This is a genomic window from Curtobacterium sp. MCLR17_039, from assembly GCF_003234745.1.
Classification (GTDB): Bacteria; Actinomycetota; Actinomycetes; order Actinomycetales; family Microbacteriaceae; genus Curtobacterium; species Curtobacterium flaccumfaciens.
The window spans coordinates 57,672-100,425 of sequence record NZ_QKTF01000013.1 but is presented as its reverse complement, the minus strand read 5'-3'; the positions used below and the strand labels follow the sequence as shown (position 1 = coordinate 100,425).

The following is a 42,754-nucleotide window of genomic DNA, read 5'->3' as shown; positions in this document are numbered from 1 at the left end:
CCCCTTCCCCCAGCACCGCCCCCTGCACCCGTCCCTCCACCCGAAACGGAACCCGACATGTCGCAGCAGCACAGCGAGCTCTCCGCACAGCAGCAGCTCGAGGCCTACGGCTACAAGCAGGAGCTCAAGCGCTCCGTCTCCACCACCGACCTGCTCATCTACGGCCTGGTCTTCATGGTCCCGATCGCCCCGTGGGCGATCTTCGGGACCGTCTACAACGCCTCCAGCGGCATGGTGCCGCTGGTGTACCTCGTCGGCCTCGTCGCGATGATCTTCACCGCCCTGGCCTACGCGCAGATGGCGAAGTCGATCCCCCTCGCCGGCAGCGTGTTCTCGTACGTCGGCCGCGGCATCCACCCCACCGCCGGGTTCTTCGCCGGCTGGGCGATCCTGCTCGACTACCTGCTCGTCCCGACGCTGCTCTACGTGTTCGCCGCCGAGAGCATGGTCGGCATCTTCCCGGGCACGCCCCGCTGGCTGTGGGCGCTCGTGTTCGTCGCGATCAACACCGTCATCAACCTGGCCGGGGTGTCCTCGCTCAAGCTCGCGAACCGCATCTTCCTGCTCATCGAGCTCGTCTTCGTCGCGATCTTCGTCGTCATCGCGATCGTCGCGCTGACCGGTGGCACGATCCCCGACGCATCGTTCGGCACCGAGCAGATCTGGGACCCCGCCAAGGTGTCGGCGCCGCTCATCGCCTCGGCCCTGTCGATCGCGGTGCTGAGCTTCCTGGGCTTCGACGGCATCTCTACGCTGTCCGAGGAGTCCACCGGCCGTCGTGGCGGAGCGGGCACGGCGATGATCCTGGCGCTCGTCATCGTGGCGTTCCTGTTCATCCTGCAGACCTGGCTCGCGTCCGCCCTGGCCGCTGGGCGGGACTCGTTCTCGGACAGCGAGGCCGGCAACGCCTTCTTCACCATCGTCGAGCAGGCCTCGTCGAGCGGCTGGGCCACCGCGTTCTTCGCCGTCAACGTGCTCGCCGTCGGCATCGCGAACGCCATGGCAGCACAGGCCGCGACGAGCCGTCTGCTCTTCTCGATGAGCCGCGACCGCCAGCTGCCCGCGTTCCTGCACAAGCTCAACGGGCGCCAGGTGCCGCAGAACGCGATCATCGTCGTCTCGGTGCTCTCCGCGATCCTGGTGCTGTTCTTCGTCGGGCAGATCGACACGATCTCGTCGCTCGTGAACTTCGGCGCACTGTTCGGCTTCATGCTCCTGCACGTGTCCGTCTTCGTGCACCACGTGGTCAAGGGGAAGTCGCGCAACTGGCTGCTGCACCTGGTCGTGCCGCTGATCGGGTTCCTGATCATCGGGTACGTCCTGCTCAACGCCGCGGTCGAGGCGAAGGTCGGCGGGATCATCTGGCTGATCGTCGGCGCGGCCGTGTTCCTGTACTACCGACGCACCGGCCGTTCCACCGAGGTCGGCTCCGAAGCAGAACCGACGACGGAGGACGCACGATGACCCCGGACCACTTCCTGCCGAACACCCTCGGCCGCCCCGGGTTCTCCGCCGACCGGGAGCCCGTGCTGCGGGTCCGCCCCGGCACCGGCGAGACCATCGGCTTCGAGACCACCGATGCCGTCTACGCCGAACTCGACCAGCACCACGACATGGCGCAGCTGCAGGCACCGATCAACCCGGTGACCGGCCCGGTGTTCGTCGAGGGGGCGGAACCCGGCGACACCCTCGTGGTGACCATCCACGCCATCGAGCTGACCACGCACGGCTGGTCGGTGTCCCTCCCCGGTTCCGGGGCCCTGCAGCACGTGATGGGCGACCGGGTCTTCGCCCGCCGCTGCCCGATCTCGGACGGCTCGGTGCAGGTGTCCGACCGGCACCGGTTCCCCGTCCGGCCGATGATCGGGTGCATCGGGACGGCCCCGGCCGAGGGCGAGAACTCGACGATCATGCCGGCCTACCCGGAGGGCGGCAACATGGACGTCACCGAGGCCCGCCCCGGCTCGACGGTGTCCCTGCCCGTCCGGGTCCCCGGTGCACTGCTGTCGATCGGCGACATCCACGCACTCATGGCCGAGGGCGAGTCGTCGTTCGTCGCCATCGAGGCCCAGGGCACCGCGATCGTCTCCGTCGACCTGGTCAAGGGCGGTCCGGTGCTCCGCGCACCGCGCATCGAGACCGACGACGACTGGCTGTTCGTCGGCCTCGGCGACCCCGTGCAGGAGAGCGTCCGGCGCGGGTACGAGGACGCCTTCGCGTTCCTGGTCGACGAGCACGGCTGGACCGCCGAGGACGCCTACGCGGTGCTCAGCGCGGTCGGCGACTCGAAGCTCGGTGGGCCGACCGGCTCCACCGCCCCGGACCCGTTGCACCCCTTCGCCGCCGTCGGCGCGGTCACCCTGCACCGGGTGCCGAAGTCGGTGCTGTGAGGGTTCGCTGACGCGGGTTCCCGGTACGGCAGGCGTGCCGGGAACCTGCACAGGCATGTGCACGATGATGGGCGCATGCACGACACCATCCGCTACGTCGCGATCGGCGACAGCTTCTCGGAGGGCATCGGCGACGCCGGACCCGCTCCGTTCCCCGGCTGGACCGGACGACTCGCGAGCGCGATGGCGGGAGCCTCGGACGCCCACGTCTCGTACGCGAACCTCGCCGTCCGCGGCCGACTGCTCGCCGGGGTCCTCGACGGCCAGCTCGGGGCCGCCCTCGCGCTCGACCCGGCGCCGACCCTGATCACCTTCTGCGCCGGCGGGAACGACCTGCTGCGCCCGCGCTTCGACGTGGACGCGCTGATCGGGCTCGTCGAGGCCGCCGCCGACCGCGTCGAGGCCACCGGGGCCCGCCTGGCGCTCCTCAGCCCGGCCGACCCGAGCGCCCGCCTGCCCCTCGGCTCCCTGATCAACCGCCGCGGTGATGCCTGGGCCGAAGCGCTCGGCACGCTCGCCCGACGCCGTGGTCTGCCGTTCGTCGACGTCTCGCGCGACCCGCACCTCGGCCGCGCGGAGTTCTGGTCGGACGACCGGCTCCACATGAACGCCACCGGGCACCAGCGCGTCGCGGACCTGGCGCTGCACGCGGTCCTCGACGGCCCCGCGCCGGTCGAGCCCGCGGACGCCGGTGCCGCCCGGGCCCGCCTGGGCGAGGAACTCCGCTACTACCGCGAGTACGTCCTGCCGTGGGTACAGCGTCGGATCACCCGCACGTCGTCGGGCGACGGGCGCTCGGCGACCTACCCGACGTGGACGCCGGTGCGCGGTCGGGACGCGTAGCCCGCGTCAGCCCGCGGAGCCAGCGTCGGCCGGGTCAGCCCGCGACGTACACGCGGGTGGTGACCCCGCTCAGCGCGTGCGCGAACTCGTCGCCCGTCGCCACGAAGCCGCCCGCCTCGTACAGCCGCACCGCCCGGTCGTTGTCGCCGAGCACGTGCAGCACCACGCGGGGGTGTCCGGCAGCCCGGGCGTCGTGCACCGCCTCGGACAGCAGCGACCGTCCGACCCCGCGCGCCTGCACCCCGGGCCGCACCGCGAGCAACGACAGGTAGGCGGCGTCCGCCGGGTCCGTCGAGCGCCCGGTACCGGGTGCCGTGACGAGCACGAAGCCGTCGACCGCACCGTCCGGGCCGGCAGCCACCAGCCAGGCGACGTGCTCCGCCGCGAACTTCTGCCGCGCGCGCTCCCGCACCGCCGGGTCCTCGGCGGCACCGTCACGGGCGGCCACGGCCGCGGCCCACAGGTCGATGCAGGTGTCGGTCTCGTCCGGGGCCGCAGGACGCACGACCACGGACGACTCGATCACCCGATCAGCCTACGACCGCCCGGCTCCCGATCCTGAACGACGCTCCACGGTGCTCGTCGGGCAGCCGGTCACCGCGGCCGTGCAGCTTCTGGCGGAGCGACCCCGACCCGTACTCCTCCGGGTAGGCCCCGCGGGCACGGAGCTCCGGGATCACGAACTCGATGACGTCCTCCCACGTGCCCGGCGTCACCGCGTACGCCAGGTTGAAGCCGTCGACGTCGGTGAGCTCCTGGATCTCCTGCAGCCGGTCGGCGATGGTCGCTCCCCCGCCGACCGCCACCGGGCCGAGTCCACCGATCGCCGTCTGCCGCGCCAGGTCGCGGATCGTCCACTTCGACCCGTCCTCCCCCGTCGCCGCCGCGATGTTCGCCGCCGCCGACTGGATCGCGTTCGACTCGACGTCACCCAGGGGCTGGTCCGGGTCCCACTGCGACAGGTCGACGCCCATCCAGCCGGAGTTGAGCACCAGCGCACCGAGCTCCGACGCGTACGACAGGTAGTCCTCGTACTTCGCCTGGGCCAGCTCGTCGGTGGCGTCCGTGATCACGGTGAGCAGCGTGTAGACGCGGGCGGCGTACCGGTCGCGACCAGCTGCCTCCAGGGCGTCCCGGACCTTCGCGACGGTCGACGCGAGCTGCTCGAGCGTCGGTGCGCCCACGAAGACCGCTTCCGCGTTCTCCGCGGCGAAACGGATGCCGCGCGGCGACGCGCCCGCCTGGTAGATGACGGGCGTGCGCTGCACGGACGGCTCCGACAGGTGGATGCCGGGCACGTCGAAGTGCGTGCCGTGGTGCTCGATCGGGTGCACCTTCGCCGGGTCCGTGAAGACGCCGGCTTCGCGGTCGGCGACGACGGCGTCGTCCTCCCACGAGCCCTCCCACAGCTTGTAGAGGACCTCGAGGTACTCGTCCGCCACGTCGTACCGGTCGTCGTGCGACAGCTGGTCGGTCTGACCCATGTTCCGTGCGGCACTCGGCAGGTACCCGGTGACGACGTTCCAGCCGACCCGGCCCTTGGTCAGGTGGTCGAGCGTCGACATGCGCCGGGCGAACGGGTACGGGTGCTCGTACGCGGTGCCGGCCGTGATGCCGAAGCCCAGGTGCTCGGTCACCGACGCCATCGCCGACACGAGCAGGATCGGGTCGTTCACCGGCACCTGCGACCCGGTACGGAGCGCGGCCTCGTTCGAGCCGCCGTACACGTCGTAGGTGCCCAGGACGTCGGCGATGAAGATGCCGTCGAACGCCCCGCGCTCGAGCGTCTTCGCCAGGTCCGTCCAGTAGGTCAGGTCGCGGTAGTCCCGTGACCGGTCGCGGGGGTGCCGCCACAGTCCGGAGGACTGGTGCGCGACGCAGTTCATGTCGAACGCGTTGAAGCGGATCTGCCGGTGCTCGCTGCTGGTGGTCACGGGTCGAGACGCTACGTCGGACACCTCGGACCGTCACGGATCGTGACGAAGCGTGACGGTCGGCTCCGGCAACGGCCTGGAGGCGCGACCCGCGCCCGCCCCGCCGCCCACGACGGACGCGGGGCCGGCTCCAGGGCTCAGGCGCGGTCGTGGAGCGTGACGTGGTAGCCGTCGGGGTCGGCGAACGTGAACGTCCGACCGAAGGGGCCGTCGATCGGCGCCGAGACGATCCGGTGCCCCTCGGCGACGAGCGCGTCGTGGATCGCCTGCACGTCCGTCGCGTGCAGCCAGATCGCGGCGCCGATGCCGGGCTGCGCCACCGCGTCGAGGTCCGTGCCGGGCGCCAGGTCGCGCAGGGCGAAGGCGATCGGCGTGGTCTCGAACACGACGGCGTGCGGCGGGCCGGCCTGGGAGCGGACGAGGCCGAGGTACCGCTCGTAGAACGCCTGCGAGGCATCGAGGTCGCGGGTCTGCAGGGAGATGAAGTCGGGGCCGGTGACGGGCATGTGGTGCTCCTCGGGTTTGTGTCAGTCTTCTGACACAGGACAAGCTATGTCAGACTACTGACATGCGTCAAGACGACACCGGCATCCACCTCGAGACGTCGATCGGCTACCTGCTCAAGGAGACCGCGAGCGCTCTCCGCGCGTCGATGGAGGCCGTACTGCGCCCACTCGGCATGACGGTGACGCACTACTCCTGCCTCGAACTGCTCGCACAGCGCCCCGGCCTGTCGAACTCCGAACTCGCGCGGGGCACCTTCGTCACCCGGCAGTCGATGAACGTGTTGCTGCAGGCCCTGGAGCGGGACGGCTTCGTCACCCGTGCCACGGAACCGCCGGTCGGCAAGGCGCTCCCCACGCAGCTCACCGACAGCGGGCGTCGGAGCCTGGCGCAGGCGAGCGCGGCGATCCGCGGCGTCGAACAGCGGATGCTCGCCGATCTGACCGACGACCAGCAGACCGAGGCCCGTCGGATCCTGCGGAGCATGGTCGCTTCGCTCCGCAGTGCGGCCTGAGCGCTCGCGGGGTTCGTAGGCTGAGCGGATGGACGTCGCACTGCGGGACAGCACCACCGAGGACCTCGAGTGGCTCGTCGAGCTCCGGGCAGTGGTGCTGCGCGACGACCTGACACGGCTCGGGGTGTTCGACGAGACGCGCGTCCGCCAGCGCCTCCGCGACGCGTTCCAGCCGCAGCTGACCCGCATCGTCGTGGTCGACGGCCGCGACGTCGGGTCGGTCACCGTGCGGGTCGAGGACGACGTCCGCTGGGTCGAGCACTTCTACCTCGCACCCGACGCCCAGGGGCGTGGAGTCGGGTCGACGGTGCTGCGCGCCGTCCTCGACGAGCCCCACGACGGCCCGACGCGGCTCAACGTGCTGGTGGGCAGCCCTGCCCGCCGACTCTACGAACGCCACGGCTTCGTGCTCGACACCGACGACGGCGTCGACGTGTTCATGACGCTGCGAGCCGCCGATCGAGCACCCCACGGAGCGCCCTGAGCTGCTCGTCGACGACGTCGGCCATCCGGCGCTCGGCCGGTCCGGTGAGCCACGACTCGAGGGCCAGGTGGAACAGCATCACGGTCGTCTCGGCGATCACCGCGGCCTCGGACGGATCGAGCCCGCGGTCGACGAAGGCCCCGCGCACCGCGTCCGTCAGGTCGGCACGCTTCCGGGCGTCGCGCTCCCGCAGTGAGGACTCGGACAGCACCAGCCGCCGCACCGACCCGACCTCACCGTGCCGCCCCTCGAACCGCTCGTCGGCGACGGTACGGAGGCCGTGCAGCACGATGTCGAGCGGGTCGATCCCGGCCGGCGCGCCCCCGATGGCGGCCCGGGCGAGATCGGGGATCTCGTCGCCGGCGAAGATGACCTCGCGCTTGTCGGCGAAGTACCGGAAGAAGGTGCGGGTCGTCAGGCCGGCCCGTGCGGTGATCTGCGGCACGGTCGTCGTCTGGTACCCCTGCTCGGCGAAGAGTTCGAACGCCGCTCGCTCGAGCCGCCCTCGTGCATCCGGAGACCAACGCATGGGTCAAGAGTACTGGTGATGACACGTCGTGTCATGATTGACTCGGTGATGACACTTCGTGTCATGACTCACTTCGAGCAAGAGATCGGGACACCATGTCGTCATCGGGCAACGCAGCACTCTGGACCACGTCGACCGGGCGGTTCGCGGTCGGGCCCGCCACGGTCCTCCAGCCCGGCCCCGGCGAACTCGTCGTCCGCGCCGAGGCCGTCGCCGTCAACCCGGTCGACGCCGTCGGCGGGCTCTTCCGGCACCTGGTGTACCCGAAGCTGCGGTTCCCCGCGGTCCTCGGTTCGGACGTCGCCGGCGCCGTGGTCGCGATCGGTCCCGGCGTCGAGCGGTTCCGTGTCGGCGACCGGGTCGTCGGGCACGCCGCGGGACAGGAGCAGCACCGGAACAGCGCTGCCGAAGGGGCCTTCCAGCACCTGGTCCTGCTGCTCGACCGTGTGACGACCCCGGTTCCGGACGCCCTGCCCGCCGAGCAAGCAGCGGTCCTGCCGCTCGCCGTCTCGACCGCCGCGGCCGGTCTCTTCGAACCGGACCAGCTCGCGCTGTCGCTCCCGACGGCCGATGCGGCTGACCGCGACGGGGTCGTCCTGGTGTGGGGTGCGTCCACGAGCGTCGGCGCCAATGCCGTCCAGCTCGCCCGCGCCGCCGGGTACGCCGTGATCGGCACCGCATCCCCGAAGAACCACGCGTTCGTGCAGGACCTCGGGGCCGAAGCCGTGTTCGACTACCGCGACGACGGAGCCGCACGCCGCATCCTCGAGGCACTCGCCGACCGGGAGCTCGCCGGCACCCTCGCCTTCGGGCAGGGCTCGCTGACCCGCACGCTCCCGATCGTCCGGGCAGCCACCGGCTCCGGCCGGCTCGCGTCGGCGTACCCGACACCGGTGACGACGATCCGTGCGCGGCTCGAGCGCCGACACGGGGTCCACGTCACCGCGATCTGGGGCGGCCGCCCGACCGAGTCCGAGGTCGGCCCCGCGATCTACCGCGACTTCCTGCCCGAGGCGCTCCGCACCGGGAGGTACCGCGCCACCCCGACCGCATCCGTCGTCGGATCGGGACTCGCCGCGATCCCGGACGCCCTCGCCGAGCTCCGCGCGGGTGTCTCCGCCCGGAAGCTCGTCGTCACCCTCCCCTGAGCCGGTAGCGTCAGCGACGTGACCGATGCCCACGAGCAAGACGACGAGACGTTCCAGATCACGATGTCGGGCGGTGGCACGCCGCGGGGGCACCTGCAGGACCCGAGCGCCGTCACGCTGCACATGGACCCGCGGCTCCTCGGCGACACCGCCAGGGGCAAGGAGATGTTCGCACTGGCGATCGACCAGCAGCACACCGCACTGTCCGACTACGCCACCGCCATCGAGGCCGCCGACGGTGACGTGACGGCCCCGGCCGTGCAGGACGCCGCGACCGCGCTGCACCAGGCGCTCCACTTCCTGCCGATCGCTCACACCGCGTACACGGGTGTCGGCTTCCCCACGGCGCGCGTCGGGGACGGCCCACGGCCGACCTCGCTGCGACCGGAACGCGGCGAGCGCGGCCTCGGCGTCCACCCGGACATGCTCACGGCGATCCACGGGGACACCTCGCAGCGCTGGGAGCTCGCGTGCGAAGAAGACCTCCCCCTCGCCGTCGAGGTCACCCTGGCGACCGATCCGGACGAGAACGTGCGTTCCGCCTTCCTCATGGGGACGAGGTCACGAACCGTCGTCCTGCTCATGGAACAGCGAGAGACCGACCCGGAGATGCTCGAACAGCTCGCGCAGCAGGGCTACGCGAGTCCCGAACGGAAGTTCCCCGTGCCGCTCGCCGACCTCGTTCTCCGAGAGCTGGACGGCCTCTACGAGCTCCTCGGTCTCGACGACGACCCCGTCGCGCTCGTGAAGTCCCGCTGGGCACGGGCGCAGGAACGCGGCGAGCGCATCACCGTCGGCGACGCGCTCCGCGAGATCGGCGTCATCGCCTGATCGCTACCCCGCAGCGAGCGCCTTCGCGTACCAGCGGTCGGAGTACGGGTCGTCGTTGAACGGCGGGACCCGGACGAAGCCGAGCCGTTCGTAGAGCGCACAGGCCTCGGCGAGCTCGGCCCGCGTGTCCAGCCGCAGCGACGTGATCCCGCGTCCCCGGCAGACGTCCTCGACGTGGCGCAGGAGCACCGAACCGACGCCTCGGCCGCGGTGCTCCGGCAGCGTGAACACCTTCGTCAGCTCGCCGACGGCACCCACGAAGCGCACGCCGGCGCAACCGACCACGGCTCCCCCGTCGGCGGCGACGAGGAACACCCCGGAGTGTCCCTGCAGGTCGTCGTACGGTTCATCGTCGAGCGCCCGGTCGACCTCGGCCGACGTCGCCGCCCGCCCGTACCACCGCGACGCGACCTCCGTCAGGTAGTCCCGCACGATCGCGTCGGATCCGGCCGCGCCGGGATGCGCTGTTTCGACGATCACGTGGTCCATCCTCGTGCTCGTGCTCGTGCTCGTGCTCGTGACCGCCATCAGTCCGCGCCGACGTCCGTCAGGATCGCCCGGACGACGACACTGCAAGGTGAAGGGAGAATCATGACCACGCTCCGCACCACCATCCTCACCGTCGGCATCGCCACGCTCCTCATCGGGGCGGCTGGCTGCGCGACGGCGTCCGGGCCGAGCGCGCCGAGCGCCACGCAGACGAGTGCGACGGCCGCCACGCCGACGACGACCCCGACCCCGACCCCGACCCCGACGAGCGTCCGGCCGTCGTCCAGCCCGAGCGGCCCCGCGAGCTGGGTCTTCGGCGACGCGTCCTTCGGCCCCGTCCAGCTCGGTGCCACGGACGCCAGCACGGTGCTGCCGGCTGCCGGGTTCTCGCGGCAGCCGTCGAGCGGCTGCCCGACGTTCTGGGAGTGGCAGTCCGCCGACCTGTCCACCCCCAGCGGGTCCGGGTACCGGATCCTCGTCACGTCCGACGACTCCGGGCCCGGTGTGCGCTACATCTCCGTTGCGGGACAGGCAACCGACCCAGGAGCGTTCTCGTCGCCCGTGCTGACGTCCACGGGCATCGCGCTCGGTTCCACCGCCGACGACGTGCGCGCGGCGTACCCCGGGCTCGAGAAGACGATCGACACGTGGGAGCCACCGATCGGCGGCTACCGCGAGTACGTGGCACCGACCACGGATGGCCACTGGCTGCACTTCGACACCACGGGTGGCGCTTCCGGCGCTGAGGACATCGTGACGACGATCGTCATCAACGACACGAAGGCGGCAACGCAGGACGTCTGCCCCTGACCGTGCTGCGGACGGGAGGCGCGGGGCGGGCCCGCAACGGGCCTCCCGACTGTCCGGTGCTCGCGATCGCGAGCCGCACCCGGGTCAGCGGGACGCGGTCGCCTCGCGCGCGGCGGCTTCCGCCGCGACCCAGGCGAGCATCCCGCACTTGACGCGCATGACGAACTTCGAGACGCCGTGGAAGGCGACGAGGTCCTCGAGGACGTCCTCGTCGGGCTCACCGACGCCGCGCGAGCGCATCATGGTGCGGAACTCCTCGGTCAGTGCGAGGAACTCGGGCACGGTGCGACCGACCGCCATGTCGGTGAGGACGGACGCCGAGGCCATCGAGATCGAGCAGCCGTCGCCCTGCCAGGCGAGCCCGGCGATGCGGTCGGTGCCGGGTTCGAGCCGCAGGCTGACCGTGATCTCGTCGCCGCACGTGGGGTTCCGCTCGAAGTGCGAGGCATCCGCGTCGGGCATCACACCGTCGCCGTGACGCGCCTTCGCGTGGTCGAGGATGACCTGCTGGTACAGGCTGTCGAGGGCGTTCACGCGGTCGCTCCGAAGTAGTCGCGGACCTCGGCGACGGCTGCGAGGAACCGGTCGACGTCGTGCTCGGTCGTGTAGACGTAGGTGCTCGCCCGGCTCGTCGCGACGAGTCCGAGGCGGCGGTGCAGGGGCTGGGCGCAGTGGTGGCCGGAACGCACGGCGATGCCCTGCGCGTCGAGGTACTGCGAGACGTCGTGGGCGTGCACGCCGTCGACGTCGAACGCGACCAGACCGGAGCGCGGGACGCCGGCGGGTGGGCCGACCACGCGGATGCCGGGCACTGCTGCCAGACCGTCGAGCATCCGGCGGGCCAGGTGCTCCTCGTGGGCACGGACGCGTTCCATGCCGATGCCCCGCAGGTAGCGGACGGCCTCGGCGAGGGCGACCGCCTGGGAGACGGGCTGCGTGCCAGCCTCGAACCGCTCGGGCGCCGGCATGAACTCGGAGCCCTCCATCGTCACGGTGGTGATCATCGAGCCACCGGTGCGGAACGGCGGCAGGGCGTCGAGCAACTCGGCACGGCCCCAGAGCACGCCGATGCCGTTCGGGCCGAGCATCTTGTGCCCGGAGAACGCGGCGAAGTCGACCCCGAGCTGCTGCACGTCGAGCGGACGGTGCGGGGCGGACTGGCAGGCGTCGAGCACGACGAGGGCGCCGCGGGCGTGGGCGAGACCGACGACCTGCTCGACGGGGGCGATCATCCCGGTGACGTTCGAGACGTGCGAGAACGCGACGACCTTCGTGCGGTCGGTGATCAGGGCCGCGGCGTCGTCGGCGGTCCAGGTGCCGTCGTCGGCGACCGGGATCCAGCGCAGGGTGGCACCGGTCAGCGCGGCGAGCTCCTGCCACGGCACGAGGTTGGCGTGGTGTTCGGCCTCGGTCACGAGGATCTCGTCACCGGCGCCCAGGCGGAAGCGCTCGGCATCGGCACCGCCGCGGCCACGGCTGGCGTTGGCCATGCCGTACGCGACGAGGTTGAGCGCGTCGGTGGCGTTCGCGGTCCACACGACCTCGGTCGGGGCGGCGGCTCCGATGAAGCCGGCGACGGTGGCGCGGGCGTCCTCGTATGCGTCGGTGCTGAGCGCCGCGAGCGTGTGGGCCCCGCGGTGGACGGCGGCGTTGTCGTGTTCGAGGAACCGGCGCTCGGCATCGAGGACCTGGCGGGGGCGTTCAGCCGTCGCCCCGGAGTCCAGGTACGCCAACGGCTGCCCGTTCACGTCCTGCGCGAGGATCGGGAAGTCCCGCTTGATCGCCTCGACCTCGGTCTCGGTGAGCGGCTGGTTCGGCGCCACGACTGTCACGTCTCGTCCTCCTGGTGCTGCTGTCCGGAGCAACCCGTCCATGGTGTCCGTTGTTCCCGACCACGTCCAGTCGGCACGGCGACGGCCCAGGACCACGCCGGGTCCTGGGCCGTTGCACGTCGTCCGCTACTCGTTGCCGATCTTCTTGTCCGCAGCGTCGCGGGCACCGTCGATCTTGTCGTCGTACTTGCCGCCCGTGGCCTTCTTGACCGCGTCGGCCACGCCGCCGAGCACCTTGTCGCCGACGCCCTCGGCCTTCTCGCTCTTCAGGGCGTCCTGGACCTTGCCGTCCTTCAGGAACTCCTGGGCCTTCTTCGTGATGTCGTCGAACCCCGCCATCGGCTGCTCCTCGTCTCGGTGCGGAGCCCGTCGCTCCGTCCTGGCGCCGACAGTAGGCCGCCGGGCAGCCGTCCGTACCGGAACGCTCGGGGTCTTCACACCATCTGCGCGCTGCGGCGGCGGGCGAGCACGTACCCGACGGCGACCGCCCCGGACACCGCGAGCAACGAGGGCACGAGGATGTCGGTGCCCTGCTGGGTGAACTCGACGACGAGCACGAGGCCGGTGAACGGCGCCCGCATGGTGGTGGCGAGGAAGGCCGCCGCACCGACGAAGGCGAAGGCCGCCAGACTCGGACCGTCGGCCGGCCACAGCAGCAGCCAGGCACCGCCCAGGCCACCGCCGATCGCCGAACCGATCGCGATCGACGGGGTCAGCGTGCCACCGACCGCACCGGCCCCGATGGTGGCCGAGGTGGTCACGGTCCGCAGGACACCGAGCAGCAGCAGGAGCACGATCGGTGAGAGGCCGGCGAACGAGGCGTCGTCGAGCGTGGTGTTCATCGCGACGAGACCGAGCGCCCGACCGTTGCCGAGGATCTCCGGGAACGGGATCGCGATGAGCCCGACCATCGCGAAGACCACCGGAAGCACGACGAGCAGGTGCCAGCCCTTCGGGGCGATGCCCTGCAGCCGGTTGGTCAGCTTGACGAACCCGACCCCGGCGAGCCCCAGTACGGGCCCGACGACGACCGCCCAGACGAGCAGCGACGGCGAGAGGTGCATCGCGGGCACGTGGTACAGCACCTCGTCCGGGATCACGAGCCGGGCGGTGATGGCGGCGACGGCGCTCGTGGCGAAGGCGGGCAGGGCGGTCGCGAAGCTGATCTCCCCGAGCAGGACCTCGACCGCGAACAGCGCACCACCGAGGGGCACGTCGTACACGGCGGCGAGGCCGGCCGCGGCACCGCAGGCGACGAGGATCTTCGTCTCGCGTGCGGTCAGCCCCGCACGACGGGTGACGAGCTGGGCGAGCCAGGCCCCGACCTCGCGCGGCGCCACCTCTTTGCCGATGGACGCGCCGAGCCCCACGGCCAGGATCTGGATGCCGGCGTTCGCGAGCGTCGCCAGGGCCGGCATCCGCTTGCCGTCGACGGCCGCGGTGACCGAGACGATCGAGCGCCCCCACCGACGGAGCGCCCACCAGGCGAACCCGGTCAGGACGCCGGCCGCGGTGAGCGCGAGGAACCGGTTCAGCCCGGACGGTGCGTCGGCGGCCTCGAGGTGCCCGCCGAACCCGTACCCGAAGGCGACGAACTGGATGAGCTGGAGCGCGAGCCAGACCGCGATGCCGGCGATGCCGCCGGAGACGCCCACCAGGGCGGTGACGACGGCGAGCTTGAGGGCCCAGACCGGGGTCGCGTGTCCGGAGTGCGGCATGACCGGAAGCCTAACGGGCTGGACGCACCCGATGACGGACGGCGACGGGCCCGCCGGACGCGGGACGGGCCTCCAGGGCGGGCGCCCCGACCACCCGCCGTCAGACGGCCGTCACCCGGAACGGCACCACGCAGTCGGCCGGCATGAGCGGCGGCTGCAGGCCGACGGTGCCGAGCACCCGGCCGCTGAACACCCGCGGGCCGGACCACCAGTCCGGTCGCACCAGGTCGTGGCCGTCGCCGATGATGACCGGGTCGACGCGGTACGCCGTGTCGGGGTCGAGGTCGCGGAAGGTGACCCGACCGGTGCCGGAGACCTCGGAGCGGCCGATGCCGGCGAGGAAGAAGACGGCCTGCCGCCGGTCCGGCGCGACCGTGCCGTACACGAGCCGCGCGTCGTCGACCTCGTCGGACCGCACCAGGTCACCGCCGTGCAGGAGCGGGCGGAGCTCGCGGTAGAGCGCGATCCACTCGGTGAGCGCCGCGGACTCGTCGGCGGTCGCGCCGGCCAGGTCCCACTCGATGCCGAGGTGCCCGACCAGCGCCGTGCCGGCACGGAAGGCGAGGTCGTGAACGCGACCGGTCGTGTGGTTCCGGCCGCTCGCGACGTGGGAGCCGAGCAGCTCCGGCGGCAGGAGCTGCTGCGTCCACCGGTGCATCTGCTGGCGCTCCAGCGGGTCGATGTCGTCGGACACCCACACCCGCGCGGTGTGCTCGATGACGCCGAGGTCGACCCGACCGCCACCCGACGAGCACGACTCGATCTCCAGGGACGGGAACCGCTCCCCGAGCGTCGCCATCAACCGGTACGCGGCGAGGGTCTGCTCGTGGACCGCTGCGCCGCCGCCCGGGAACCCCGCCTCGACGAGGTCGCGGTTGTGGTCCCACTTCACGGCGTCGACCGCGTACTCGCCGATGATCGCCGTCATCCGTTCGAGCACGTGGTCGAAGGCCTCGGGGATCGCCAGGTTGAGCACCTGCTGGTCGCGGGAACGCGCGGGCAGCCGACCGTCGGCCTGCAGGATCCACTCCGGGTGGGCGCGGGCGAGGTCGCTGTCCTCGTTCACCATCTCGGGTTCGAACCACAGGCCGAACTCCATGCCGAGCGCACGGACGCGGTCGACCAGGGGGCCGAGTCCGTCCGGCCAGACCTGCTCGTCGACGTACCAGTCACCGAGGCCGGCGTGGTCGTCGCGGCGGCCGCGGAACCAGCCGTCGTCGAGCACGTAGCGTTCGACGCCGAGGGCCGCGGCACGCTCGGCGAGGTCGACGAGGCGGGCCAGGTCGTGGTCGAAGTACACGGCCTCCCACACGTTGATCGTCATCGGGCGGGGCGTCGTCGGGTGCTGCGGGCGGCTGCGGAGCCAGCGGTGGAACCGTCGGGCCTGGTCGTCGAGGCCGTCACCGTGGGCGAAGTACACCCACGGCCCCTCGTACGTGGCACCGGTGTCGAGCCGGACCTCGCCGGGCAGCAGGAGTTCGCCGCCGCCGATGACCTGGCGGCCGGTGGCGAGGCGTTCGGCGTGGTGCCGGTGGTTGCCGCTCCAGGCGGTGTGGACGCCCCAGACCTGACCGTGGGCGAAGCCGAAGCCCGGCTCCCCCACCGTCAGCACGGTCGCGGCGTCGGTGCCGGTGCGGCCCTTCCGTCCCTCGCGCTGGTGGGTCCCCACGACGAGTTCGCGGCGCTGCGGGGTCCGCTCCTTGCCCCAGCGGCCGGCGAAGTCCAGGATCTCGCGGGCCCCCGACGGGATCGGCATCGCGAGCGTCAGGTCGTCGACGGTGTAGACGCCGTCAGCGGTGTTCGTCACGCCCGCGCGGGCCCGCACGAGCCCGGAGCCGAGCATCTCGATGGCCACCCGGACGGTGAGCCCGGCGACCGTGTCCTCGGCGTCGGCGGTGACCGCGGAGTCGGTGACCGCGAGCGACGTGACCGTGAACGCCGGCGACCAGTCGGCGCCGTCCCGGTGCCCGGCGAGCCCCGGACGACCGCTCCAGCCCCGGTGCGGCTCGGGCAGCACCGACAGGCGGACCGGGTCGTCCATCTCGTTCGGTGCGACGGGCGCGACATCGGCGTCGGCGAGGGCCGTCAGCGCGTCGGTGTCGAGCGGTCCGAGTGCAGCTCCCCAGTGCACGACGGCGGGGAGCGCGTCGTCGCGGCAGTCCAGGACGAGCGAGACGCCACCGGCGGTCAGGTGGACGAGTTCGTGCGGCATGCGGGGCTCCAGTCGGCGTCGTTGCACGTCAGAGCTTTCCGGTCCGGAGCCGTCCGCTGCAAATCCGGCTGCGGCGCGGCTCCGGTTGCGGCTCAGGTTGCGGCTCAGGTCGCGGCGCGGCTCAGAACCAGCGCTTGACCTTGAACACCACGTAGAGGATCGCGGCGAACAGGACCATCGCGACGATCGACAGCGGGTACCCCCACGTCCAGCCGAGTTCGGGCATGTGCGTGAAGTTCATCCCGTAGATCGCGGCGATGAGCGTCGGCGCGAACAGGATCGCCGCCCAGCCGGAGATCTTCTTCGTGTCGTCGTTCTGCTTCTGTGCCGCCAGGGTCGAGTCGACGGTCAGTGCGTTCTGCAGCAGCTGCCGGAACGTGTCGAGGCGCTCCACCACCCGGATCGCGTGGTCGAGGACGTCGCGGAACCGCCGCTGCATCTCGATCGGCAGGTGGTACTTCTCGGCGCCACGGTGCAGGTTCTCGATCATGTAGACGAGTGGACGCGCCGCACGCTGGAAGTCGACGACCTCGCCGAACAGCTCGTACACGCGCCGGGACACCCCGGCCTCGCCCGAGAACAGCTGGTCCTCGATCTGGTTGATGTCCTCTTCGAGTCCGTCGATCACCGGCACGTAGCCGTCGACGATGGAGTCCATCAGCGCCCAGAGCTGCGCCTGCGGGCCGACGGTCACCAGCCCGGGCTTGCCGCTCAACCGCTGCAGCGCCCGTGGAACGGTCTGCTTGCCGCGGGGGTCGGCCTTCACGACGGCGAGGAAGAAGGTCTCACCGACGAAGGCGTGCACCTCGCCGAACGCCACCTCTTCCTGCTGGTCGTTGTACAGCGCCGGCTTGAGCACCACGAACAGCGTCGAGCCGTAGCGCTCGAGCTTCGGTCGCTGGTGCCCCTCGGCGGAGTCCTCGACCGCGAGTTCGTGCAGGCCGAGGGCGACCGCGACGTCGCCGAGTTCCTCGGCGTCGGGCTGGTGCAGGACGATGCACGCGCTGGCGCCCTGCTCGTCGAGCATCCGGAAGGTGTCGTCGAGGGACGGACTCGCGATCGGGGCGATCCGGTCGATGTAGACGGTGTTCAGTTCGACGCTCACGCGCCCACCGTACGCAGGGTGGCCGGTCTCCGGCCTGGAGGCCCGTGGCACGCCCGCCGTGCGCCCCGCGTCCTGCCTGAACGCGCGCTGCACGACCGGCGGCACCGGCCGCCTACGGTGCAGGTCATCAGCATGCTGACGAAAGGGACTGTCATGAAGAGGATCTGGAAGCGCATCGCGGTGGCCGTGAGCGCGGTCGTCGCCGTCATCGGCGCGTACGTCGGGTCGGGCGCAGCCGGTGGGACGCCCATCCAGGACGCCGCCGGTGGCGCACTGTCGGCGTCCTCCACCGCGATCGCCCCGGACGGCCCCGCCTTCTCGATCTGGAGTGTCGTCTACGCCGGGCTCATCGGCTACGCGGTGCTGCAGCTCTTCCGCACCGCGAACGACGAGCGGCACGAGCGGCTGGTGGTGCCGGCGGTGCTCTCCCTGCTGCTCAACGCCGCGTGGATCCTCTCGGTGCAGTTCGGGTTCCTGTGGGCGAGCGAGCCGATCATCGTCGCACTGCTCGTCGTGCTGATCTGGACGTTCACGATCCTGCGCCGGACCCCGTCCCGTGGGGTCGTCGAGGCGATCCTGACCGACGGCACGTTCGGGCTGTACCTCGGGTGGGTCTGCGTCGCGACGGCCGCGAACACCGCTGCGGTGCTGACGGCGGCGGGCTTCCGGGGCTTCGGACTCGGGCAGGACCCGTGGGGTGTGGTCGTCGCCGCGGTGGCCGGGCTCGTCGGGGTCCTCATCGCCCTGTGGGGCCGGGGACGCCTGGCGCCGATGGCGTCGGTCGCGTGGGGTCTGGCGTGGGTCGCCGTGGCCCGGTTCGAGGGGCCGCTCGTCTCCGTGCCGACGGCGGTCGCGGCCGTGGTGGCTGCGGCGGCCGTGGTCGTCGTGACCGTGGTGGTGCGTGCCCGCGCCGGCTGGGTCAGCGGGCGTGCCGGTCGGGCGGCGGCACCGGTGCCGGCCTGACGCGCGTGGCGTTGCGCGTCGTTTCGCGCTGAGCGACACCTCACGCGGCCGCTGGCCCGTGAGGTGTCGCTCAGCGCGAAGACTCGCGCGGCTTCAGCGCGCGGACGCCACCAGGCCGTGGGCGGCGGCGACCGCGGCGTTCGTGACCCGGCCGGCGTGCACGTTCAGGCCGGCGGCGAGTGCGGGGTCGGCCTCGAGCGCGGCCTCCCAGCCACGGTCGGCGATCGCGACGGCGTAGGGCAGCGTGGCGTTCGTCAACGAGATCGTGCTCGTGCGCGGGACGGCCCCGGGCATGTTCGCCACGCAGTAGTACACGGTGTCGTGCACGGCGAACGTGGGGTCGTCGTGCGTGGTCGGGTGGGAGCCCTCGAAGCAGCCGCCTTGGTCGATCGCGATGTCGACCAGTACCGAGCCCGGCCGCATGTCGGCGACCATCGCGTCGGTGACGAGCTTCGGTGCGGACGCCCCGGGGATGAGCACGGAGCCGATCACCAGGTCGGCGTCGCGCAGGGCCTCGGCGATGGCGTGCGCCGACGAGCGCAGGGTCGTGACGCGGCCGTCGAACCGGGCGTCCAGGGCCCGGAGCCGCGGCAGGCTGATGTCGAACACCGTGACGTCGGCGCCCATGCCGAGCGCCATCGTCGCGGCGTGCTCCCCCGCGACGCCGCCGCCGATGACGACCACGCGGCCCTTCGGCGTGCCGGGGACCCCGCCGAGCAGCAGCCCGCGCCCACCGTTCGTGCGCATCAGGTGGAACGCGCCGACCTGGGCGGACAGTCGCCCGGCGACCTCGGACATCGGCGACAGCAGGGGCAGCGAGCGGTCCGGCAGCTGCACGGTCTCGTAGGCGATCGCCGTCGCGCCCGAGTCGATGAGCGCGTTGGTCAGCGGTCGGTCGGCGGCGAGGTGCAGGTAGGTGAAGAGCACCTGGCCCGGCCGGATCATCGGGTACTCCGACGCTACCGGCTCCTTTACCTTGAGGATCAGCTCGGCGCGCTCCCACACCTCGGCCGCGGTGTCGACGATCGTGGCGCCAGCGGTGCGGTACTCGTCGTCGGTGAAGGCCGAACCGGACCCGGCGCCGGCCTGCACCAGCACCTGGTGGCCGTGCGACCCGAGCTCGGCGACGCCGGCCGGAGTGGCGGCGACGCGGTACTCGTTGTTCTTGATCTCGGTGGGGACGCCGATGCGCATGCTGACTCCTTCGTGGGCGGTGCGTTCGTCCTGTCCATTGAGCACCGGATTCGCCCACAGCAGCAATGAGCCGAACATCCGGACAGCGGCGGGGCGATCCGTGTCACGAGATTCGGCGGAACGGTCCGCAGCAGCAGCGGTCAGTGCCCGCGCAGCGACTCGCTCGGCAGCTCCCCGAAACGGCTGCGGTAGGTCGCCGAGAAGCGCCCGAGGTGCCCGAAGCCCCACGTCCGCGCGATCTCGGCCACCGTCGTCTCGTCCAGGCCGCTGCCGATTAGGTCGGTCCGGGCGCCGTCGAGTCGCACGCCGCGCAGGAGTTCCCCCGGCGTCTGGTCGAGGTGCCGACGGAGGGACTGCTGCAGCCCGCGCGGGCTGAGCCCCGCCGCCGCCGCGATCTCCGGGGTGCCGATCGCTTCGCGCGCGTGCTCGTGCACGAACTCGAGCGCCCGGCGCAGGCGGTCGTGCTCCGGGCCGCTGCCGGACACCGACGCACGCCACTTGTTGCGCTGCGGGAACGCCCGGATCGCCGCGGTCGCGAAGGCCTCGGCGATGTCGTGCTGCACCACCGGGCTCATCGACCGATCGACGTCGAGCCACGTGGCCGAGTACTTCCGCACGACCGACCGCCACAGCGCGATGCCGTCGGCCGTCGGGCGGCGCATCGGCTCGAAGGCGAAGTCGTCGTCGCCGGCCACGGCACGGACGAAGTCGCGGTCCAGGTGCACCAGGTTCAGGGCGATGTCGCGGTGGTGCAGCGCGTACGGCTCGGCGAAGGGCAGCACGACCGGCACCCCGGCCTCGAGCTCGTACGTCTCGCCGCCCGAGGTGATCCGGCTCGAGCCGCTCCGCATCCAGGCGACCAGGAACTCGTCGTCGACCTGGCTCTCGCTCCGCAGGTCGACCATGAAGCGTGACGAGCGCAGGGACATCCGCTCGTCACCGACGCCGGCGAAGTCCCAGTGGGCGTTCTCGTGGGTGCGACGGACCAGTGGTGCACGGAAGTCGTAGTCGCCCGTGAAGAACGCGAGCGCCTGGTCGACGTCGCTGCCGACCATCCGCCGGAAGTACCGCTGACCGGGCTGTTCGAGAGAAAGCACCATGGTCGAGAACCTACGACGGACCACCGACAAACTGCGTCAGGTCCTGACTCAGGGCTGCAGGATCGCCTGCCCCACGCTCTCGTCCAGGATCAGGTCCGTGATGAGTCCGGCGGCCAGCGCGCCCCGCAGCGAAGCCGCCTTCGACCGCCCGGCGACGACGCAGACCCGCCGCGGCGCACGCTTGATCGTGTCGAGGTCCGGAGCGCCGGCGCGGGCGTTCACCCCGATGTCCTTCCACGAGCCGTCGGCCCGGTAGAACACCGTCGAGACGTCCCCGACGACTCCGGCCTGCGTGAGCTCGTCACGGTCCTCGGGGTCGAGGTACCCGCCGGAGTACACGTGCGAGGGCACCGGGGCCTGCGGGGCACCGACACCGAACACGACGAGGTCCATCCGCTCGTGCAGGTCGAGCACACGGCGGATCGAGCGCTCCCGGAACAGGGCCTCCTTCGTCGCGGGGTCGTCGAAGAACGCCGGCACCGGGAACTGCTGCACGAACGCCCCGTAGGCCTCGCCGAACCGGCGCAGGATCTCGGACGCGTAGACGATGCCGGTGGTGCGGGTGTTCGCGGCGCCGTTGATCTGGACGATCGTCGAGCCGTGGGTGGTCTTCGGCACCAGGTAGCGGCTGACCGCGCTCACCGTCGAGCCCCACGAGATCCCGATCACCATGTTCGACTCGACGTACTGCGTCAGGATCCGGGCGGCGGACAGGGCCACCCGCTCGAGCCGGTCGACGTCGCTCGTGTGGTCCGGCACCGGGACGACGTGCGCGTGCACCCCGAAGCGGGAGCGGATGCTCCGGCTCAGCGCGGCGGCCTGGTCCAGGGGAGAACGGATCTGGATGTCGACGAGCCCGGTGTCCCTGGCGTACTTCAGCAGCCGCGACACCGACGAGCGCGAGGTGCCGAGTTCGTCGGCGATCGCGTCCATCGTCAGGTCCTGCAGGTAGTACAGGTGGGCGGCGCGCAGCGCCTGCTGCGTGCGCATGGGCTGAGCCGCATCGCTCATGGTGCTCCGATCTGTCGAACGCAACCATGCACGGACGTGCAGGGCCTCTGCAACCCCTGCCGCGCCTCCTGACCGCCGTGTCGGGCCTGGACGACACGTGTGCTGCACGTTCGTGCACGCGAGTTGCCCGCCCTGTCGAACGAGCGCACGATCGATCCTGACCCCACGAACAGACGAAGGAAGCGACGAACCATGTCGAAGAAGACACAGCCCCGGAACACGGTGACCGCCCTCACCGAGCGCCCGAACGCGCAGGTCCTCGTCGTCGGCGGCGGCATCAACGGCATCGCGACGTTCCGCGACCTGGCGCTCCAGGGCGTCGACGTCGCCCTGGTCGAGCGTGGCGACTACGCCTCCGGCGCCTCCGCGGCCTCGAGCCACATGATCCACGGCGGCATCCGCTACCTGGAGAACGGCGAGTTCCGCCTGGTGCGCGAGAGCGTGCAGGAGCGCAACGGCCTGATCCGCATCGCCCCGCACTACGTCAAGCCGCTGCAGACGACCATGCCGATCTTCTCGACGTTCTCCGGCATCATGAACGCCCCGCTGCGCATGCTGACGCACAAGCAGCGCTCCACCAAGGAGCGCGGCGCGATGCTGATCAAGATCGGCATGACGATCTACGACTCCTTCTCGCGCGACGGCGGCTCCGTCCCGAAGCACGTCTTCCGCACCAAGAAGGCCGCGCTCGAGGACATGCCCGCCCTCAACAAGGACCTGAAGTACACGGGTACCTACTACGACGCGAGCGTGCACGAGCCCGAGCGCCTGGCCCTCGACGTCCTGAAGGACGGCCTGGCCGCGGGAGCCGGGAGCGGCTCCGCCGCGACCGCCCGCGCCACGAACTACGTCGAGGCAGCCGGCACCCGCGACGGCGGCGTCCTGCTGCGCGACCGCGAGACCGGCGACGAGTTCGTCTTCACCGCCGACGTCGTGATCAACGCTTCCGGCCCCTGGACCGACCTGACGAACGAGGCGTTCGGCGGCGAGACGAAGTTCATGGGCGGCACGAAGGGCTCGCACATCGTCGTGCACAACGACGAGCTGCTCGAGGCCACGAAGGGCCGCGAGCTGTTCTTCGAGAACGACGACGGCCGCATCGTCCTCATCTACCCGCTCAAGGGCCGGGTGCTCATCGGCACGACCGACATCGACGCCGACCCCGCGAAGCCGGTCACGACGACCGACGAGGAGATCGACTACTTCTTCGGGCTCGTGAAGCACGTGTTCCCGCAGATCGACGTCACCCGCGACCACATCGTCTACAGCTACTCCGGCATCCGCCCGCTCCCCCGCCACGAGGACACCGCCCCCGGCTTCGTGTCCCGCGACTACCGGATCGTGGACACCCAGATCGCCGGGCTGCCGAAGTCGACCGTGCTGTCGCTGGTCGGTGGCAAGTGGACGACCTTCCGTGCCCTCGCGGCACACCTGTCCACGGAGGCGACCACCAAGCTCGGCATGAGCCGCAAGGTCGACACCACCGGCATGCCGATCGGCGGTGGCAAGGAGTTCCCGACCACCGACGCGCAGCGCGCCCTGTGGATCAAGTCGCACCGCGACGGCCTGGACGAGTCGCTGGTCGAGGGCCTGCTCGAGCGCTACGGCACCCGTGCCGCCGAGGTCGTGGACGTCCTGACCGACGGCCCGGTCGAGCCGCTCGAGTCCGACCCGTCGCTCACCCGCGCCGAGGTCGCGTACTTCGCCCGCCACGAGCAGGCCGTCCACCTGGTCGACGTCGTCCTGCGCCGCACGAACCTGGCGTTCGTCGGCGGGGTCACGATCGACCTGCTCGACGAGCTGGCCGACGTGCTCGCCGAGGCGCTCGACTGGACGACCGAGGAGCGCACGGACGAGGTCCAGCGCACGCTCGACGTGCTGCGTGAGTCGCACGGCGTGATCGTGCCGCTGACGTCGGCGTCGGCGTCGCAGCTCGCGTAGTCGACGCAAGGACAAGACGGACGGGAGGCCCGGTACCAGCTGGTACCGGGCCTCCCGTCTGTTCGTGGTCGCGTTCGCGAGCCGCTGGTCGCGTCGGCGACCCGCTGGTCGCGTCGGCGACCCGCTGGTCGCGTCGGCGACCCGCTGGTCGCGTCAGAAACGCTCGCCGGTGGGGTCGAGCGCCGTGCGGTCGATGAGCTGGTCGCCGCCGACCGGCTCGCCTTCCCAGTCGACCAGGCGCCAGCCGTTGGCGAACGAGCCCTCGAGCTCGACGATGCCGGTGTTCTCCAGGTGGCGCTTCGTGCCGAAGTGGTCCGGGGTGTTCTGCGCAGCCGCGCTCGCCCACGTGCGGATCGCGGCACCGTGGCTGACGGCGGCGGCGACAGCGACCCCGGTGGCCTCGATCTGCCGGACGGCGTCGTCGTAGCGCTCGAAGAACTCGGTGCCGCTCTCGGCACCGGGCATCCGGGTCGTCCGATCGCCGCCGGACCAGCCGTGCACGGTGGAGATGTAGGTCTGCACGGACACCTTGTCGCTCTTGCCCTGGGTGTCGCCCGCCTCGATCTCACGCAGGCCCGGCAGCACCACGGGCTCGAGGCCGAGCGAGGTCGCGAGGGGCGCCGCGGTGATCTGCGTGCGGATCATCGACGACACGAACAGTCGCTCGATCCCCCGGTCGGCGAGCGCTGCCGGCAGCGCGTCGGCCTGCTGCTGCCCGAGCTCCGTCAGCCCCGGTCCGGGCACCACGGCATCGAGGATGCCGTGCACGTTCGCGGGGGTCTGGCCGTGGCGGATGAGCAGCAGTCGCATGCCGCCACCCTACGGACCGCCGCTGACGTCAGCCCTGCCGGGTGTTCCAGCGGGGGTTCTTCTTGTTGATGACGTAGACGCGGCCGCGGCGTCGGACGACCTGCGAGCCGGGGATCTTCTTCAGGGCCTTGAGGGAGTTGCGGACCTTCACGACGAGCCTCCTTGTTGAGAACGGTTTTCAGTTACAGTAGCGGACATGCGTGCTGCTGCCATCACCCTCGTCACCGCCCTGCACCAGGTCGACGCCGACCGCGTCGCCGCCCGGATCTCGGACGGCCACCGGATGCACGTCGCCGGGAGTGCCTTCGCCACCGCCCGCGCCGTGGCCGACCGTGCCGACCAGCTCGACCGGGTCTGCGGACCCGACGCGGGCCACGGGCTCGTCGTCACCCTGCACCCGGGGGCCGATGCCCGAGCGGTCGGCATGCTGCTCGCCAACGCGGCACGGTCGGAGACCGGCGACGACCGGGTGCTGCGGCACGTCGTCGGGGTGCTGCGGGCCGACGACGTCGCGCACCTGCTGTGGTCGGACGTCGACGACGCCTTCGTGGCCGCGGACCGGATGGCCGCACTCGTCGAGTACGCGACGGTGATCGCCCTCGACCGCATCGAACCGCTGTCGGGCCGTCGGCGTCGGGCGCTCGTGTCGCTGCTGCACCGGATGGCGCCCCAGGCCGTGATCGTCGCCCTGCCAGCGATCCGCAGCGCCGCCGACCTGCCGGCGTCGAACGGTGGAGCCGCGCGGGTGCTCGCCACCGGTGCCGGCTGGATGCGGGCGCTGTCGAGCGGTGCGGACACCGGGCGCGAGGCCCGCGACGCCCTGGTCTCGATGCGTTACCGGGAGCCGCTGCCCTTCCACCCCGGACGGCTGTCGTCCGTCATCGCCGACGACCTGTCCGCCGGGGTGAACGGCCGCGTGCTGCGGTCGCGGGGGTTCTTCCGCCTGGCGTCCCGGCCGGACCACGTCGGCTCGTGGTCGAGCTTCGGTTCGATGCTCGCGCTCGACCCCACCGCGAACCCGTCGTGGGACGCCGACGCCCCGATCGGGCAGGCGCTGTGGTTCGTCGGCGAGCAGCTCGACGTCCGGGCGATCGAGCGGGCGCTCGACGGGGCGCTGCTCACGCCGTCGGAGCTGCTCGCCGGGCCGGACGTGTGGCGCGGCTGGCCTGACCCGTTCCCGGTGTGGCCCGCGGTGGACCCGGCGTCGGAGCACCGGCACGAGTGACGCGGGCTGGGGCGGGCTGGGGCTGGCTGGTGCGGGTGGGTGCGAGCGCGGGCCGGTGCGGACGCCGAACGACACTGTCGATGTCGTACGACGGCGACATCGTCGCTCCCCGAACGGTGCAACAGCCCGCGCACGCAACGAACGACGGAGTCGCTGTCGTACGACAACGACCCCGTCGTTCCACGTCGGCCGGACACACCCCGCCGACCGATCCCCCACGCGCGTCAGCGCGCTGGCACCCCCTCAGCCTCGCGCGCAGCAGCAGCCGCCGCGTCCTGCGCCGCGAACGGCAGGTCACCGAGGTCCAGGTGCGGGTTCGTGTCCTGCGTGAGCACGAGTTCCTTCGCCTCGTCCTCGGTCTCCACCGCCGGCATCGACCCGGGCAGCGGGCGCTGCGAGGACTCCTTCATGCAGAAGACACCGATCGCTCCGACGACGCTCATCGCCATCAGGAAGTACGCCGGCGCGAGCTCGTCACCCGTCGCGGTGAGCAGCGCCTGCACGATCAGGGGCGTGGTCCCACCGAAGACCGCGATCGCGATGTTGTAGGCGAACCCCATGCCGCCGTACCGCGTCGAGGTCGGGAACAGCGCCGGCAGCGACGCAGCCTGGTTCGACACCCACAGCGCCGTCATCAGCGCAAGCAGTCCGAGGCCGGCGAGCGTCGACCACTGCGCCCCGTGCCCGATGAGCATGAACGCCGGCACGACGAGCACGACCGTGGTGGCGGCACCGATCCACATCACGACGCGGCGGCCGAGGCGGTCGGAGAGCTTGCCGGTCAGCGGCAGCATCACCGCGAGCAGCAGGAGCACCGGGATCGTCAGCAGCGTGCCGTCGATGGCGGAGTACCCGAGCGAGTCGGTCAGGTACGTCGGCATGTACGAGGTCAGGGCGTAGCCCACGGTGTTCGACGCGGCGACGAGCATGATCGCGATGACGATCGGACGCCAGTGCTGGCGGACCATCGCGACGACGTTGGCCGGGCGCTCCCCCTCGAAGGACGCGCGGGACTCGGTCGCGGCCTCCTGCGCGGCCTGGGTCGCCTGGAACACCGGCGATTCCTCGATCCGCAGGCGGAAGTAGATGGCCACGACGCCGATCACACCGGCCGCCAGGAACGGGAACCGCCAGCCGTAGGCGGTCATCGCCTCGTCGCCGAGGGTGAGCTGCAGCACCGACACGACCGTGGCACCGAGCGCGAAGCCGAGGTAGCTGCCGAAGTCCAGGATGCTCGCGAAGAACCCGCGACGGCGGTCCGGGGCGTACTCGGTGACGAAGGTCGTCGCTCCGGCGTACTCACCACCGGTCGAGAAGCCCTGCGCGAGCTTCAGCACGACGAGCAGGATCGGGCCGAACACGCCGATCGTCGCGTACGCGGGGAGCGCCCCGATCAGGAACGTCGACGCCGCCATCATGATCAGCGTCGTCGCGAGCACCTTCTGCCGACCGATCCGGTCACCGAGGCGTCCGAACACGATGCCACCGAGCGGCCGCGCGATGTACGTCGCCGCGAACACCCCGAGGCTGAACAGGATCTGCACCGCGGGTTCGGCCGTCGGCAGGAAGACCTTCCCCATCGTGACGGCCAGGTAGCCGTACACACCGACGTCGTACCACTCCATGGTGTTGCCGACGACCATGCCGCTGACGGCTCGTCGCATCATGCTCTTGTCGACCACGGTGACGTCGCTCTCGCGCAGCCGTCGGTGCGGTCGGGGGTGGGTACTGCTGGGGTCGGAACCCATGCATCGCTCCTCGAGAAGATCGGTGGGCCGTCGGGAACCGGCCCAGAACAGCGAGCGACGTTACCGAGCAACCGAAATGTCATTGGCCGGTGATTCTCAGGGAACGGCGTGTCACCCGAACGGGGGTCGCCGCCGATCCGCACCAGTCCGGCGAACCCGGAAGCTGAGTAACGAGCCCGTAACATCGGCCCATGGCGATCGAACCGGAGACGAAGAACTGGACGTGGGTCATCGAGTCCGCGTGTCCCGAGTGCGGCTACGACGGCAGCGCGGTGACCGTCCGCGACGTGCCGGGCATCATCGACGAGAACACCGCAGGATGGCCCGCGATCCTCGGACGTGACGACGTGCGCGACCGCCCCGACGACCAGACCTGGTCACCGCTCGAGTACGGCGCCCACGTGCGGGACGTGCACCGGAAGATGGCGGAGCGCCTCGAGCTGATGCTCACCGAGGACGCCCCGACGTTCCCGAACTGGGACCAGGACGCCACCGCCGTCGAGGACCGCTACGGCGAGCAGGACCCCGCGGTCGTCGCCGAGGAGCTGCGGGAGTCGGCCGACCGCGCGGCCCGGGCCTTCGCGGCGGTGCCCGACGAGGTGCTCGAGCGCACCGGGCTCCGGTCCGACGGCAGCGCCTTCACCGTCGCGACGCTCGCCACCTACTACGCGCACGACCCGGTGCACCACCTGTGGGACGTGCGGCACACGCTCTAGACGTGGGGACCACCGGCCTGGAGGCGCGGTGCGGCCCCGCCCCGCGCCTCCAGGCCGTCGACGGTCGCCCCGCACCCGGGCGTACCTACCGAAACCGGGCGCACCTACCGAACCGGGCGTACCTACCGAAACCGGGCGTACCTACCGAAACCGGGCGTACCTACCGGAATCGGGCGTACCTGCCACGAAGAATCGACCAGGTATGCCCGAAAGCACCATCCATCGCACGCGTTATGGGAAGGAACGGGCACCGAGCCGGAGCGCTCAGGCGAGTGCGTCGAGCACGGCGCGCGCCGTCGCGGCGTCGGTCACCAGCTCGTTGACCAGCCCGCCCCGCACCGCGGCCACGATGCTCGTGACCTTGGCGCTGCCCACGGCGACCCCGACCGCGTGCGGCACGGTCGACAGGATCTCGCGCGAGGTCCGCACCATCCGGTCGCTGCCGGGGAACTCGATCGGCGAGCCGTCCGCGGCGTAGAAGTTCAGGCAGACGTCGCCGGCGGCACGGTCGAACGCCGCGTCCTCGACCGGGATGCCCCGGGCCAGGGCGTCCCGCGTGTGGGTCGGCGCCCCGATACCGAGGATCGCGCCCTTCGCCCGGCTCCACAGCCCGACGACGTGTTGGAACGCCGGGTCCTCGTCGAGCGTGGACCGCATCGCCGGGGACGGCAGCGCCTGGGCGAACAGGAACGCCGGGATCGCGCCGGAGTGTTCCGCGGCCGTCCGGGTGATCTCGTTCGTCTGGAACCACGGCATCGGGTCGGCCTGCCCGCCCACGGTGGGCACGAGCTGCACGCCGGGCATGGTCGGCATGCCGGACCGTGCGACGTCGTACACCGTGCGCCCCGACGACATCAGGACGGCGTCACCGGGGACGAGTCCCATGCCCTCGACCACGGCGGCCAGCGGTGCGGCCAGGTCGGCGCCGAGCGTGGCGGCGTGGGTGACCGCGGCGAGGTGGACGGCTCGGAGCCCGAGCACGACCTGCAGCCGTTCGGCGAGCGCCACGGTCTCGTCCTGGAACGGGTCGACGACCTCGATGCGGACGAGTCCGGCCTTGCGGGCCTCGGCCACGAGCCGCGAGACCGTCGGGCGCGAGACGCCGAGGCGCGAGGCGATCTCGACCTGCGTGGCGTCCTCGAGGTAGTACATCCGCGCCGCCTGGTAGACGGTGTCCAGCGGGAACCGGGTGCGGGCTCCGTCCGGGGTGGGGGTCTCGGCCGACATGGTGCGATGCTACCGCCACGCGCAACGCAGAAATTGTGTGCTGGACAGATGTCCACGGCCGTCGCAGACTGGTCCGGGAGCGCCCGGAACCTCGGGGCGCGGGAGGAGCACAGACATGACGTACCGTCTCGTGATCGGGTCCGACGACGCCGGGTTCGACTACAAGGAGATCATCAAGGCCGACCTGCTCGCCGACGAGCGGGTGTCCGACGTGCGGGACGTCGGCGTCGACGCGGACGGCCACACCGCGTACCCGCACGTCGCGGTCGACGCCGCACGGCTGGTGGCGAACGGCGAGGCCGACCGGGCGATCCTGATCTGCGGCACCGGACTGGGCGTGGCGATCAGCGCCAACAAGGTGCCGGGCATCCGCGCCGTCACCGCGCACGACTCCTACAGCGTGGAGCGCTCGGTCCTGTCGAACGACGCCCAGGTCCTCTGCATGGGGCAGCGGGTCGTCGGCATCGAGCTCGCTCGTCGTCTGGCGAAGGAGTGGCTCGGCTACGAGTTCGACCGTTCAAGTGCCAGCGCCGAGAAGGTCAACGCCATCTGCGAGTACGACGGCAGTGCTCCCGCGGGCGTCGACGCCCAGGCGTAGTCCCCGCGCAACGCCCAGCTGCCTGTCGGGGGCCGGACGTACCGTACCGACGACTCCAATGCTCCACGAGGGGAACCCGATGAAGAAGTCAGCCTGGCTGCCAGCCGTCATCGCACCGGTCGTCGTCGCCGGCGCCGTTGCCGCCCCGATGATCGCGAACGCCGCGAACGACCCGATCGCGGGGACGAACCCCAGCGCGGCGGCCGTCATCGCCAGCATCGCGAAGTCGTCGGACGCCCAGTACTCGGGGAAGCTCTCGCAGACGAGCGCGCTCGGCCTCCCCGAACTGCCGACGGGTTCGGGCGGCTCCTCGCTCGAGGGCGACGCCTCCGACGTGCTCGGGCTGCTCACCGCGTCGCACACCGCCCGGGTCTACGTCGACGGCCCCGACAAGCAGCGCGTCCAGCTGACGCAGCAGCTCGCCGAGCAGGACGTCGTCCGCAACGGCTCGGACGTCTGGACCTGGGACTCGAAGGAGCGCACGGCCACGCACGTGACCCTGCCGAGCGACACCGCGAAGGACCCGCAGGACGGCGCGACCACCCCGGCCGACATCGCGAAGCAGGCCATCGACGCGATCACCCCGACCACCACCGTGTCGAAGCCGACCGAGGTCAGCGTCGCCGGACACGACGCCTGGCAGATCACCCTGACGCCGAAGTCGTCCGACACCCTCGTCGGAGCCGTCCGGTTGGCCGTCGACCAGCAGACCGGACTCCCGCTCCGCGCGAGCGTCCAGGCCGCAGGCGCGGACGACCCCGCGGTGCAGGTCGGGTTCACGAGCCTCGACTACGGCGCCCCGGCGGCCCGGCTCTTCGACTTCACCCCGCCGTCGAACGCCAAGGTCACCGAGAAGGACCTGTCCGACGCCGGATCCCACGCGAAGGGCGAGCACGGCGACCGCCGTGGCACCCCGAGCGGTGACGAGCCGACCTTCACCGGCACGGGCTGGAGCACCATCGCCGAGCTCCCCGCCGGCACGGTGGACCGGTCCGGGCTCGAGGGCGAGGCCTCCGGCCTGCTCGACCAGCTGACCAAGCCCGTCGACGGTGGCCGTGCCGTGCAGACGTCGCTCGTCTCGGTCTACCTGACCGACGACGGCCGAGTGCTCGCAGGTGCAGTGCCGGTCGCCTCCCTGGTCGACGCCGCGAAGTGAGCGCGGACGACCACGAGGTGCGCACCGCCGACCGCGGGGCGAGCACGGCCGACCGCGAGGTGAGCACGGCCGACCGCGGGGCGAGCACGGCGGCACCGGCGCCGGACCTGGCGATCCGCACCACGGGCCTCCAGAAGGTGTTCCGCAAGCAGCGCGCGGTCGACGGGATCGACCTGGCGGTGCCGCGCGGCGCGGTGTTCGGGTTCCTCGGGCCGAACGGTTCCGGCAAGACCACCACGATCCGGATGCTGCTCGGGCTCTCGAGCGCGAGCGGCGGCACCATCGAGCTGCTCGGCGAACCGATGCCGAAGGCGCTGCACGACGTCCTGCCCCGCGTCGGCGCGCTCGTCGAGGGGCCGGCCTTCTACCCGTACCTGTCCGGCCGGGCCAACCTGCAGCGCTTCGACGCCGCCGACCCCACCTCGGACCCGCGCACCCGCAAGGCCCGCGTCGCCGATGCCCTCGACCGCGTCGGGCTGACCCACGCGGCGGACAAGAAGGCGCACGCGTACTCCCTCGGCATGAAGCAGCGGCTCGGGCTCGCGAACGCCCTGCTGTCCCCGCGCGACCTGCTGGTGCTCGACGAGCCGACCAACGGCCTCGACCCGCAGGGCACGCGCGAGGTCCGCAACCTCATCCGCTCCCTGGCCGACGACGGCACCACGGTGTTCGTGTCGAGCCACCTGCTCGCCGAGATCGAACAGGTCTGCACGCACGCAGCCGTCATGCGGACCGGCAAGATCGTCGCGCAGGGCCCCCTCGACGAGCTGCGCGCAGCCGGCGCCCGGACCGTGACCGTGCGGACGCCCGACGTCGGGCAGGCCGGTTCCGTCCTCACCCGACTCGGGCTCACCCCGCGGCACGACGGCGGGGCCGACGTGCTGGTGGCCGACCTGCCGAACGAGCTGCTGCCCGAGACGATCACCTCGGAGCTCGTGCGCGCCGACGTCCGGGTGCGCGGCCTGACGGTGGGCGGCGGCACCCTCGAGGACCTGTTCGTCGCACTCACCGGAGAGGGATTCGATGTCGCAGCCTGACGCGGCCGTGCGGGACCTGCCCGTCCGCCGCCGGCAGCGCCCGTTCGCACTGCTCGGTTCCGAACTCGCGCTGGTGTTCCGGCGTCGCCGCACCTGGGCGATGCTCGGGGCACTCGCGCTCGTGCCGATCCTGATCGCGGTCGCCGTGAAGCTCACCACCGACGGCGACGACGGCGGGCCGGCGTTCCTGGGCGACATCACCAACAACGGCCTGTTCGTCGCGTTCACCGCACTGACCGTGTCGATCCCGCTGTTCCTGCCGCTGACCGTCGGCGTCGTCGCCGGTGACACCGTCGCGGGCGAGGCCAGCCACGGCACGATCCGCTACCTGCTCGTCGCGCCGACGGGCCGTGTGCGGTTCATCCTGGTGAAGTTCGCCGGTGCCGTCGCCTTCTGCCTGGCCGCCACCCTGCTGGTGGTGCTGGTCGGTGCGGCGATCGGCGCCGTGCTGTTCCCGATCGGCCCGGTCACACTGCTGTCCGGCACCCAGGTGGGCGGCTGGTCGTACGCCGGCCGTGCCCTGCTGCTCGCGCTGTACGTCGCGATGTCGATGCTCGGGCTCGTGGCGATCGGCATGTTCACGTCGACGCTGACGAACGTGCCGGTCGGAGCGATGGCCGCGACGGTCGTGCTCGCCGGGGCGTCGCAGGTGCTCGACCAGCTCCCCCAGCTCGACTGGCTGCACCCGTTCCTGTTCTCGCACCAGTGGCTCGGGTTCGGTGACCTGCTGCGCGACCCGATCTCGTTCGACTCGTTCGGGTCGAACGCGGTGCTGCAACTCGGGTACGTCGTGGTGTTCGGGGCGCTGGCCTACAGCCGGTTCGCCTCGAAGGACATCCTGAGCTGACGCGGCAGGGGCCCGGCACGAAGGTGTCGGGCCCCTGCGACGCGCAGCTCGTTCAGCTCGTGGGCGACGCCGATCCGCCGGCCATCGTCTCCGTGTCGGTCCCCCGCGCATCGGCGTACCGGTCGCGCAGGTCACGGGCCTTCTCGGAGCGGTACCAGTCGAGCCGCGCCCCGGTCTCCACCGTCTGCATCCCGATCACGACCTTGCCGCGGGACTTCATCTCCGCCAGGTCCTCGTACGCCTCGACGATGTACTCGAACGGGTAGAAGCCCGAGATCAGGACCTGCACGCGGCGGTCCTGCACGGCCTTCGCCAGCAGGGTGAGCAGCTCGCGGGTCTCCTCGTCCTCGGCGGGTGCACGGAGGAACCGGACCTCGATGTCCCGGCGCTCCTCCGACGACACGAACCGCTCCTGGCCGACGCCGAGACGTTCGGCCAGCAGCTCGGCGTTGCTCTCGCCGTGGTTGTCGATGAACGCGGTGATCGGCCGACCGTCGGCGATGTCGCGGATGCGGTCTTCCTCGCCCTCGCCGTACGCGACGGGCAGCGTGCCGATCTGTCGCAGGTAGTCGTGGTTGCGGGGGCTGCCGAGGGCGATCACGGTCGCGCCGGCGTCGTGCGCCAGCTGGCACTCGATGTGTCCGACGCCACCGGCTGCGGCCGAGATCACGACGGTGTCCTGCGGTCCGAGCCGGAGCGACCGGACGACCGACACCGCGGTGCAGCCCGCCAGGTACAGGCCGCCGGCGACCTCCCACCCGACGTGCTCCGGCTTCTTGATGACGGCGCCGCGCGGCACCGCGATCCAGGTGGCGTGGGCGCCGCCGGTCGGCGCGTGCCCCATGACCTCGTCGCCGATCCGGAGGTCCTTCACGCCGTCGCCCCGCGCGCGCACGATGCCGGCGAAGTCGACGCCCTGGTGTGCGGGGAACTCGAGGTCGACGTGGTCGCGGAGCTTCCCCTCGCGCAGGAACCGCTCGATGTGGTTCAGGCCCGCGGCCACGATCTCGACGACGATCTCGCCCGGTCCGGCCTCGGGCTTCTGCTGGGGGACGAGCTCGACGACGTCGAAGTCGCCGTACCGGTCGTACTGCACTGCACTGCCGACTCGCATGGGTGCTCCTTCGCTCCAGGTGTGCGTCCGTGCTACTCGGTGTTCCCGCACGCAACCCGAAGACGTGGGGTACCGCGGCTGTGGACGTGACCAGACGACGGACTGGAGGCCCGTGGCGGCGCCGCCACGGGCCTCCAGTCCGTCGTCACGCGCGTCCACGGCGCGTGGGGACCGGGCTCAGTGCTTGCCGGCGGCCGCGATGACGGCGCGGACCGTCTCGGGGTCGAGGCGGAACGCCCGCGGGTCGGCGTCGCCCCGGGGCACGCGGACCGGTGTCGACCAGACGGAGCCGTCCGCGGCGACGTCGACGACGAGTGCGCCGCTGTCGACGACGGCCGATTCCTCGTCGTACGGCCCGACGACGTCGGTGTCGTTCGAGACACCGGGGGCGACGAGGACCGGGACGCCTGCGAGCGATCCGGCGAAGTGGTGGTGGTAGTGGCCGGCGAGGACGACCCGCACGTCGGAACCACGGATGACGTCGGCGAGCGCCTCGGGGTTCTGCAGGCGGAGGGCCTCGTGCAGCTCGGTCGGGGCGGGCAGCGGCGGGTGGTGCAGGACGACGACGGTGCCGTGCGGGGCGTCGTCCGGGGCGCTGTGGGCGTCTTCGGCCAGGACTGTGCGCAGGTGCTCGAACGCCGTGTCGCTGAGCTCGCCGTACCCGGCACCCGGGACGCTCGTGTCGACGGTCACGATCCGACGCCCGGCGACGACCGACTGCCCGGAGACCGGCACCGTCGGCGGCAGGTACTCCATCGTGTGCATCAGCGCCGTGCCGCCCTGGCCCAGGACGTGCCCGTTCGCCAGGACCTGGCGGAAGCCCGCGCGCAGGTCGTGGTTGCCGGGGACCACGACGAAGGCCGCACCGTGCCGCTCCGCCCAGCCGCCGACGCGGTCCCGCACGGTCGCGTAGGACTCGGGGCTGCCGTCCTCGGAGACGTCGCCGGACACGACCACCAGCCCGATGCCGGGCACCTGGTCGACGTGGGCGAGCAGCCGTTCGAGCGCGGCCGTGGTGTCGACCGCGCCCTGGTGCAGGGCGCCGTCGCCGGTCAGGTGGGTGTCGGAGAGGTGGAGGATGCGGAGGGTCCCGGATGCTGGCGGCTGCATGGGTCCACGGTAGCCACGGCCCCCGTCAGTCCGGTGCTGCGGGCACTTGGTGAGCAGGAATGGTCGGGTCGCGCCAGCGGACCCGACCATTCCTGCTCACGAAGTCTGCGTCCGACCGTCAGTCCGGTGCTGCGGCCAGCTGGTCCTCGAGGTTGAACACCTCGGGCAGCACCCGCGCCGTCTGGTCGGCGCGCCCGGTGGCCCCGGCGAAGAGGTCCTGCATGTGCGCCTCCCACGCCGTGGCCACCTCGGACGCGGCGAGCGCGGCGTCCGCATCGACCACAGAGTCCGTCTCGTAGTACCCGATGAGCAGCCCGTCGTCGTCGAGGAACAGCGAGTAGTTCCGCCGCCCCGCCGCCGCGATCGCCCGGAGCATCGCCGGCCACACGGCGGCGTGCCGCTCGCGGTAGGCGTCGAGCAGCTCGACCTGCACCTGCAGCCGGAAGCAGACGCGGGTCACCGTCCGGCCTGTTCGCGGCGACGCTGCTCGGCGTCGTGGACGGTTCGCTCGTCGGCGGTGCGGACCGTCCCGGTGACGGTGGTGACGGTGCCGTAGCGCTCGGCTTCGATCGCCTCGAGGGTCTTGCCCTGGGTGCGCGGCGCCCAGATCGTGCCGACGAGGAACGACAGCGCGAGCAGCCCGAGGATCAGGCCGCCGAGGGCCCGCAGCCCGATGTCCGACAGCAGCAGCGGGAACCAGATGCTCAGCAGTCCGACCATGACGCGGGCGGCCAGGAACAGCACGCCCTGGGCGCTGGCGCGGTACCGGGTGGCGAAGAGCTCGCTCGTCCACAGGCCGTAGAACGCCTGCGCACCGATGCCCGACGAGATGCCCCACGCCACGGCGAAGAACAGCAGGGTGCCGAGGTTGGCGGGCGCGTAGATGAGCACGGCCCACGCGATGATCGCCAGCACGGCCCCGGCGGCGTAGAGCGCGCGTCGGCTGACCCGGTCGGCGTACCGCATGAAGCCGAAGTACGTCGCGGCCACCGTGCAGCCCCAGACCAGGATCTGCAGTCCGTACTGCTCGGTGACGCTCGTGACCCCGGTCGCCGCGTACACCCGGGGCTGGAAGATGCCGGCCTGCCCGGCGACGGTGTTCCAGAGCGCGTAGACGCCGAACAGGAACAGCATCGCGGTCAGGTTCTTCCGGCGGCTGAACAGCTGCGTGATCCCGTGGAAGAAGTTCGCCGTACCGGTGGCCGCGCGCTCGTCCTTCCAGATCGCCGACTCGGGCAGCCCGCGGCGGAGCCACCACACGATCGCGGCGACGACGAACAGGTGGGCGAAGATGAGGCGGCTGCCGAGCAGGCCGAGCGGTGCCGCGGCGATCGCCAGGGCGAACCCGACCATCGGCCCGATCGACCACGCGAGCTGTGCCGTGCCGACGTGGGCCGCACGCTTGTCCGCGGGGGCCTGCTCGGCGATGTAGGTCCAGCTCGCCGGGACGCCCGCGCCGACGGCGATGCCGGTCAGGATGAAGCCGACCAGGAGCATGCCGTAGCTGCCGGCGAACACCGCGAGCAGGATGCCGAGCATGTAGAGGAGCAGGTCGTACGTGTAGATGAACTTCCGGCCGTACCGGTCGCACAGCGGTCCGCCGACGATCGCGCCGACGGCGGCACCGAAGGCGTTCGCGGACAGGCTCGCGAGCAGGCCGACCTCGAGGTCGCCGATCCGGAACTCCGCCTGCCACAGGCTGAGGCTCGTGGCGATCGCGATGATCGACCCCGACTCGATGTAGTTCGACATGGCCACCGAGACGGTGGCCTTCCAGCCCGTGGTGTTCCGGGCTCCGATGCGGACCGCCATTGGTCCTCCGTTCGCGTGTTCGTCGGTGAATCGTTTCAACGGGACGACGAGGACGATAGCGCTCCGGTGTGCGCGCTGGCAAGAGCGGGTTCGCCGGGCTGCTCTTCGCACCGTGCGAGGGGACGCTCGCCCCACGCGAGGTTGCGCCTCGCACCGTGCGAGGGGGCGTTCGCCCCGCGCGAGGTTGCGCCCGCACCGTGCGAGGGGGCGCTCGCCCCGTGCGAGGGGGCGCCTCGCACCGTGCGCGGGGGCGTTCGCCCCGTGCGAGGTTCCGCACTCCGTGCGAGCCTTTCCACCCCGCACCGAGTGCGGAACCTCGCACCGGCCGCGCGCCTTGCACCAGCCGCGCGCCTCGCACCAGCCTTGCGCCTCGCACCGTGCGCGGGGCAGTCGACGCGACCACCCCACGGACGGGAGGCCCGGCACCGGCCCGCCCCGCGCCTCCCGTCCGCGTTTTCCACAGATCACGGCGCGGGCCGACCGCGCGGACCGCGCCGATGCCAGGATGGCCACATGGCGGTCAGTGTGCGAGAGGTGGCAGCGCTCGCGGGCGTGTCCCTCGGCACGGTGTCGAACGTGCTGAACCGCCCCGACAAGGTCGCTCCCGGCACGGTGGAACGCGTGCAGTCGGCGATCGCGACGCTCGGGTTCGTGCGCAACGACTCCGCACGGCAGCTCCGGGCCGGACGCAGCTCCACCGTCGGGCTCATCGTGCTCGACGGCGGCAACCCGTTCTTCACCGACGTCGCCCGGGGCGCCGAGGACGCCGCGATGGACAACGGCCTCGCGGTGCTGATCGGCAACTCCGACGAGTCGACCGACCGCGAACGCACCTACGTCGACCTGTTCGAGGAACGCCGTGTCGCCGGACTCCTGATCTCCCCCGCCGGCGACGACCTGTCCCGGCTCGCGCGGCTGCGTGACCAGGGCACCGCCGTGGTGCTGGTGGACCGTCGCGCCGACGACGAGCACTTCGCCTCGGTCTCGGTCGACGACATCGCCGGCGGCCGCATCGCGGTCGAGCACCTCGCGGCGATCGGCCGCACCCACATCGCCTTCGTCGGCGGGCCGTTCGGCATCCGCCAGGTCGCCGACCGGCACGCCGGGGCACTCGCCGCCGCACAGGCCGCGGGCATCCGGCTCGAAGCCCTGCCGACCACCTCGCTGTCCGTGCTCGAGGGGCGCCGCATCGGCGAAGCGATCCAGGCACGGCCGGCCGCCGAACGCCCGGACGCCGTCTTCGCCGCCAACGACCTGCTCGCCGTCGGGCTCGAACAGGCCTTCATCATGCGCGGCACCATCGCGGTGCCCGAGCAGATCGCCATCGTCGGCTACGACGACATCGCGTTCGCCGAGTCCGCCGTGGTCCCGCTGACGTCGGTGCGGCAGCCCGCGCAGGACCTCGGTCGTCGCGCGATCGAACTCCTGACGAAGCAGGTCGAGCAGGGGCAGGACATCGACCTCGAGCACGTGGAGTTCACACCGGAGCTCGTGGTGCGGCAGTCCTCCGTCGCCGACGCCTAGGGCGCGGTCCGGACAGGGCTCCCCCGCCGCCTACGATCGGAGCATGGTGCATGTCCCCCGGCGCGACGGTCCGCCGAGCGTGCACCACGTCGCAGCCCGGGCCGGGGTCTCGCTCGCGACCGTCTCGAACGTCCTGAACCACCCCGAGCGGGTCGCCGACGCGACCGCCGCACGCGTGCGGGACGCGATCGACGCGCTCGGGTACACGCCGAACCGCAACGCCCGGGCGCTGGTGTCCGGCAGCACGCGCGCGATCGGTCTGGTGGTGATGTCGCTGCGGAACTCCCTGTTCAGCGACATGGTCAACGGCGCACAGCTGGCCGCACGGGAACGCGGCTTCACCCTGCTGATCGCCAGCAGCGAGGACGACCTGCAGGCGCAGGGCGAACACCTCGCCTACCTCGAGAGCGCCCGGGTGTCGGGGATCCTGCTCGCCTCGATGACGGAGTCCCGCGACCAGGTCGAGGTCGCGCGGCGCCACGGCCGGCCCGTCGTGTACGTCAACTACGAACCGACCGAACTCGACGCGTGCGCGGTGGTCGTGGACAACGAGCAGGCCGGGTTCCTGGCGGCCGAGCACCTGATCGACCGCGGCTGCCGACGCATCGGGTTCGTGAGCGCCCGTCCGGACCTGCAGCCCGTCGACCGCCGACGGGCCGGGGTGCTGCGGGCCGTCGCGGCGCACCCCGGGGTCGAGCTCGTCGACGTCGACGCCGGGGACATCGACCCGCCGGGTGGCACCGACGCCGGGCTCCGCATCGCCCGGATGCCCGAGGACGAACGCCCCGACGGGGTGCTGGGTGTGACCGACCTGCTCGCGATGGCCGTCGTCTCCGAACTCCGGGCCGCCGGGATCCGCGTCCCCGAGGACATCCCCGTGTCGGGCTGCGACCACAACTCCGTGGCGTGGGGCGGTGCGGTGCCGCTGACCTCGGTGACGATGCACGGCTCGGAGATGGGTGCGGCCGCGGTGGAACTGCTGCTCGAGGAACTCACCGACCCGATGCACGTGCACCGGACCGTCGTGCTCGGCAGCGAGCTGGTGCCGCGCGAGAGCACGCTCGGTCGCGAGGGCGCGGCCGCAGCAGCCGCCGCGGCCGCCGTCGGGGGCACGATCACGTCGAGCGACCCGAGGCGCACCGAGGCCTGACCGGCGGCGGACCGACCCGCGAGAGCGACACATCCAAAGGTGGCCACGCCGTCCGGTCCACCAGAGCGACAGATCGGCGCGAACGTTCGGCGGCGCACTGTCGCTTTCGCGGGCCACGGGTCGCGGACAGCGCGCCGGCGCGCACGAGGCGACGCGGGCCCGCGAACGCGACCGGGCAACGGACGGGAGGCGCGGGGCGGGGCCGGCACGGGCCTCCCGGCCGGCGGCCGGCGCGACCACCGCACGGTGCAGCACCGCGCGTCGGTTCGGTGCGAGGTGCCGCACTCCGTGCGAGCCCGCGAGCCCTTCACGGAGTGCGGAACCTCGCACCAGACGAGTGGACGAGCGAGCGAGCTGCGGGATCGCGTAACGAAATCGGCACAGCGATTGACACGCTTCAATCCGCGTGGTTCCATCCTGATTGAAACGTTCTAAAACGCAGTAACCGGACCCCGCGACGGCGCGGGATCCGGGTCCGTTTCACCCGGGGTACCCCAGCCCCGGGCCTTACGAGGAGGTAAGGAATGTCAGTTCGTTCCGTGACCAAGCGCGCGATCGCCATCGGCGGCGCAACGGTCCTGATCGGCGGGCTCGCAGCGTGCTCGTCCGGCGGCTCCGCCGACGAAGGCGGCGGCAAGGTCGAGATCACCTACCAGGCCGACAACGCCCCGGCCACCGCGGCCACCGCGAAGCCGCTCATCGAGGCCTTCGAGAAGGCCAACCCCGACATCACCGTCAAGTTCGACACCCGACCCCAGGGCACCGACGGCGACAACCTGATCAAGACCCGCCTGTCGACCGGCGAGGCCGCCGACGTCTTCAACTACAACTCCGGCTCGCTCATGCAGGCCCTCAACCCGGACAACACCCTGGTGGACCTGTCCGACGAGAAGTGGGCGGGCGACGTCGACCCGCAGTTCACCAAGGTCGTCAGCACCGACAAGGGCATGTACGGCGCCCCGTTCGGCACGAGCTTCGGCGGTGCGGTGCTCTACAACACGAAGGTCTACGACGACCTCGGCCTCAAGGTCCCGACCACGTGGGACGAGTTCATCAGCAACAGCGAGAAGATCAAGGACGCCGGCGACGTCGCCCCGATCATCCAGACCTACGGCGACACCTGGACGAGCCAGCTGTTCGTCCTCGGCGACTTCGCGAACATCACCGCGCAGGACGAGAAGTGGGCGGACGACTACACCGCCAACAAGGAGTCCTACGCCGACGAACCCGCACTCGCCGGGTTCCAGCACCTCGCCGAGGGCAAGGACAAGGACCTCTACAACGAGGACTACGCCTCGGCCACGCAGGCGAACGGCCTGAAGATGCTGGCCGACGGCACCGGCGCGCAGTACCCGATGCTCACGAACGCGATCTCCGCGATCCAGCAGGACTCCCCCGACGCCGTCGACGACATCGGCGCGTTCGCCCTGCCGGCCGAGGACGCCGCGGACACGAACCTGACGATCTGGGAGCCGAACGGCCTTTACATCCCGAAGACGACCACCGGTGACAAGCTGGCGGCGGCGAAGAAGTTCATCGCCTTCGCGAACTCCACCGAGGGCTGCCAGGTGCAGAACGACACCGGCACCCCCGCCGGCCCGTACGTCATCTCGACGTGCTCGCTGCCGGACGACGTGCCCCCGATGATCGACGACCTGCAGAAGTACCTGGACGACGGCAAGGCGAGCCCCGCGCTCGAGTTCCTGTCCCCGATCAAGGGCCCGAACCTCGAGAAGATCTGTGTGCAGGTCGGCTCGGGCATCACCACCGCGAGCAAGGGCGCCGACCAGTACGACGACGACGTCGTCCAGCAGGCACAGCAGCTCGGCATCAAGGGCTGGTGATCGGTGTGACCGCGACCCTCACGACGGCGGTGGCCCCGCCGCAGACACGCAAGGCCGGCCGCCCCGGACCAGCGCGCAAGCGGATGCGCTCGTTCTACCCCGCGTGGTTCTTCATCCCCGCGATCGCGCTGTACGTCGTGTTCTTCGCGGTCCCGACCTTCGCCGGGTTCTACTTCTCGCTCACCCGCTGGACGCTGTTCGACCAGACCTTCATCGGCTTCGACAACTTCGTCCGGTTCTTCCAGGACCCGCAGCTCGTCTCCGGGTTCGTGCACACCTTCCAGTACGGGTTCGTGACGAGCGCGGCGAAGGTGGTCCTCGGACTCGCCCTCGCCCTGCTCCTCACGTCGCCCGTGCTGGGGCGCGGCTACCTGCGGGCGGTCGTGTTCTTCCCGGTGCTCGTGTCGACCATCGGCATCGGCATCACGTTCAAGGCGCTGATGGACCCGTTCCACGGGATCATCAACGGCGTGCTGGGTTCGGTCGGCCTGCCCACCCCCGGGTGGCTGACCGACCCGGCGCTCGCCCTGTGGAGCGTCGCCGCGGTGGACGTCTGGAAGGGCGTCGGCATCGCGACGCTCATCTTCATCGCCGGCATCGTGGCGATCCCGCAGGAGTACTTCGAGGCGGCACGGGTCGACGGCGCGAGCGCGTGGTCGATCTTCCGGAACATCACGTTGCCGCTGTCCCGCCCCGCGATGGGCACGGTCATCATCCTGTCGCTCATCGGCGGTCTGCGGTCGTTCGACCTGATCTGGGCGATGACCGGCGGTGGGCCGGGGTTCACCAGCGACGTGATCGCGAGCGTGATCTACAAGCAGTACCAGGCCGGGTTCTACGGCCTGTCCACCGCCGGCAACGTGGTCCTGTTCGTCGTCGTCACGGCGATCATGGTCCCCGTCTCGTGGCTCCTCAACCGCAAGGAGGCGGACCTGTGACCGCCGTCACCACCCCCGGGACCGGTCACGCACCGGCGTCCGGCAGCCGCCGCCCGACACCGGCGAGCCGCAACCGCCACCCCGGGCGTGCCCGCCGGTGGATCATCGGCTCGATCGCCATCGTCGTCAGCTTCGTCGTCTTCCTGGTGCCGTTCGTCTTCGTCCTGCTCCAGGCCGCGAAGAACCCCGCCGAGGCGAACCAGCTCGGCTTCAGCCTGCCGACGGACTGGCAGCTGTGGCAGAACCTGCAGGCGGTGTTCCAGAGTGGCGACGGCGGGATCCTCCGCGCGTTCTGGAACAGCGCCCTGCTCACCGTCGGCAGCGTCACCGTCATGGTCGTGTTCTC

Annotated in this window: 43 protein-coding genes (1 of these 43 running past the window's edge); 21 read left to right on the top strand and 22 right to left on the bottom strand. The window is 71.5% G+C overall.

All coding sequences use genetic code 11. The features are described from left to right. The first annotated feature begins 57 nt into the window (after positions 1–57). The 3 genes from DEJ00_RS14580 (at position 58) to DEJ00_RS14570 (ending at position 3,233) form a co-directional block, all read left to right on the top strand. On the top strand, positions 58–1,464 hold the full coding sequence (locus DEJ00_RS14580) for an APC family permease (protein WP_027466251.1): 1,407 nt from the start codon (positions 58–60) through the stop codon (positions 1,462–1,464). Further along, entirely contained in the window at positions 1,461–2,390 is a 930-nt protein-coding gene (locus DEJ00_RS14575; RefSeq protein ID WP_111057843.1) for an acetamidase/formamidase family protein, read from the top strand. The genes DEJ00_RS14580 and DEJ00_RS14575 overlap by 4 nt, the downstream gene beginning before the upstream one ends. Before the next feature lie 75 nt (positions 2,391–2,465). Next, complete coding sequence (locus tag DEJ00_RS14570) at positions 2,466–3,233, top strand: SGNH/GDSL hydrolase family protein (RefSeq protein WP_232536507.1); 768 nt, start codon at positions 2,466–2,468, stop codon at positions 3,231–3,233. A gap of 34 nt (positions 3,234–3,267) precedes the next feature. Here DEJ00_RS14570 and DEJ00_RS14565 read toward each other — a convergent pair whose 3' ends face one another. The 3 genes from DEJ00_RS14565 to DEJ00_RS14555 form a co-directional block, all read right to left on the bottom strand. Further along, positions 3,268–3,759: a GNAT family N-acetyltransferase gene (locus tag DEJ00_RS14565; RefSeq protein ID WP_111057842.1), complete on the bottom strand. Its 492-nt coding sequence runs from the start codon at positions 3,757–3,759 to the stop codon at positions 3,268–3,270. A 4-nt stretch (positions 3,760–3,763) separates the two neighbouring features. Next, positions 3,764–5,167, bottom strand: coding sequence for an LLM class flavin-dependent oxidoreductase (locus DEJ00_RS14560; RefSeq protein WP_071247650.1), 1,404 nt, complete (start codon positions 5,165–5,167; stop codon positions 3,764–3,766). Between the two features lie 137 nt (positions 5,168–5,304). Then, positions 5,305–5,673 (bottom strand): VOC family protein, encoded by a 369-nt coding sequence (locus DEJ00_RS14555; RefSeq protein ID WP_111057841.1) that lies wholly within the window; start codon positions 5,671–5,673, stop codon positions 5,305–5,307. A 62-nt stretch (positions 5,674–5,735) separates the two neighbouring features. On the opposite strand from DEJ00_RS14555, the gene DEJ00_RS14550 reads away from it, so the two are divergent. After that, on the top strand, positions 5,736–6,185 hold the full coding sequence (locus tag DEJ00_RS14550; RefSeq protein ID WP_111057840.1) for a MarR family winged helix-turn-helix transcriptional regulator: 450 nt from the start codon (positions 5,736–5,738) through the stop codon (positions 6,183–6,185). A gap of 28 nt (positions 6,186–6,213) precedes the next feature. Next, positions 6,214–6,669, top strand: a complete 456-nt coding sequence (locus tag DEJ00_RS14545; protein ID WP_111057839.1) for a GNAT family N-acetyltransferase — start codon at positions 6,214–6,216, stop codon at positions 6,667–6,669. On the opposite strand, the gene DEJ00_RS14540 is transcribed toward DEJ00_RS14545, so the two are convergent. Next, positions 6,623–7,198 carry a TetR family transcriptional regulator gene (locus DEJ00_RS14540; protein ID WP_111057838.1) on the bottom strand — a complete coding sequence of 192 codons (576 nt, stop codon included), beginning with the start codon at positions 7,196–7,198 and terminating at the stop codon, positions 6,623–6,625. The genes DEJ00_RS14545 and DEJ00_RS14540 overlap by 47 nt on opposite strands. 95 nt (positions 7,199–7,293) lie before the next feature. Here DEJ00_RS14540 and DEJ00_RS14535 point away from each other — a divergent pair, with 95 nt between their 5' ends. Continuing rightward, entirely contained in the window at positions 7,294–8,346 is a 1,053-nt protein-coding gene (locus DEJ00_RS14535) for a zinc-binding alcohol dehydrogenase family protein (RefSeq protein WP_111057837.1), read from the top strand. 18 nt (positions 8,347–8,364) lie between these two features. Beyond that, entirely contained in the window at positions 8,365–9,177 is an 813-nt protein-coding gene (locus tag DEJ00_RS14530; protein WP_111057836.1) for a hypothetical protein, read from the top strand. A 3-nt stretch (positions 9,178–9,180) separates the two neighbouring features. Here the strand turns inward: DEJ00_RS14530 and DEJ00_RS14525 are convergent, their stop codons facing one another. Next, positions 9,181–9,657 (bottom strand): GNAT family N-acetyltransferase, encoded by a 477-nt coding sequence (locus DEJ00_RS14525; protein ID WP_220038880.1) that lies wholly within the window; start codon positions 9,655–9,657, stop codon positions 9,181–9,183. Positions 9,658–9,768: 111 nt separating this feature from the next. Here DEJ00_RS14525 and DEJ00_RS14520 point away from each other — a divergent pair, with 111 nt between their 5' ends. Further along, a complete protein-coding gene (locus DEJ00_RS14520; protein ID WP_111057835.1) occupies positions 9,769–10,476 on the top strand; it encodes a hypothetical protein in 708 nt (235 codons plus the stop codon). Between the two features lie 84 nt (positions 10,477–10,560). On the opposite strand, the gene sufU is transcribed toward DEJ00_RS14520, so the two are convergent. The 6 genes from sufU to DEJ00_RS14490 form a co-directional block, all read right to left on the bottom strand. Next, positions 10,561–11,010, bottom strand: coding sequence for a Fe-S cluster assembly sulfur transfer protein SufU (gene sufU / locus DEJ00_RS14515; RefSeq protein ID WP_027466240.1), 450 nt, complete (start codon positions 11,008–11,010; stop codon positions 10,561–10,563). Beyond that, a complete protein-coding gene (locus DEJ00_RS14510; protein WP_111057834.1) occupies positions 11,007–12,299 on the bottom strand; it encodes an aminotransferase class V-fold PLP-dependent enzyme in 1,293 nt (430 codons plus the stop codon). The genes sufU and DEJ00_RS14510 overlap by 4 nt, the downstream gene beginning before the upstream one ends. A 135-nt stretch (positions 12,300–12,434) precedes the next feature. Further along, positions 12,435–12,647, bottom strand: coding sequence for an Rv0909 family putative TA system antitoxin (locus tag DEJ00_RS14505; RefSeq protein ID WP_111057833.1), 213 nt, complete (start codon positions 12,645–12,647; stop codon positions 12,435–12,437). A gap of 95 nt (positions 12,648–12,742) precedes the next feature. Further along, positions 12,743–14,026: a chloride channel protein gene (locus DEJ00_RS14500; protein ID WP_111057832.1), complete on the bottom strand. Its 1,284-nt coding sequence runs from the start codon at positions 14,024–14,026 to the stop codon at positions 12,743–12,745. A 100-nt stretch (positions 14,027–14,126) separates the two neighbouring features. Next, entirely contained in the window at positions 14,127–16,238 is a 2,112-nt protein-coding gene (locus DEJ00_RS14495) for an alpha-galactosidase (protein WP_111057831.1), read from the bottom strand. Positions 16,239–16,359: 121 nt separating this feature from the next. After that, positions 16,360–17,343: a magnesium and cobalt transport protein CorA gene (locus DEJ00_RS14490; protein WP_071247679.1), complete on the bottom strand. Its 984-nt coding sequence runs from the start codon at positions 17,341–17,343 to the stop codon at positions 16,360–16,362. A gap of 153 nt (positions 17,344–17,496) precedes the next feature. Here DEJ00_RS14490 and DEJ00_RS14485 point away from each other — a divergent pair, with 153 nt between their 5' ends. Then, positions 17,497–18,306, top strand: coding sequence for a tryptophan-rich sensory protein (locus DEJ00_RS14485; protein WP_111057830.1), 810 nt, complete (start codon positions 17,497–17,499; stop codon positions 18,304–18,306). A gap of 93 nt (positions 18,307–18,399) precedes the next feature. On the opposite strand, the gene ald is transcribed toward DEJ00_RS14485, so the two are convergent. From ald to DEJ00_RS14470, 3 genes are all read right to left on the bottom strand, one after another. Then, the gene (ald, locus tag DEJ00_RS14480; RefSeq protein ID WP_111057829.1) at positions 18,400–19,500 is read right to left on the bottom strand and encodes an alanine dehydrogenase; all 1,101 of its coding nucleotides are present in this window, start codon (positions 19,498–19,500) and stop codon (positions 18,400–18,402) included. A 140-nt stretch (positions 19,501–19,640) separates the two neighbouring features. Then, on the bottom strand, positions 19,641–20,600 hold the full coding sequence (locus DEJ00_RS14475; protein WP_111057828.1) for an AraC family transcriptional regulator: 960 nt from the start codon (positions 20,598–20,600) through the stop codon (positions 19,641–19,643). Between the two features lie 48 nt (positions 20,601–20,648). After that, complete coding sequence (locus DEJ00_RS14470) at positions 20,649–21,611, bottom strand: sugar-binding transcriptional regulator (protein WP_027466231.1); 963 nt, start codon at positions 21,609–21,611, stop codon at positions 20,649–20,651. A 192-nt stretch (positions 21,612–21,803) separates the two neighbouring features. Here DEJ00_RS14470 and DEJ00_RS14465 point away from each other — a divergent pair, with 192 nt between their 5' ends. Next, positions 21,804–23,552: a glycerol-3-phosphate dehydrogenase/oxidase gene (locus DEJ00_RS14465; protein ID WP_111057827.1), complete on the top strand. Its 1,749-nt coding sequence runs from the start codon at positions 21,804–21,806 to the stop codon at positions 23,550–23,552. Between the two features lie 153 nt (positions 23,553–23,705). Here the strand turns inward: DEJ00_RS14465 and DEJ00_RS14460 are convergent, their stop codons facing one another. Further along, positions 23,706–24,362, bottom strand: coding sequence for a histidine phosphatase family protein (locus DEJ00_RS14460; RefSeq protein ID WP_111057826.1), 657 nt, complete (start codon positions 24,360–24,362; stop codon positions 23,706–23,708). 28 nt (positions 24,363–24,390) lie between these two features. Continuing rightward, positions 24,391–24,513 (bottom strand): type B 50S ribosomal protein L36, encoded by a 123-nt coding sequence (ykgO, locus tag DEJ00_RS14455; protein WP_017888460.1) that lies wholly within the window; start codon positions 24,511–24,513, stop codon positions 24,391–24,393. Positions 24,514–24,558: 45 nt separating this feature from the next. On the opposite strand from ykgO, the gene DEJ00_RS14450 reads away from it, so the two are divergent. Continuing rightward, positions 24,559–25,587 carry a GTP-binding protein gene (locus DEJ00_RS14450; protein ID WP_071405048.1) on the top strand — a complete coding sequence of 343 codons (1,029 nt, stop codon included), beginning with the start codon at positions 24,559–24,561 and terminating at the stop codon, positions 25,585–25,587. A 224-nt stretch (positions 25,588–25,811) separates the two neighbouring features. On the opposite strand, the gene DEJ00_RS14445 is transcribed toward DEJ00_RS14450, so the two are convergent. Beyond that, positions 25,812–27,335 carry an MFS transporter gene (locus DEJ00_RS14445; RefSeq protein ID WP_027466228.1) on the bottom strand — a complete coding sequence of 508 codons (1,524 nt, stop codon included), beginning with the start codon at positions 27,333–27,335 and terminating at the stop codon, positions 25,812–25,814. 191 nt (positions 27,336–27,526) lie between these two features. Here DEJ00_RS14445 and DEJ00_RS14440 point away from each other — a divergent pair, with 191 nt between their 5' ends. Continuing rightward, positions 27,527–28,051 carry a DinB family protein gene (locus tag DEJ00_RS14440; protein WP_111057825.1) on the top strand — a complete coding sequence of 175 codons (525 nt, stop codon included), beginning with the start codon at positions 27,527–27,529 and terminating at the stop codon, positions 28,049–28,051. 264 nt (positions 28,052–28,315) lie between these two features. On the opposite strand, the gene DEJ00_RS14435 is transcribed toward DEJ00_RS14440, so the two are convergent. Continuing rightward, positions 28,316–29,278, bottom strand: a complete 963-nt coding sequence (locus DEJ00_RS14435; RefSeq protein WP_111057824.1) for a sugar-binding transcriptional regulator — start codon at positions 29,276–29,278, stop codon at positions 28,316–28,318. Between the two features lie 115 nt (positions 29,279–29,393). Between DEJ00_RS14435 and DEJ00_RS14430 the strand changes: the two genes are divergently transcribed. The 4 genes from DEJ00_RS14430 to DEJ00_RS14415 all read left to right on the top strand — a co-directional run bounded on the left by DEJ00_RS14430 (position 29,394) and on the right by DEJ00_RS14415 (position 32,916). Beyond that, complete coding sequence (locus DEJ00_RS14430) at positions 29,394–29,876, top strand: ribose-5-phosphate isomerase (RefSeq protein ID WP_111057823.1); 483 nt, start codon at positions 29,394–29,396, stop codon at positions 29,874–29,876. Between the two features lie 79 nt (positions 29,877–29,955). After that, entirely contained in the window at positions 29,956–31,032 is a 1,077-nt protein-coding gene (locus DEJ00_RS14425; RefSeq protein WP_071247932.1) for an outer membrane lipoprotein carrier protein LolA, read from the top strand. 59 nt (positions 31,033–31,091) lie between these two features. Next, positions 31,092–32,069, top strand: coding sequence for an ABC transporter ATP-binding protein (locus DEJ00_RS14420; RefSeq protein WP_111057850.1), 978 nt, complete (start codon positions 31,092–31,094; stop codon positions 32,067–32,069). Then, positions 32,056–32,916: an ABC transporter permease gene (locus DEJ00_RS14415; RefSeq protein ID WP_027466217.1), complete on the top strand. Its 861-nt coding sequence runs from the start codon at positions 32,056–32,058 to the stop codon at positions 32,914–32,916. The genes DEJ00_RS14420 and DEJ00_RS14415 overlap by 14 nt, the downstream gene beginning before the upstream one ends. Before the next feature lie 52 nt (positions 32,917–32,968). On the opposite strand, the gene DEJ00_RS14410 is transcribed toward DEJ00_RS14415, so the two are convergent. The 4 genes from DEJ00_RS14410 to DEJ00_RS14395 form a co-directional block, all read right to left on the bottom strand. Next, the gene (locus tag DEJ00_RS14410) at positions 32,969–34,030 is read right to left on the bottom strand and encodes an NADP-dependent oxidoreductase (RefSeq protein WP_111057822.1); all 1,062 of its coding nucleotides are present in this window, start codon (positions 34,028–34,030) and stop codon (positions 32,969–32,971) included. Between the two features lie 177 nt (positions 34,031–34,207). After that, on the bottom strand, positions 34,208–35,140 hold the full coding sequence (locus DEJ00_RS14405) for a metallophosphoesterase (RefSeq protein ID WP_111057821.1): 933 nt from the start codon (positions 35,138–35,140) through the stop codon (positions 34,208–34,210). A gap of 118 nt (positions 35,141–35,258) precedes the next feature. Then, positions 35,259–35,600 carry an L-rhamnose mutarotase gene (locus DEJ00_RS14400; RefSeq protein WP_111057820.1) on the bottom strand — a complete coding sequence of 114 codons (342 nt, stop codon included), beginning with the start codon at positions 35,598–35,600 and terminating at the stop codon, positions 35,259–35,261. After that, on the bottom strand, positions 35,597–36,952 hold the full coding sequence (locus DEJ00_RS14395; RefSeq protein ID WP_071247718.1) for an MFS transporter: 1,356 nt from the start codon (positions 36,950–36,952) through the stop codon (positions 35,597–35,599). The genes DEJ00_RS14400 and DEJ00_RS14395 overlap by 4 nt, the downstream gene beginning before the upstream one ends. A gap of 513 nt (positions 36,953–37,465) precedes the next feature. Between DEJ00_RS14395 and DEJ00_RS14390 the strand changes: the two genes are divergently transcribed. The 5 genes from DEJ00_RS14390 to DEJ00_RS14370 all read left to right on the top strand — a co-directional run. After that, positions 37,466–38,476, top strand: coding sequence for a LacI family DNA-binding transcriptional regulator (locus DEJ00_RS14390; protein WP_071247721.1), 1,011 nt, complete (start codon positions 37,466–37,468; stop codon positions 38,474–38,476). 43 nt (positions 38,477–38,519) lie between these two features. After that, positions 38,520–39,626, top strand: a complete 1,107-nt coding sequence (locus DEJ00_RS14385) for a LacI family DNA-binding transcriptional regulator (protein WP_111057819.1) — start codon at positions 38,520–38,522, stop codon at positions 39,624–39,626. 524 nt (positions 39,627–40,150) lie between these two features. Then, complete coding sequence (locus DEJ00_RS14380; protein WP_111057818.1) at positions 40,151–41,470, top strand: ABC transporter substrate-binding protein; 1,320 nt, start codon at positions 40,151–40,153, stop codon at positions 41,468–41,470. 5 nt (positions 41,471–41,475) lie between these two features. Next, a complete protein-coding gene (locus DEJ00_RS14375) occupies positions 41,476–42,408 on the top strand; it encodes a carbohydrate ABC transporter permease (RefSeq protein WP_232536511.1) in 933 nt (310 codons plus the stop codon). A gap of 101 nt (positions 42,409–42,509) precedes the next feature. Next, positions 42,510–42,754 carry the 5' portion of a carbohydrate ABC transporter permease gene (locus DEJ00_RS14370; RefSeq protein WP_027466211.1) on the top strand. The gene runs 562 nt beyond the window's last position, so the window shows 245 of its 807 coding nt (coding positions 1–245); it begins with the start codon at positions 42,510–42,512; the stop codon falls past the right edge of the window.

Excerpts from the sequence above, each read along its gene's own strand:
- DEJ00_RS14580 (WP_027466251.1), top strand. The coding sequence starts at position 58 with ATGTCGCAGCAGCACAGCGAGCTCTCCGCACAGCAGCAGCTCGAGGCC.
- DEJ00_RS14575 (WP_111057843.1), top strand. The coding sequence starts at position 1,461 with ATGACCCCGGACCACTTCCTGCCGAACACCCTCGGCCGCCCCGGGTTC.
- DEJ00_RS14570 (WP_232536507.1), top strand. The coding sequence starts at position 2,466 with ATGCACGACACCATCCGCTACGTCGCGATCGGCGACAGCTTCTCGGAG.
- DEJ00_RS14555 (WP_111057841.1), bottom strand. The coding sequence starts at position 5,673 with ATGCCCGTCACCGGCCCCGACTTCATCTCCCTGCAGACCCGCGACCTC.
- DEJ00_RS14550 (WP_111057840.1), top strand. The coding sequence starts at position 5,736 with ATGCGTCAAGACGACACCGGCATCCACCTCGAGACGTCGATCGGCTAC.
- DEJ00_RS14545 (WP_111057839.1), top strand. The coding sequence starts at position 6,214 with ATGGACGTCGCACTGCGGGACAGCACCACCGAGGACCTCGAGTGGCTC.
- DEJ00_RS14540 (WP_111057838.1), bottom strand. The coding sequence starts at position 7,198 with ATGCGTTGGTCTCCGGATGCACGAGGGCGGCTCGAGCGAGCGGCGTTC.
- DEJ00_RS14535 (WP_111057837.1), top strand. The coding sequence starts at position 7,294 with ATGTCGTCATCGGGCAACGCAGCACTCTGGACCACGTCGACCGGGCGG.
- DEJ00_RS14520 (WP_111057835.1), top strand. The coding sequence starts at position 9,769 with ATGACCACGCTCCGCACCACCATCCTCACCGTCGGCATCGCCACGCTC.
- DEJ00_RS14505 (WP_111057833.1), bottom strand. The coding sequence starts at position 12,647 with ATGGCGGGGTTCGACGACATCACGAAGAAGGCCCAGGAGTTCCTGAAG.
- DEJ00_RS14500 (WP_111057832.1), bottom strand. The coding sequence starts at position 14,026 with ATGCCGCACTCCGGACACGCGACCCCGGTCTGGGCCCTCAAGCTCGCC.
- DEJ00_RS14495 (WP_111057831.1), bottom strand. The coding sequence starts at position 16,238 with ATGCCGCACGAACTCGTCCACCTGACCGCCGGTGGCGTCTCGCTCGTC.
- DEJ00_RS14485 (WP_111057830.1), top strand. The coding sequence starts at position 17,497 with ATGAAGAGGATCTGGAAGCGCATCGCGGTGGCCGTGAGCGCGGTCGTC.
- ald (WP_111057829.1), bottom strand. The coding sequence starts at position 19,500 with ATGCGCATCGGCGTCCCCACCGAGATCAAGAACAACGAGTACCGCGTC.
- DEJ00_RS14475 (WP_111057828.1), bottom strand. The coding sequence starts at position 20,600 with ATGGTGCTTTCTCTCGAACAGCCCGGTCAGCGGTACTTCCGGCGGATG.
- DEJ00_RS14470 (WP_027466231.1), bottom strand. The coding sequence starts at position 21,611 with ATGAGCGATGCGGCTCAGCCCATGCGCACGCAGCAGGCGCTGCGCGCC.
- DEJ00_RS14465 (WP_111057827.1), top strand. The coding sequence starts at position 21,804 with ATGTCGAAGAAGACACAGCCCCGGAACACGGTGACCGCCCTCACCGAG.
- DEJ00_RS14460 (WP_111057826.1), bottom strand. The coding sequence starts at position 24,362 with ATGCGACTGCTGCTCATCCGCCACGGCCAGACCCCCGCGAACGTGCAC.
- DEJ00_RS14450 (WP_071405048.1), top strand. The coding sequence starts at position 24,559 with ATGCGTGCTGCTGCCATCACCCTCGTCACCGCCCTGCACCAGGTCGAC.
- DEJ00_RS14445 (WP_027466228.1), bottom strand. The coding sequence starts at position 27,335 with ATGGGTTCCGACCCCAGCAGTACCCACCCCCGACCGCACCGACGGCTG.
- DEJ00_RS14440 (WP_111057825.1), top strand. The coding sequence starts at position 27,527 with ATGGCGATCGAACCGGAGACGAAGAACTGGACGTGGGTCATCGAGTCC.
- DEJ00_RS14435 (WP_111057824.1), bottom strand. The coding sequence starts at position 29,278 with ATGTCGGCCGAGACCCCCACCCCGGACGGAGCCCGCACCCGGTTCCCG.
- DEJ00_RS14430 (WP_111057823.1), top strand. The coding sequence starts at position 29,394 with ATGACGTACCGTCTCGTGATCGGGTCCGACGACGCCGGGTTCGACTAC.
- DEJ00_RS14425 (WP_071247932.1), top strand. The coding sequence starts at position 29,956 with ATGAAGAAGTCAGCCTGGCTGCCAGCCGTCATCGCACCGGTCGTCGTC.
- DEJ00_RS14415 (WP_027466217.1), top strand. The coding sequence starts at position 32,056 with ATGTCGCAGCCTGACGCGGCCGTGCGGGACCTGCCCGTCCGCCGCCGG.
- DEJ00_RS14410 (WP_111057822.1), bottom strand. The coding sequence starts at position 34,030 with ATGCGAGTCGGCAGTGCAGTGCAGTACGACCGGTACGGCGACTTCGAC.
- DEJ00_RS14405 (WP_111057821.1), bottom strand. The coding sequence starts at position 35,140 with ATGCAGCCGCCAGCATCCGGGACCCTCCGCATCCTCCACCTCTCCGAC.
- DEJ00_RS14395 (WP_071247718.1), bottom strand. The coding sequence starts at position 36,952 with ATGGCGGTCCGCATCGGAGCCCGGAACACCACGGGCTGGAAGGCCACC.
- DEJ00_RS14390 (WP_071247721.1), top strand. The coding sequence starts at position 37,466 with ATGGCGGTCAGTGTGCGAGAGGTGGCAGCGCTCGCGGGCGTGTCCCTC.
- DEJ00_RS14385 (WP_111057819.1), top strand. The coding sequence starts at position 38,520 with ATGGTGCATGTCCCCCGGCGCGACGGTCCGCCGAGCGTGCACCACGTC.
- DEJ00_RS14380 (WP_111057818.1), top strand. The coding sequence starts at position 40,151 with ATGTCAGTTCGTTCCGTGACCAAGCGCGCGATCGCCATCGGCGGCGCA.